The organism is Streptomyces silvae (genome assembly GCF_016745505.1).
Lineage (GTDB): Bacteria > Actinomycetota > Actinomycetes > Streptomycetales > Streptomycetaceae > Streptomyces > Streptomyces silvae.
In genome coordinates this window covers 1-57671 of the sequence record NZ_JAERUC010000004.1, presented here as the reverse complement: position 1 = coordinate 57671, position 57671 = coordinate 1, and the positions used below count along the sequence as shown (strand labels likewise).

Annotated in this window: 53 protein-coding genes, 1 tRNA gene, 1 other RNA gene and 1 pseudogene (1 of these 56 running past the window's edge); 45 read left to right on the top strand and 11 right to left on the bottom strand. The window is 72.1% G+C overall.

Annotated features, from left to right (window positions below):
• Positions 1–566: the 3' portion of an IclR family transcriptional regulator gene (locus JKV81_RS00580; RefSeq protein ID WP_129264691.1), read on the top strand. The gene continues 181 nt to the left of window position 1, outside the view; 566 of the gene's 747 nt are visible here — the last part of the coding sequence; its start codon lies beyond the left edge, outside the window; the stop codon is at positions 564–566.
• A gap of 16 nt (positions 567–582) precedes the next feature.
• On the opposite strand, the gene JKV81_RS00575 is transcribed toward JKV81_RS00580, so the two are convergent.
• Positions 583–1155 (bottom strand): TetR/AcrR family transcriptional regulator, encoded by a 573-nt coding sequence (locus JKV81_RS00575; RefSeq protein WP_202074706.1) that lies wholly within the window; start codon positions 1153–1155, stop codon positions 583–585.
• A gap of 133 nt (positions 1156–1288) precedes the next feature.
• Here JKV81_RS00575 and JKV81_RS00570 point away from each other — a divergent pair, with 133 nt between their 5' ends.
• The 5 genes from JKV81_RS00570 (at position 1289) to JKV81_RS00550 (ending at position 4642) form a co-directional block, all read left to right on the top strand.
• Positions 1289–2206, top strand: coding sequence for an SDR family oxidoreductase (locus tag JKV81_RS00570; RefSeq protein WP_202074705.1), 918 nt, complete (start codon positions 1289–1291; stop codon positions 2204–2206).
• Positions 2207–2367: 161 nt separating this feature from the next.
• Positions 2368–2982: a VOC family protein gene (locus JKV81_RS00565; RefSeq protein ID WP_202074704.1), complete on the top strand. Its 615-nt coding sequence runs from the start codon at positions 2368–2370 to the stop codon at positions 2980–2982.
• 119 nt (positions 2983–3101) lie between these two features.
• On the top strand, positions 3102–3551 hold the full coding sequence (locus JKV81_RS00560) for a helix-turn-helix transcriptional regulator (RefSeq protein WP_124278012.1): 450 nt from the start codon (positions 3102–3104) through the stop codon (positions 3549–3551).
• A gap of 5 nt (positions 3552–3556) precedes the next feature.
• The gene (locus JKV81_RS00555) at positions 3557–3967 is read left to right on the top strand and encodes a VOC family protein (RefSeq protein WP_202074703.1); all 411 of its coding nucleotides are present in this window, start codon (positions 3557–3559) and stop codon (positions 3965–3967) included.
• A 288-nt stretch (positions 3968–4255) separates the two neighbouring features.
• Positions 4256–4642: a DUF4234 domain-containing protein gene (locus tag JKV81_RS00550; protein ID WP_236054836.1), complete on the top strand. Its 387-nt coding sequence runs from the start codon at positions 4256–4258 to the stop codon at positions 4640–4642.
• 78 nt (positions 4643–4720) lie between these two features.
• Here the strand turns inward: JKV81_RS00550 and JKV81_RS00545 are convergent, their stop codons facing one another.
• The gene (locus JKV81_RS00545) at positions 4721–5848 is read right to left on the bottom strand and encodes a hypothetical protein (RefSeq protein WP_202074701.1); all 1128 of its coding nucleotides are present in this window, start codon (positions 5846–5848) and stop codon (positions 4721–4723) included.
• Between the two features lie 211 nt (positions 5849–6059).
• Positions 6060–6704 (bottom strand): dihydrofolate reductase family protein, encoded by a 645-nt coding sequence (locus tag JKV81_RS00540; protein ID WP_202074700.1) that lies wholly within the window; start codon positions 6702–6704, stop codon positions 6060–6062.
• Between the two features lie 420 nt (positions 6705–7124).
• On the opposite strand from JKV81_RS00540, the gene uppS reads away from it, so the two are divergent.
• Positions 7125–7838, top strand: a complete 714-nt coding sequence (gene uppS, locus JKV81_RS00535) for a polyprenyl diphosphate synthase (RefSeq protein WP_261988134.1) — start codon at positions 7125–7127, stop codon at positions 7836–7838.
• The gene (locus JKV81_RS00530; RefSeq protein ID WP_202074699.1) at positions 7835–9346 is read left to right on the top strand and encodes an oxygenase MpaB family protein; all 1512 of its coding nucleotides are present in this window, start codon (positions 7835–7837) and stop codon (positions 9344–9346) included. The genes uppS and JKV81_RS00530 overlap by 4 nt, the downstream gene beginning before the upstream one ends.
• Before the next feature lie 20 nt (positions 9347–9366).
• Here the strand turns inward: JKV81_RS00530 and JKV81_RS00525 are convergent, their stop codons facing one another.
• Positions 9367–9747, bottom strand: a complete 381-nt coding sequence (locus tag JKV81_RS00525; RefSeq protein ID WP_307820471.1) for a TetR/AcrR family transcriptional regulator C-terminal domain-containing protein — start codon at positions 9745–9747, stop codon at positions 9367–9369.
• Between the two features lie 220 nt (positions 9748–9967).
• Between JKV81_RS00525 and JKV81_RS00520 the strand changes: the two genes are divergently transcribed.
• The 19 genes from JKV81_RS00520 to JKV81_RS00430 all read left to right on the top strand — a co-directional run bounded on the left by JKV81_RS00520 (position 9968) and on the right by JKV81_RS00430 (position 31359).
• A complete protein-coding gene (locus JKV81_RS00520) occupies positions 9968–10192 on the top strand; it encodes a hypothetical protein (protein WP_202074697.1) in 225 nt (74 codons plus the stop codon).
• 221 nt (positions 10193–10413) lie between these two features.
• Positions 10414–11370 carry an ABC transporter ATP-binding protein gene (locus JKV81_RS00515; protein WP_202074696.1) on the top strand — a complete coding sequence of 319 codons (957 nt, stop codon included), beginning with the start codon at positions 10414–10416 and terminating at the stop codon, positions 11368–11370.
• Entirely contained in the window at positions 11367–12158 is a 792-nt protein-coding gene (locus JKV81_RS00510) for an ABC transporter permease (protein WP_124278020.1), read from the top strand. The genes JKV81_RS00515 and JKV81_RS00510 overlap by 4 nt, the downstream gene beginning before the upstream one ends.
• A gap of 104 nt (positions 12159–12262) precedes the next feature.
• Positions 12263–13213, top strand: a complete 951-nt coding sequence (locus JKV81_RS00505) for an ACP S-malonyltransferase (RefSeq protein WP_129264700.1) — start codon at positions 12263–12265, stop codon at positions 13211–13213.
• Positions 13200–14747, top strand: a complete 1548-nt coding sequence (locus JKV81_RS00500; RefSeq protein ID WP_129264701.1) for a class I adenylate-forming enzyme family protein — start codon at positions 13200–13202, stop codon at positions 14745–14747. Before JKV81_RS00505 ends, JKV81_RS00500 begins: the two co-directional genes overlap by 14 nt.
• Positions 14728–14982 (top strand): acyl carrier protein, encoded by a 255-nt coding sequence (locus tag JKV81_RS36480; protein WP_129264702.1) that lies wholly within the window; start codon positions 14728–14730, stop codon positions 14980–14982. Before JKV81_RS00500 ends, JKV81_RS36480 begins: the two co-directional genes overlap by 20 nt.
• Before the next feature lie 5 nt (positions 14983–14987).
• On the top strand, positions 14988–16196 hold the full coding sequence (locus JKV81_RS00490; RefSeq protein WP_164493747.1) for an aminotransferase-like domain-containing protein: 1209 nt from the start codon (positions 14988–14990) through the stop codon (positions 16194–16196).
• Positions 16193–18496: a lantibiotic dehydratase gene (locus tag JKV81_RS00485; protein WP_202074695.1), complete on the top strand. Its 2304-nt coding sequence runs from the start codon at positions 16193–16195 to the stop codon at positions 18494–18496. The genes JKV81_RS00490 and JKV81_RS00485 overlap by 4 nt, the downstream gene beginning before the upstream one ends.
• A complete protein-coding gene (gene sbnA / locus JKV81_RS00480; protein ID WP_124278025.1) occupies positions 18493–19506 on the top strand; it encodes a 2,3-diaminopropionate biosynthesis protein SbnA in 1014 nt (337 codons plus the stop codon). Before JKV81_RS00485 ends, sbnA begins: the two co-directional genes overlap by 4 nt.
• A gap of 82 nt (positions 19507–19588) precedes the next feature.
• A complete protein-coding gene (gene sbnB / locus JKV81_RS00475; RefSeq protein WP_202074694.1) occupies positions 19589–20617 on the top strand; it encodes a 2,3-diaminopropionate biosynthesis protein SbnB in 1029 nt (342 codons plus the stop codon).
• Positions 20614–21366, top strand: coding sequence for a 3-oxoacyl-ACP reductase FabG (gene fabG, locus JKV81_RS00470; protein WP_129264705.1), 753 nt, complete (start codon positions 20614–20616; stop codon positions 21364–21366). The genes sbnB and fabG overlap by 4 nt, the downstream gene beginning before the upstream one ends.
• A 35-nt stretch (positions 21367–21401) precedes the next feature.
• Positions 21402–21698, top strand: coding sequence for an acyl carrier protein (locus JKV81_RS00465; RefSeq protein WP_124278028.1), 297 nt, complete (start codon positions 21402–21404; stop codon positions 21696–21698).
• Positions 21695–22216: a 3-hydroxyacyl-ACP dehydratase FabZ gene (gene fabZ / locus JKV81_RS00460; protein WP_202074693.1), complete on the top strand. Its 522-nt coding sequence runs from the start codon at positions 21695–21697 to the stop codon at positions 22214–22216. Before JKV81_RS00465 ends, fabZ begins: the two co-directional genes overlap by 4 nt.
• A gap of 71 nt (positions 22217–22287) precedes the next feature.
• Positions 22288–24255: a GNAT family N-acetyltransferase gene (locus JKV81_RS00455; protein WP_202074692.1), complete on the top strand. Its 1968-nt coding sequence runs from the start codon at positions 22288–22290 to the stop codon at positions 24253–24255.
• Positions 24256–24284: 29 nt separating this feature from the next.
• Complete coding sequence (locus tag JKV81_RS00450) at positions 24285–25328, top strand: aminomethyltransferase family protein (protein ID WP_202074691.1); 1044 nt, start codon at positions 24285–24287, stop codon at positions 25326–25328.
• 11 nt (positions 25329–25339) lie between these two features.
• Positions 25340–27655 (top strand): beta-ketoacyl-[acyl-carrier-protein] synthase family protein, encoded by a 2316-nt coding sequence (locus JKV81_RS00445; RefSeq protein WP_202074690.1) that lies wholly within the window; start codon positions 25340–25342, stop codon positions 27653–27655.
• On the top strand, positions 27655–28302 hold the full coding sequence (locus JKV81_RS00440) for a hypothetical protein (RefSeq protein ID WP_202074689.1): 648 nt from the start codon (positions 27655–27657) through the stop codon (positions 28300–28302). Before JKV81_RS00445 ends, JKV81_RS00440 begins: the two co-directional genes overlap by 1 nt.
• Positions 28299–29450, top strand: a complete 1152-nt coding sequence (locus JKV81_RS00435) for a hypothetical protein (RefSeq protein WP_202074688.1) — start codon at positions 28299–28301, stop codon at positions 29448–29450. Before JKV81_RS00440 ends, JKV81_RS00435 begins: the two co-directional genes overlap by 4 nt.
• Positions 29451–29730: 280 nt before the next feature.
• Complete coding sequence (locus tag JKV81_RS00430; protein WP_202074687.1) at positions 29731–31359, top strand: DHA2 family efflux MFS transporter permease subunit; 1629 nt, start codon at positions 29731–29733, stop codon at positions 31357–31359.
• On the opposite strand, the gene JKV81_RS00425 is transcribed toward JKV81_RS00430, so the two are convergent.
• The 3 genes from JKV81_RS00425 to JKV81_RS00415 all read right to left on the bottom strand — a co-directional run bounded on the left by JKV81_RS00425 (position 31353) and on the right by JKV81_RS00415 (position 34177).
• The gene (locus JKV81_RS00425) at positions 31353–32000 is read right to left on the bottom strand and encodes a response regulator (protein WP_202074686.1); all 648 of its coding nucleotides are present in this window, start codon (positions 31998–32000) and stop codon (positions 31353–31355) included. The genes JKV81_RS00430 and JKV81_RS00425 overlap by 7 nt on opposite strands.
• On the bottom strand, positions 31997–33076 hold the full coding sequence (locus JKV81_RS00420) for a sensor histidine kinase (RefSeq protein WP_202074685.1): 1080 nt from the start codon (positions 33074–33076) through the stop codon (positions 31997–31999). The genes JKV81_RS00425 and JKV81_RS00420 overlap by 4 nt, the downstream gene beginning before the upstream one ends.
• Before the next feature lie 126 nt (positions 33077–33202).
• Positions 33203–34177 carry a UbiA family prenyltransferase gene (locus JKV81_RS00415; RefSeq protein WP_129264715.1) on the bottom strand — a complete coding sequence of 325 codons (975 nt, stop codon included), beginning with the start codon at positions 34175–34177 and terminating at the stop codon, positions 33203–33205.
• 160 nt (positions 34178–34337) lie between these two features.
• Here JKV81_RS00415 and JKV81_RS00410 point away from each other — a divergent pair, with 160 nt between their 5' ends.
• The 6 genes and pseudogenes from JKV81_RS00410 to JKV81_RS00385 all read left to right on the top strand — a co-directional run bounded on the left by JKV81_RS00410 (position 34338) and on the right by JKV81_RS00385 (position 40341).
• Positions 34338–36146: an AfsR/SARP family transcriptional regulator gene (locus JKV81_RS00410; RefSeq protein WP_268980606.1), complete on the top strand. Its 1809-nt coding sequence runs from the start codon at positions 34338–34340 to the stop codon at positions 36144–36146.
• Positions 36147–36310: 164 nt separating this feature from the next.
• Positions 36311–36652, top strand: coding sequence for an ArsR/SmtB family transcription factor (locus tag JKV81_RS00405; protein ID WP_202074713.1), 342 nt, complete (start codon positions 36311–36313; stop codon positions 36650–36652).
• Positions 36649–38373, top strand: coding sequence for a SulP family inorganic anion transporter (locus tag JKV81_RS00400; protein ID WP_129264717.1), 1725 nt, complete (start codon positions 36649–36651; stop codon positions 38371–38373). The genes JKV81_RS00405 and JKV81_RS00400 overlap by 4 nt, the downstream gene beginning before the upstream one ends.
• Positions 38373–38822, top strand: coding sequence for an ATP-binding protein (locus tag JKV81_RS00395; protein WP_202074683.1), 450 nt, complete (start codon positions 38373–38375; stop codon positions 38820–38822). The genes JKV81_RS00400 and JKV81_RS00395 overlap by 1 nt, the downstream gene beginning before the upstream one ends.
• Positions 38823–39074: 252 nt before the next feature.
• Positions 39075–39443, top strand: a complete 369-nt coding sequence (locus JKV81_RS00390) for an ArsR/SmtB family transcription factor (RefSeq protein WP_129264719.1) — start codon at positions 39075–39077, stop codon at positions 39441–39443.
• Between the two features lie 335 nt (positions 39444–39778).
• Positions 39779–40341: pseudogene (locus tag JKV81_RS00385) on the top strand (HD domain-containing protein).
• On the opposite strand, the gene JKV81_RS00380 reads toward JKV81_RS00385, so the two are convergent.
• Together JKV81_RS00380 and JKV81_RS00375 are read right to left on the bottom strand one after the other, a co-directional pair.
• Positions 40329–40796, bottom strand: a complete 468-nt coding sequence (locus JKV81_RS00380) for an NUDIX hydrolase (protein ID WP_129264720.1) — start codon at positions 40794–40796, stop codon at positions 40329–40331. The pseudogene JKV81_RS00385 and the gene JKV81_RS00380 sit on opposite strands and share 13 nt — an antisense overlap.
• Positions 40783–41556, bottom strand: coding sequence for an XRE family transcriptional regulator (locus tag JKV81_RS00375; RefSeq protein WP_129264721.1), 774 nt, complete (start codon positions 41554–41556; stop codon positions 40783–40785). Before JKV81_RS00375 ends, JKV81_RS00380 begins: the two co-directional genes overlap by 14 nt.
• A gap of 97 nt (positions 41557–41653) precedes the next feature.
• On the opposite strand from JKV81_RS00375, the gene JKV81_RS00370 reads away from it, so the two are divergent.
• From JKV81_RS00370 to JKV81_RS00350, 5 genes are all read left to right on the top strand, one after another.
• Positions 41654–42346 (top strand): HAD family hydrolase, encoded by a 693-nt coding sequence (locus JKV81_RS00370; RefSeq protein WP_129264722.1) that lies wholly within the window; start codon positions 41654–41656, stop codon positions 42344–42346.
• Between the two features lie 107 nt (positions 42347–42453).
• Positions 42454–43356, top strand: coding sequence for a radical SAM protein (locus tag JKV81_RS00365; protein WP_129264723.1), 903 nt, complete (start codon positions 42454–42456; stop codon positions 43354–43356).
• Positions 43349–43990 (top strand): P-loop nucleotide/nucleoside kinase family protein, encoded by a 642-nt coding sequence (locus JKV81_RS00360; protein ID WP_202074682.1) that lies wholly within the window; start codon positions 43349–43351, stop codon positions 43988–43990. Before JKV81_RS00365 ends, JKV81_RS00360 begins: the two co-directional genes overlap by 8 nt.
• Entirely contained in the window at positions 43908–44555 is a 648-nt protein-coding gene (locus JKV81_RS00355; protein ID WP_129264724.1) for a class I SAM-dependent methyltransferase, read from the top strand. The genes JKV81_RS00360 and JKV81_RS00355 overlap by 83 nt, the downstream gene beginning before the upstream one ends.
• 16 nt (positions 44556–44571) lie before the next feature.
• Positions 44572–45159 carry a class IV adenylate cyclase gene (locus JKV81_RS00350; RefSeq protein WP_129264725.1) on the top strand — a complete coding sequence of 196 codons (588 nt, stop codon included), beginning with the start codon at positions 44572–44574 and terminating at the stop codon, positions 45157–45159.
• 694 nt (positions 45160–45853) lie between these two features.
• Here the strand turns inward: JKV81_RS00350 and JKV81_RS00345 are convergent.
• Positions 45854–47212 (bottom strand): hypothetical protein, encoded by a 1359-nt coding sequence (locus tag JKV81_RS00345; RefSeq protein WP_202074681.1) that lies wholly within the window; start codon positions 47210–47212, stop codon positions 45854–45856.
• Positions 47213–47564: 352 nt separating this feature from the next.
• On the opposite strand from JKV81_RS00345, the gene JKV81_RS00340 reads away from it, so the two are divergent.
• The gene (locus tag JKV81_RS00340) at positions 47565–48233 is read left to right on the top strand and encodes a YdcF family protein (protein WP_129264729.1); all 669 of its coding nucleotides are present in this window, start codon (positions 47565–47567) and stop codon (positions 48231–48233) included.
• A 235-nt stretch (positions 48234–48468) separates the two neighbouring features.
• Here the strand turns inward: JKV81_RS00340 and JKV81_RS00335 are convergent.
• Positions 48469–48556 (bottom strand) — tRNA-Ser (locus JKV81_RS00335).
• 133 nt (positions 48557–48689) lie between these two features.
• Between JKV81_RS00335 and ffs the strand changes: the two genes are divergently transcribed.
• The 6 genes from ffs to JKV81_RS00305 all read left to right on the top strand — a co-directional run bounded on the left by ffs (position 48690) and on the right by JKV81_RS00305 (position 57587).
• Positions 48690–48784: signal recognition particle sRNA small type (gene ffs, locus JKV81_RS00330), an RNA gene on the top strand.
• An 80-nt stretch (positions 48785–48864) separates the two neighbouring features.
• Positions 48865–51147, top strand: a complete 2283-nt coding sequence (locus JKV81_RS00325) for a DNA polymerase III subunit gamma and tau (RefSeq protein ID WP_202074680.1) — start codon at positions 48865–48867, stop codon at positions 51145–51147.
• Positions 51148–51543: 396 nt separating this feature from the next.
• Positions 51544–52797: a phosphoribosylamine--glycine ligase gene (purD, locus tag JKV81_RS00320; RefSeq protein ID WP_129264731.1), complete on the top strand. Its 1254-nt coding sequence runs from the start codon at positions 51544–51546 to the stop codon at positions 52795–52797.
• Between the two features lie 355 nt (positions 52798–53152).
• Positions 53153–54862 carry a M48 family metalloprotease gene (locus JKV81_RS00315; RefSeq protein WP_202074679.1) on the top strand — a complete coding sequence of 570 codons (1710 nt, stop codon included), beginning with the start codon at positions 53153–53155 and terminating at the stop codon, positions 54860–54862.
• Positions 54863–55080: 218 nt separating this feature from the next.
• Complete coding sequence (locus JKV81_RS00310; RefSeq protein ID WP_202074678.1) at positions 55081–56544, top strand: N,N-dimethylformamidase beta subunit family domain-containing protein; 1464 nt, start codon at positions 55081–55083, stop codon at positions 56542–56544.
• Positions 56545–56660: 116 nt separating this feature from the next.
• Complete coding sequence (locus tag JKV81_RS00305; protein ID WP_202074677.1) at positions 56661–57587, top strand: phosphoribosylaminoimidazolesuccinocarboxamide synthase; 927 nt, start codon at positions 56661–56663, stop codon at positions 57585–57587.
• Positions 57588–57671 lie beyond the last annotated feature (84 nt).

Below are 57671 nucleotides of genomic sequence, written 5' to 3'. Positions count from 1 at the left end.
GGCTCGACGACGGCAGTTTCGTGCTGGGGGACGTGCCGCACGGCAACCACGCGGCGCAGGGACTGGCCGGGCTGGCCCGCCCGGCCCTCGCCGCACTGCGCGACGATCTGTCGGCCGCCGCGTACCTCACCTTCTACGAGGAGGGCGAGATCAGGATCGCCGAGATCGTCGACAGCCCGCAGACCCCCCGGGTCGACCTCTGGGTGGGATTCCAGGACGCCGGGCACGCCACGGCACTCGGCAAGTGCGTCCTGCGGGAGATGGACGAGGAGGCGCGTGGGGAGTACCTCTCGCGGCACACCCTCGCCGACCTCACCCCCCGCACGATCACGCACCGCGAGGAGCTGATCAGGCAGCTCGAATCGCTGCCTGCGCCGGTGATGATGGACCGCGAGGAGTACGACCTCGGCACGGTGTGCATCGCGGTGCCCGTCTACCGGGGCGGCACGCTGGGGTCGCTCGGCGTCTCCTTCCGGGCGGACCGGATGTACCGCACCAGCCAGGTCCGCGCGAACCTGCTGGCGTCGGCGGACCGGGTGACCCGGGACCTCACCTTCGGCAGCTGAGGGTCGGCGGAGCCTCCTACGCGCCGTCCCCGCCCGCCGTCACGGCCTTCAGCCCGTCCAGCAGTTCCCGCATGACCGGCGCCATGGGGCGGTCGTCGGACGCCGCGATCCACCGCTCGAATCCGACCTTGAAGACGGCGACCCCCACCTCGGCGGTCAGACTCGCGGCCGGCTCCGGGACTCCGCGCAGGCGCAGGGTGTCGGCGAGCGCGGCCGACAGCGAGGCGAGCTTGATCAGCTCGCGCTCCTGGAGCTCCGGGTTCGCCGCGATCACGGCCTGCCGCTTCCGCGCGAACGGCCGGCGCTCGTCGAACACCTCGGCGAGCGCTTCCAGGCCCACCGCCAGCGCGTCGATGGGAGCCGTGGACTCCGGTACGCCGGCGATCACCTCGACCAGCAGGTCCTGGAGCTCGGAACCGCCGAACAGCACCTCGCGCTTGTCGGCGTAGTGCCGGAAGTAGGTCCGCTCCGTGAGCCCGGCCCGCTTGGCGATCTCCGCCACGGTGGTCTGCTCGAAGCCGCGCTCGCTGTAGAGCTCCAACGCCGCTTCCGCCAGGCGCCCGCGCGCGTTCGGCTCCCATCTACCCATACGTCGATCCTACGTGATGACAGTGACTGTCTTCGGCTGGTACTGTCGATGTCAGTAACTGACATCGAATGTGTCATCGATGGCCATGGATGCGCCATCGATCGCCATCGACTCGACAGTTGGGGAGTTCCTCATGCGTTTCTTCGTGACAGGCGCGTCCGGCTGGGTCGGCTCCGCCGTGGTTCCCGAGCTCATCGACGCCGGCCACCAGGTGGCCGGGCTCGCCCGCTCCGACGCCTCCGCCGCCGCGCTCACCGGGGCCGGGGCCGAGGCGGTCCGCGGCACCGTCGACGACCTGGACGTCCTGCGGGACGCGGCCGCGGCGTCGGACGGGGTGATCCACCTCGCCTTCAAGCACGACATCGCCTTCTCGGGCGACTTCCGGGGTGCCGCCGAGGCCGACCGCCGTGCCGTGGACACCTTCGGCGACGCGCTGGCGGGCACCGGGCGTCCCCTCGTCATCGCCTCGGGCTTCGCCGGGCTCGGCGCCGGGCGGGCGGCGACCGAGCGGGACATGCCCGTGATCGACGACTCGCCGCCCTCGGTGCGGGCGGCCACGGCCCAGGCGGCCCTCGCCCTGGCCTCGCGCGGGGTCCGGCCGAGCGTGGTGCGGCTCCCGATCTGCCACGGCGAGGGGGACAACGGCTTCCTGGCGACCCTGGTCGGCATCGCCCGCGCCAAGGGGGTCTCGGGCTACGTCGGCGACGGCACCAACCGCTGGTCGGCGGTCCACCGCCTCGACGCCGCGCGGCTGTTCCGGCTGGCGGCCGAGAAGGCGCCCGCCGGCTCGGTGCTGCACGGGGTCGCGGAGGAGGGCGTCGCGCTCCGTGACATCGCCGAGGAGATCGGCCGCCGGCTCGGCGTCCCGGCGGTGTCCGTCGCCCCGGCGGACGCCGCGGAGCACTTCTCCTGGCTGAGCGGCTTCCTCGCCCACGACGCGGCGGCTTCCCACGCCCTCACCGGCGAGCTGCTGGACTGGCGGCCGACCGGCCCCACCCTCCTCGAAGACCTCGGGAAGGGCTACTACGACGAGGCCCCCGCGGCGGCCTGAGGCCGGCGTCCCGTACCGGAGCCCCCGCACCGCCCTGACCTGCGGCGGGAGCTCCGGCCGGGGGGCCTCTGCCCGGGGTCGTACAGGGACCACCCCGAGCCGGCCGGGAACCGGTCAGGAATCGAGAAGCGCGCATCGCGGGGCCGCCATACCGTCGTTCCATGGCTTCCATCGCATCCGTCACCCTCGAGGTGGCCGACCCCACCGCCGCCGAACACTTCTACGCCGCGGCCTTCGGCCTGGGCCCCGAACTGCGCGTACGGGCGTCGCAGGAGCCGTCCACCGGCTTCCGCGGCTTCACGCTGTCGCTCACGGTCGCCCAGCCGTCCACCGTCAACGGCCTCATCGACGCCGCCCTCGACGCCGGCGCCTCCACGGTGAAGCCGGCCACGAAGTCGCTCTGGGGATACGGCGGCGTCGTACGGGCCCCCGACGGGACGCTCTGGAAGATCGCCACCTCGGCGAAGAAGGACAAGGGCCCGGCCACCCGCGAGATCGACCGCTTCGTGCTCCTGCTGGGAGCCGAGGACGTACTGGCGAGCAAGCGGTTCTACGCCGGCCAGGGGCTCACCGTGGGAAAGAGCTTCGGCCGCAAGTACGTCGAGTTCGACACGCCGTCGAGCCCCGTCACCCTGGCGCTCTACGGCCGCCGCGCCCTGGCCAAGGACGCCGGGGTCCCGCCGGAGGGCACCGGGTCGCACCGGATCGCGCTCGGCAGCGACATCGGGCCCTTCACGGACCCGGACGGCTTCGCGTGGGAGAAGCCTGCGCACTGAGTCACTGAGCCCCGGAGGTACGGAACGACCGGGCGACCGGGGCGCCGGGCCACTGGGGCGCCGGGCCACTGGGGGCAAGCCCCTGGGCAACCCCGCCCCGCCGTGGCACGATCGCGCACGTGACGAGCCGACCCACCGAGGCACAGCACCTGCGTGACCTGGCCCTGCTGCGCCGCGTCCGTGACCGGATGGACCGGGAGTACGCGCAGCCGCTGGACGTCGAGGCGCTCGCCCGGGGCGTGAACATGTCGGCGGGACACCTCAGCCGCCAGTTCCGGCTCGCGTACGGCGAATCCCCGTACGGCTACCTGATGACCCGGCGCATCGAACGGGCTATGGCGCTGCTGCGCCGGGGAGACCTCAGCGTCACGGAGGTCTGCTTCGAGGTCGGCTGCGCGTCGCTCGGGACCTTCAGCACACGCTTCACGGAGCTGGTCGGTATGCCGCCCAGCACCTACCGGCGCCAGGCGGCGAGCGATGCCTCGGGGGTACCGCCGTGCGTGGCGAAACAGGTGACCCGACCGATCAGGAATCGAGAAGCCCGCGGCCCCGTGCCGCCGCTAGCGTGACCGGCATGGACATCACCCTTCACACGAGCGTCCTCCCGCACGACGACCCGGACGCGTCCCTCGCCTTCTACCGCGACACCCTCGGCTTCGAAGTCCGCAGCGACGTCGGCAGCGGCACGATGCGCTGGATCACGGTCGGCCCCGCCGGCCGCCCCGACACCTCCCTCCTGCTGGCGCCGCCGGCCGCCGATCCGGGCATCACCGAGGACGAGCGCCGTACCGTCGTCGAGATGATGGCCAAGGGCACGTACGGCTGGATCCTCCTGGCCACCGAGGACCTCGACGCCACCTTCGAGAAGCTGCAGGCCGGCGACGCGGAGGTCATCCAGGAGCCGACCGAGCAGCCGTACGGCGTCCGCGACTGCGCCTTCCGCGACCCGGCGGGCAACCAGATCCGCATCCAGGAACTGCGCTGAGTCCTGCGCCCCGGCGGCGGTGACCGCCGGGGACGGGGGCGGACTCGCGGCGGACCCGGATGGTTGTAGGGCCGTCGGGATGGATCGGCGCTCGTTTTGATCACAGCAGAGTGACGGCCTGTCAAGGTCAGCTCAACTACCTTCACGCAGCCTTCACTTGCTGCCATGCTGCTCCAGCTTGAACCAGAACCAGCAGATGGAGCGCCTCACATGGCCGATACGCAACCCAGCACCGTCCCCGTCCCGGCCTCTCCAGGTCCGGGCGCGGCCTCCTTGTCAGGACTGGCCATGAAGCGCCGCGGGCCCGTCGCGGTGTGGCTCGGCCTGACGCTCATCACTCTCGGGATCTACCAGCTGGTCTGGTACTTCAAGATCCACAAGGAGATTCAGGAGTTCGACCGGCGCCAGGACCTGAAGCCCGGGGGCAGCGTGCTGGTCCTGATCTTCCTGGGCTGGACCCTGATCGCTCCGCTGATCTCCTTCCGTAACTCCGGGAGGGCCATCGCGGAGGCCCAGGGCGCGGCCGGACTGCCGGTGACGTGCAGCCCCGCCACGAGCATGTGGCTGACGTTCGTCTTCGGCCTGAACGTCTGGTACATGCAGCGTCAGCTCAACCTGATCGTCGACGCCTACCCGGGCGCCGCACCTGGCACCAGCGTGTCCCTCGCGGCCTGAAGCACCCTCCGGCCAGGCGGGACGACGAGCCGCCCGACCGCGCCCGCAGCCGTGACCGGCAGCGGGCGCGGCCGCTCGTCAGTTGCCGGCCACCGTGCCGGTGGGAGCCGTGGACCGCTCGATCAGGCCGTTGACCGTCTGGTCGCCGTGCGCGTCCATGGGCGTCGAGTAGTCGCCGACGGCCCAGAATGCACCGGATCCGCCGGCCGGGGCCAGGTCGTAGAAGGTGTACGAGGGCCACCGGGTGTCGCCGTCGGGAGCCGGTGCCCCTGCCTCCTTGGTCCAGGTGGTGCCGTCGAAGTGCCAGAAGAGCGCCTCGGAGTGGGCGGGTTCGGCCTGGTCGTTGCCCGTCACCCAGAGCCCGCCCCGCCCGTCGGGAGCGATCGCGTAGAGGTACAGGTCGGCGAGCTCCCCCGTGACGTCCTCCCAGGCGGTGCCGTTCCAGTGCGTGACGCTCGGTACGGGCGGGTCGGCATCGGGCCCGGTGGCCCATCCGGCGACGTAGACGTTGTCCGGTGACACGGCCGCGATCTTGTCGGTCTCGGTCCCCGAGGGCACGGGCGGCTCATCCATCAGCGTCCAGGTGTCGCCGTCCCAGTGGTACGTCACCGGGTGGCCGCCCTTCACCGGGTACTGCATGCCCGTGGCGTAGGCGTCGTCCGCGGAGATCGCGTCGATGTCCCGGATGTCGACGAGCCGGGGCAGCGCGAAGGTCTTCCACGTACCGCCGGAGTAGGTGTAGAGCGCGTTGCCGCCCTTGAAGAGCCGTCCGGGGACGGCGTCGATCGGCACCTCGGGCCAGGAGTCGTCGGAGGGCCCGGTGGTGGCGACGCGGCTCCAGCGTTCGCCGTCGTAGTGGGCGAGCACCTGGTCCCTGACCAGGGTCCCGTAGGCCCAGACGTCGTCGGCGGCCACGGCGCTGACCGACGACCACTGCCAGACGTCGGGCATCCCCGGAGCGGTGTCCTCGCCCCACTGCTCGCCGTCCCAGCGCATGATCACGCCGTGGCCGTCCTTGCGGCCGACGGCCCACGCGAGATCGTCGTCGACGGAGGACACGGACATCAGGGATCCGGCGGGGCTGTCCCCGGAGAGGGACACCTCCCAGCCGGTGACCTCGGCCGCTCCGGCCCCGCCCGCGGTGAGCAGGGTGGAGGCCAGAGCCAGTGAGACGGCCGCCGTGCGCATGAGGTGCCGTGCAAGCATCAGTGAGCGTTCCTTCGCGGTGAGTAGGCATCCCGGGCCGGTCGTACGAGGCGTACGACCGGCCCGCTACGGGACCAGACTCACGGCTGCGACCGATGGTTGTAGGTGCCGGTCACAGCCCTGCGCTCCGGGGAGGCGGAGCACCATGCCAGCCGGAATCCCTGCCCCCGCACGGCAGTTACCGGACGGCTCCGCCTCTCCGAGAGAGGTGTCACCTGCGCCAGAAGAGGTGGTGCGTCACTCCGCTCGGGCTGGGCACGACCTCCAGGTGGTACCGGTCGAGCAGCTCGTCGGGGGACTCCCAGAGCCGTACCCCGGCTCCGATCTTCACCGGCGCGACCGCCACGTGCAGGGTGTCGACGAGCCCGGCGTCGAGGAACTGCCGGACGGTGGTGGCCCCGCCCCCGAGCCGTACGTCCTTGCCCTGCGCCGCCCCCCGCGCCTGTTCGAGGACGTCGGCGGGGTCGCCGCCGACGAAGTGGAACGTGGTGTCGGAGAGGGCGAACGACGGGCGCTCATGGTGGGTCATGACGAACACCGGGGTGTGGAAGGGGGGTTCGTCGCCCCACCAGCCACGCCACTCCTCGTTCTCCCAGGGCCCGCGCTCCGGCCCGAACTTGTTGCGCCCCATGATCTCCGCGCCGATGTTGTGGGTGAAGTCCCGCGTGAAGTAGTCGTCGAGACCGCGGCTCCCCCCGGGATCGGTGCGATTGGGCCAGCTCGCCGTGGCACCGGCCCAGAACATCAGGGCACCGGGATCGGCGTCACCGAAGGGCCTCTCCAGACTCTGGTGCTCACCGGCGGCGAAACCGTCGGTGGAGACGGTGAAGTTCTGGACTCTCAGCAGCTGTTCCACGTGCTTCCTCCTTCAGGGCCTGGCGTCAGCAATGAGACTGCACGGGCGGCGAGAACTCATCGCGGACGCCACCGGAGTGTCCCGGCCTCATACTCCCCTCCGACTGACGTGCTACGGGTGAATATGCGGGCATCACGGCACGCCGGGGGCCCGGGACCGGCACTCTGCTGGAGGCGAGGAGCAACGGGGGGTACGCGCCGGCCGTCGGCCGTGGCCTCCGCAGCCGGGGCCCGGCCCCGGCGAAGCCCGAAGCCGCGAGTCGAAGGGGGCGCTTCGATGGCATCCACGGGAGCAGGGCCATCCGGCCGGTTTGCGACGAGTGAGCCGGCCGGCGGCGTCGGCACGCAGCCGGAGAACTCCGCCGTACCGGCTGTCCCGGTACAGCCACGCCGCCCGTCCGGCGAGGAACCGCAGCGCCCGGTGCCCCGCCACGTGGCCTGTGTGATGGACGGGAACGGCCGGTGGGCGCAGCAGCGCTCCCTGCCCCGTACCTCGGGACACCGGGCGGCGGAGACGACGGTGATCGACGTCATCGAGGCGGCGCGGTCGGCGGGGGTCGAGTGGCTGAGCCTGTACGCCTTCTCCACCGAGAACTGGCGACGCCCGGACGAGGAGATCGACTTCCTCATGCGTCTGGTGCGCCGGGTGGTGCGCAAACACGCGCCGCTGCTGTACGCACGCGGCATCCGCTGCCGGTTCCTGGGAGCCGGGGATCCCAGGATCCCCGCTCCGCTGGCCCAGGACTTCGCCGACCTGATGACACTCACCGAGAACAACCGGGGCATGACGCTGACCGTGGCGTTCGACCACGGTGGCCGCCAGGACATCGTCGCCGCGGCACGGTCCCTCATCCGCGCCGGAGTGCCCGCCGAGGCCGTCGACCAGGCGTGCTTCGCCGCACATCTGCCCGTCCCCGACACGCCTGACGTGGACCTCGTCATCCGTACCTCCGGCGAACAGCGCATCTCCAACTTCATGCTCTGGCAGGTGGCCTACGCCGAGTGGACCTTCCCCTCGGTGCTCTGGCCCGACTTCCGTGCGCCGCACTTCCTGGAGTGCCTGCACGACTACCGAAGCCGCGACCGCCGCTTCGGCGGTGTGACACCGCAAGCGAACGGAGAGCCCCACAGGTGAAGGACACGGACAGCAGTCACTGCACGCGGAGCGGCCCCGGCGCCACGGGCCCGTGCGACGCCCCCGGCCCGGAGACCCCCGGGACGCCCGGCGAATCCCTCTTCGGCCCCGGGTCGGAGTTCCACCGCTTCTTCAACGATCCCCGCTGGGCGCTGGCCGTCGTCAGAGCCACGGTGCTGGAAGCGGCCCACCCGCAGATCGGCGCGGCGCTGGCCGACAACTCCTCCTTCGTGGTGCACCCGTGGCGGCGGCTGCGCAACACCCTCGTGAGCCTCCAGCGCATGTTCGGAGCCGACGAGGAGATCCGGCAGCGGGAGGCGGCGCGGCTCAACCGTCTGCACAGGCGGCTGAGCGGCACGGACGCGAGGAACCGCCCGTACGACGCCATGGACCCCGAGGTGCGGGCATGGGTGGTCGCGACGCTCTTCGAGAGCTCCGTGACCATGTGCCGGCTGAGCGGACAGCCTCTGGGCCAGACCACCATGGAGCGGCTCTACGCCGAATTCCGGGCCTTTCTGGCCGCCCTGGGGGACGAGGAGGGCCACCTCCCGTCCACCCTGCCCGAGTTCTGGCAGTACTACGACCGCATGGTCGCGGAGGAACTGCAGAACACGGAGGCGCTGCGCATCATCCTCTTCAAGCTCTTCGAACACCTGCCGGCGCCGCCGCTGTTCGCCGGCCTGCCCACGGTCTGGGCGACCGGCCGTGCGCTGGCAGGGCCGGTCATCGGCACCATCACCGTGGCCTCCCTCCCCGAGGCGTTCCGTCGCCGGGCGGGGCTGCCGGAGGTCCCCGGTGCCCAGACCCTGATGCAGAGCGCCTACATGGCGGCCCGCCTGGCCGGGGCCCTGCCCGACAACTGGCTCCAGACCGAGAACGTCGTCGGTCTGCTCCACCTGTCGCCGGACGGCGACGGCCCCGGTGCCGAGAGGCTCGCCGCCCTGCGCGGCCGGATGAAGCGGGCCGGTGCGCTGTTCCGGCTGATCGCACCGGTACCGGCCCAGGAGGACGCTACGGGCGGGACCGAGCACCGGCGCAGTGCCCGCGCGTTCTTCACGGAGGTGCTGGACCAGACCGGGGACGGCTATCTGGACTGGCCCGACCTCGCGGCCATGGCACGGGAACTCTGCTCCCGTCTCGACCTGGACGAGCCGGAGGAGACCCGGCTGTACGACGCGTTCGCAGCCTGGTGGAGGGAGCTCCAGGCGGCTCTGGACGTCGACGGTGACGGCCGGGTGAGTGAGGAGGAGTACGCGGCCGCGGCCCCGTCCCTGGCAGGTCCGGCGCTGATCAGGGTCGCCGAGACCCTTTTCGATGCCGCCGACGCCGACGGCAACCAGTTCATCGACGCCGAGGAGTACCGCGCCCTGTTCAGGAGGGGTTTCGGGCGGTCCGTGGCGGACGCCGAAGGCCGGTACTCCCGCAGCGCGTTCGTACGGGACTTCCTCTCCTTCATGTCGGGCCGCCGACGCTCGACCCTCTACGACCCGCTGCTCTCCGACGCGTAGAACGCGGCCCGCTCGAACGCTCAGGCGGGCGTCGCGAAGCCGGCGCAGAGCCGCCGGAGGCTCCGGGTGAACTTCTCGTCCTGGCTCAGGCGTGGCATCGACGGGCCCATGAGCAGCGGGAACCGCTCGGACAGTTCGGCGTAGCGCTCGGCGGTCACCGGCGGCGGCTCGTCGGGCTGGTTCTGCTCCTGGAGCACGAAGCCGGTGACGTGGCTGAGGAGGGTGTCGGCGGCGACGGCGCAGTGGCCGGCGGGCATGCCGGCGTCGAGGAGGGTACGCAGCAGACGTCCCATCAGGGAGAGAGCGCCGGTGCTGAGCGTGCCGGGGCTCTCGGCGAGAAGCTGGGCGCCGCCGGGATGCTGTTTGATGCTCAGGCGCAAGGCGGAGGCCTGGGTCGCGATGCGGTCCTGTCAGGGGGCGGCGGGCGGTAGGGCGGCGAGTGCTTCGGTGCCGCCGTCGCCGCGCTCGCCCAGTGGTACTGGGGCGGCCCGCTCGCCCTCGCCTTCTTCCTCGCCGGCATCCTGCTGCCCGGCCGCCTCGACGCCCTGCTCGGCATCGGCGGGGGAGCCGGCACCGACCCCCGTAACTTCGCGGGCATCTCCGGCGCCACCTACTTTCTCGGTGCCACCCTGGCCCTCGCCTTCGTCGCCCGCCCCCCGTCTGCCCAAGGAGATCGCCCTGGCGGCCGGCGCACCGTCGCTCGGCCTCGCGATGTGGCTCGCCCAGGACAACGGCCACGGGCTGGTGTCCCTCTATGGCTTCTTCCTCGGCGGCGCCGTGTGGGCGGCCCGCCGCTGGGCCATCCGCCGCTGTGCGGCCCGCCCGGCGCCCGGCCCGACGGCCTGACCGCCCCTCGGTCACGGCGACGGTTCCCGTCGGCCGGCCGCGTGTCCCATCCGCCAGGGAGACACACCCGGGCCCCGCGGCCCGCGGCGGCCACGCCTCGGCCATCCGGCATCTCCGCATGCCGATAGCGGCCGGATAGATCGGCGGGCAGGGGCGGATAGGCGGTCCCGGGAGAGTGGCTTCTGCCAGGCCACCCCCGCCCAGATCGTGAGGACTCGAAGATGATCGAAACCCGACCACGCCCGGTGTCCGAGGAGGTGTCGTCCTCGGATCCCGTCCGGCTCAGCTCGGTCGTGAAGCGGTTCACCGATGCCAAGGGAGAGCAGTTCACCGCTGTCGACGGCATCGACTTGAACATCCGGCGGGGTGAGATCGTGGCCTTCCTCGGACCGAACGGTGCCGGGAAGACGACCACTATCGACATGCTGCTCGGGCTGACGCGGCCCGACGAGGGCTCGGTGCGGCTGTTCGGAGGCGAGCCGCGGCAGGCGGTGCGCTCCGGGCAGGTCGCCGCGGTCCTCCAGACGGGCGGGCTGCTGCCCGACCTGACCGTCGAGGCCACCGTACGGATGCTGGGTTCGCTGCACCGCGGCGCCGACGTCGACGCGGTGCTGACCCGGGCCGGACTCGACGAGCTGCGCGGCCGCCGCGTCGCGGAGTGCTCCGGCGGCGAGCAGCAGCGGCTGCGGTTCGCCCTCGCCCTGCTCTCCGGGCCCGAGCTGCTGGTCCTCGACGAGCCGACGGCCGGCATGGACGTCGTCGCCCGGCGGGACTTCTGGGCCACGGTCCGAGAGGACACGGAGCGCGGGATGACGGTCATGTTCGCCACCCACTACATGGAGGAGGCGGACCGGTTCGCCGACCGGGTGGTGATGATCGACCGCGGCCGTGTCGTCGTCGACGGTTCGGTGTCCGACGTGAGGTCCGCTCTCAGCGGGCGCACCGTGTCGGCGCGGATCAGCGAGCGGAGCGCCGCCGCCCTCGCGGAGTCCCCGCTGGTCCGCTCGTGCACCCCGCGCGGCGGGCGGTACCACTTCGACACCACCGACTCCGACGCGCTGCTGCGCCTGCTGATCGAGCAGACCTCCGCCGCCGACATCGAGGTCACTCCGCGCAGCCTCGAAGAGGCGTTCATGACCCTCACCCACCAGAACCGCACCGAAGGGGACAACCGATGAGCGCCGCCTCGGCCATCCGCGAGGAGCGGACCTCGCCGTTCAGTGGCGTCAACTCCGTCTTCATCGGCTACGAGCTGCGCCGCCGCTTCAACCGGCAGACCACGATCTTCACGCTGCTGCTGCCGGCCGTCCTCTACCTGGCGCTGTTCCGTACCGCGCCCGACGGCGCCACCCTCCCGCACGGCAACTTCGCGGCCTGGATGATGACCGGCATCGCCGTGTACGGAGCGGCGACCGCGGCGGTCAGCTCGGCGGCCACCATCTCCGTGGAGAAGGCGTCCGGCTGGATGCGCACCATGGCGCTCAGCCCGCTCGCCCCTCCCGGCTACCTCCTCGTCAAGGTGCTGTCCTCCGTGGTCATGGCCGCCGTGCCGGTGGCCGTGGTGGGTGTGCTCGGTGTGTTCACCGGGGTGGAGGCCACGGCCACGGTCTGGGTGACGTCCCTGCTGGTGGCCTGGCTCGGCTCGGCGGTCTTCGCCGCGCTCGGCATCACGCTGGGTCTCGCCCTCAAGCCCGACACCGTGATGCACATGCCGGGTCTGACCATGACCGCGCTCGCCTTCCTCGGCAATCTCTTCATCCCGCTGTCCGGCACCATGCTGGAGATCTCCCGCTACTCGCCGATGTTCGGCGTCTCCACGCTCGCCCGCTACAGCCTGACCGAGGGCTACGCGTTCAGCGGTGAGCACTCCAGCCTCGCGATGGCGGTGGTCAACACCGTCGCCTGGTTCGCGGCCTTCTCCTTCATGGCCGTACGCCGCTTCCGCAAGAGCACCGGCCGTAACTGAGGCCCGCGCAGACCGCTTTCCCTCTTTCCTCCCCCCGACCTTCCGCCTCGCCACCGGGCCCCCGCACCGGTCACCGACACCCCTACGAAAGGAGATTCGAACTCATGTACGCATTCGTCGTACCGGGGCAGGGCTCCCAGACCCCGGGCATGCTGTCCGGCTGGCTGCGCGACCCGGTGCACGCCGAGCGGCTGCGCGCCTGGTCCGAGGCCGCCGACGTGGACCTCGTGCACCTCGGCGGCAAGGCCCCGGCCGCGGAGATCGCCCGTACCGAGAACACCCAGCCGCTGCTGGTCGCCGCCGGGCTCCTCGCCCACGAGGCACTCACCAGGGCCGAGCCGGACGGCCCGCTGGTGGCCGCCGGGCACTCGGTCGGGGAGCTCACCGCGGCGGTGTACGCCGGAGCGCTCGCCCCCGCCGACGCCGTGCGGCTGGCCGCGGTGCGTGGCCGGGCGATGGCCGCGGCCTGCGCCGAGGCCCCCACCTCGATGGCGGCGGTGGTCGGCGGCGAGGAGGCCGACGTACTCGGCCGCATCCACGAACTGGGCCTGCACGCGGCCACGTTCAACGGCCCCGGACAGATCGTCGCGGCCGGGACCACGGAGGACCTGGAGCGGCTCGCCGCCGCCCCGCCGCCCTCCGCCACCGTCAAACGGCTCCAGGTCGCCGGCGCCTTCCACACCCCGTACATGGAGTCCGCGCGCCGGGCCGTCGCCGCGGCGGCCGAGCGGACCCCGTTCCGGCGGCCGACCGGGGCCCTCCTGTCGAACGCCGACGGCGCGGTCGTCCGCGAACCGGACGACATCCGCCGCCGCCTGGTCGAGCAGGTGGTCAAGCCGGTGCGCTGGGACCTGTGCCTGGAGACGCTCGGCCGGATCGCACCCGAGGTGACGGTCTGTCTGCCGCCCGCCCGCACGCTCGCGGGCATCTTCAAGCGCCAGCTCCCCGAGCTGGCCGTCGTCTGCGTCACCGCACCCCGCGACCTCGACAAGGTGCGCGCCCGGATCGGTGCCGCGGCCGCCTGGAAGGAGGACCTCGTCCATGCCGGTGTCTGAGCTGTTCGCACGTGCCCGGGCCGAGCGCCCCGGGCACCTCGCCCTCGTCGACGCCACAGGCCCGCTGACCTACGCCGAACTGGGCGAAGGGACCGACCGGGCGGCCGGCTGGCTGCGCGGTCAGGGCGTGGGCGCGGGTGACCGCGTCGTCTACGCCGGTGGCGGCGACCGCACCTTCCTCGCCCTCCTGTGGGCCGCGTTCCGCATCGGGGCGGTGTTCGTACCGGTGCACCCCGACCTCACGGACGACCAGATCGACCACATCGTGCGGGACTGCACGGCTACCCTCGCCGTCTGCCCGCCCACCGCGGGTGCCGCCGCCCGGACGACCGTGGAGGTGGAGCGGGCCGCGCGGGAGATGGCGCGGACGCCCGCCGATCACACCACCGCCGAGGTCGCGGACGACGCGGTCGCCCTGCTGATCTACACCTCCGGAACCACCGGCCGCCCCAAGGGCGTCGTCTGCCCGCACCGGCAGATCCTCGCCGCGGCCCGCGCCGTCCAGGCGGGCCTCGGCTACCGCGCCGACGACGTGGTGCTGTGCCGGCTGCCGCTCTCCTTCGACTACGGCCTCTACCAGGTCCTGCTGTGCACGCTGACCGGCTCGTCCCTGGTGCTCGCCGACCGGGACGGCGACGTCGGACTGATCCGGGTGATCGAGCGCCACGGCGTCACCGTCATCCCGCTGGTGCCCTCGCTCGCGCAGATCCTCGGCCTGTTGCAGAGGAAGCTGCGCCGCGCCACCCGGGTCCGGCTGTTCACCAACACCGGTGCCCGGCCCAGCCCGGCCGTGATGCGCGAACTGCTCGACGCCTTCCCGGGCTCCGTCTTCGCCTCGATGTACGGGATGACCGAGTGCAAGCGCATCTCGATCCTGGACCCGGCGCTCTACGAGCGGCACCCCGACTCGGTGGGCCGCGCCATCCCCGGTGCCCGGATACGGGTGATCGGCCCGGACGGGCGGACCCTGCCGGCGGGTGAGGCCGGCGAGATCGTCGTCGAGGGCGAGACCGTGATGGCCGGGTACTGGGGGGTCCCGCTGGAGCGGCAGAGCCGTTACGTGCGCCGCGCCGACGGCTCCCTGGAGCTGCACACCGGCGATCAGGGCCGGCTCGACGCCGACGGTCTGCTGTACTTCGTCGGCCGCGACGACGACATGGTCAAACGGCGTGGTGTGCGGATGAGCCTGTCGGAGATCGAGCTCGCCGCCGAGCGCGTCCCCGGCGTGTACGCCGCCGTCGCCCCGCGCCCCGCCGACGAGAGCGCCCCGCTGCTGCTCGCCGTACGGACGGATCTCGCCCCGCACGAGGTCCGTACGGCGCTCGCCCGCCACCTGGACCCGGCCCGCCTTCCCGACCGGATCGTCCCGATCGACACCGTGCCGCTGACCGCCAACGGCAAGCCCGACCGCGCGGCCGTCGCCCTGCTGCTCCTGGCCGGGGCCGCCGCCGCACCCTCCGCAGCCGTCGCCACGGCTGCCACCCCCGTCCCCGCCGCACTCACAGGGAGCTCCCGTGGACCAGTCGCAGTTTGACCAGCTCGTAGAGGAGATATGCGCCGTGCAGGTCACCGACTCCGAAATGCCGCTCGTGGACCTCGGCGTGGACTCGCTCCACACCGTCGCCCTGGTGATGGCCGTCGAGGACAGATTCGCCGTCGAGCTGGATCCCGACGTGCTCGCCGACCTCTCGCTCACCTCGTCGGCCGGCCTGCTGAAGCTCGTGCACGAGCAGCTGGCGACCGGCGCGAACGCGTCGGCGGGGAGCTGACCGCCATGTGGACCGACATAAGACCCGCGGCGGAGATGCCGCAGCTCTTCGAACGGGGCGGTGATCTGATCTCGTTCGCCGGTGGCCTGCCGGACCTCGACCTGCTGCCCCTGAAGGAGCTCTCCGAGCAGTTCGCCCGGCTGACCCGCCTCGGCGGCCGGATCGCGCTCCAGTACAGCACCCCGCACGTGGCCAAGGCCCTCGTCCCCGCCATCACCGATCTGATGGCCCGCGAGGGCGGCAGCACCGGCGCCGCGAACCTGGTGCCGACCGCCGGCTCCCAGATGGGGCTGCTGGCCCTCGGCCTCGGCCTCGCCGCACCCGGGGAGACCGTGCTGTGCCAGACCCCCGCCTACCCGGGCGCGGCCACCGCCTTCCGTACGGCGGGACTGCGGCTGCACGGGGCACCCGAGGACGCCGAAGGGCTCGACCCGTCGGCGCTGCGGGCGACCGTGGCCCGGCTGCGGGCCGACGGGCAGCAGGTGCGGATGCTGTACTGCAACCCGACCTTCCAGAACCCCACCGGCGCCACCCTCTCCGTCGAGCGGCGCCATCAACTGGCGGACGCGGCACGGGAACTTGACCTGCTGATCGTCGAGGACAACCCGTACGGGCTGCTCGGCTTCGACGGCGGCACGGTCCCCACCCTCCAGGGCATCGACCCGGAGAACGTCGTCTACCTCGGCACCTTCTCCAAGGTCTTCGCGCCGGGGCTGCGCTGCGGCTGGATCGCCGCGCCCGAGCCGGTCGCGGAGCGGCTGCGCCGCACCACCGAGGTGATGGCGCTGTCGCCGTCGGCGTTCGCCCAGGCCGCGCTCGCCGCGTTCCACGCCCGCGGTGGCTGGGACAGCCTGATCGACGCCTACCGCGAGCGCTACCGGGAGCGGTGCGGCCTGATGGCCGACGCGCTGGAGAAGGAGCTGGGCACCGAGGGGCCCTGGCGCTGGCGGCGGCCGGAAGGCGGCTTCTACCTGTGGCTGCGGCACGAGGGCGGCGCCGACACCGGCCGCTTCGCGCTCGCCGCGGCCGAGCAGGGCGTCTCCTTCGTCCCCGGCAGCCACTTCGGGCTCGACGGGGAGTGCGGCGACGCGCTGCGGCTCTGCTTCAGCAACGTCCCGCGCAAGCGCATCCCCGAGGGGGTCGCCCGGCTCGCGGCGGCGCTGCGAGGCGCGGAGTCCGGCACCGGCCCCGACCTCGGGAGGCGGGCCGCGTGACCAGCACCCGAGAAGCGCTGCGCGAGCACGACTGGGCCGACTTCCGGCCCACCCGGCGCCTCGGCGACAGCGAGTGGCACATGTGGGGCGTCGGACTGCTGCGCAGCGCCGGCTTCCCCGCCTCAGGACTCGGCCTGCTCGGCGGTCCGGCGGCGGCCGCCGCGGCCGACCGCGGGGACCAGGACGGCTTCACCGCCGCCTACCTCGCCGACAGCGCGGCCGAAACGCACCGCCTGGCCGTCCTCGCCGGCGACGAGAAGGTCCGTACGGCCATCGCCTGGCAGAACCGCACCGTCTACCGCGTGCTCGACGCGCTCGCCGCCGGCACGGGCAAGGAGTCCAAGCGCAAGCAGCGGGAGCGCACCCTGGCCATGTACTGGCTGCGCTACTGCGCCAAGGCCGAGACCATCGGCTTCTTCGGTCCTGCCGCCTGGATGTCCGTCGGGCGGGCGCCCGGGGGTCTCGCCGTGGACCACGGCGAGCGGCTGGTCGCGCGCAGCCGTACGTACTTCGAACGCTGGGCGCTGGCCGCCGTCGCCGACTGGATGGCCGCCCAGCCCGGCGCCCGCTGGTGGTTCCCGCCGCTGGTGCGCCCCGACGTCCACCTCGACGGGGACCGGCTGCTGCTGCCGGGCGGACGCGTGACGCGGCTGCGCCCGGAGGACCGGCAGGTCCTCGCCCACGCGGACGGGGAGCGCAACGGAGCGGCGATCACCGAGGCCCTCGTACGCGAGGACGGCTGGGACGCCGACGGCGCACGGCCCCGCGTCGAGAAGATCCTCACCCGGCTGCTCAAGCAGCGCGTGCTGACCTGGGACGCCAACATCCCGGTCGACGTGCGGGCCGAGCGGATCCTGCGACGGCGGGTCGCCGCCGTCGCCGACCCCGAGCTCTTCGTCCGCTTCGAGACCGTCCTCACCCGGCTCGACCGGCACCGCGACGCCATCGACGCCGCCACCACCGCTGACGAACTCGCCGCACGGCTCGACGAGTTGGACACGTACTTCGTGCGGACGACCGGACTCGACGCGTCCCGCGACGAGGGCAAGGCGTACGCGGGCCGCACCCTCTGCTACCAGGACGCGGTACGCGACTGCCGGGTCGAGGTCGGCACCGGCTTCCTGGACGGGATCGCCCGGCCGCTCGCCCTGGTGGCCGACGCGGCGGACTGGTTCGGCAACCGCCTGGTGGAGCTGGTCGAGGCGGAGGTGGCCGGCTTCGTCCGGGCCGCCGCGGCGCGGCGCTCCCCCGTCACCCTCGCCGACGTGTGGACGCAGGTGCTCGGCCTGTTCTGGGGCGGTGACGGCGCCCGGCCGGTGCACACCGCGACGAGCGAACTCGCCCGCAAGTGGCGAGAGGTCCTCGATCTCGGCCCGGCCGGCGCGGAGCCGGTCGCGCTGCGGGTGCCCGACATCGAGCGGCGGGCGCGCGCCGTCTTCGCCACCGGCCCGGTCCGCTCGCCCCATCTCGCCCTGCACAGCCCCGACCTCCAGGTGGTCCGGGGGGCGGACGGGGAGCTGACCGTCGTCCTCGGCGAGCTGCACGCCTGCCTCGCCACCTGCGACCTGCCGTTCCTCGACTGGACCAGTGACGACGACTCGCTGCGCGACAAGGTGAACGCGGCGATCGGCGCACCACGCCTGGTGCCGCTGCTCCCGGTCGACTGGAAGCGCAACAGCGGCCGCATGGTGCCCGCCCCCATCGGTGCGGGCGACCGGCTCATCGGGTTCACCCGAGCGCCGTTCGACGACCGCTCCCGGATCGACCCGGCCGGCGCGATCACCCTGGCCGAGCGGGACGGCACGGTCACCGCCACCACGCCCGGCGGGCGCGAGTGGAGCATGGCCGAACTGCTCGCCGTACCGGTGTCGATCATCGCCGCGGACGCCTTCAAGATCGGCCTCGACCGGCCGCACGCCCCGCGCGTCACCCTCGACGGGCTCGTCCTGTTCCGGGAGACCTGGCGCATGCTGGCCGGGGAGATCCCGCTCGCCGCCAAGCCCGACCGGGCGGCCGACTACCTGGCCGTACGGCGCTGGCTGCGCGCGAGCGGACTGCCCGACCAGGCCTTCGTGAAGTTCCCGCAGGAGACGAAGCCGTCCCTGGTCGACTTCACCAGCCCCACCCTCGTGCTCTCCTTCGCCAACCTCGTCCGCCGCACCAGGCGCCTCGACGCGGACGCCACCGTGATCCTCAGCGAGCCGCTGCCGCACCCGCGGGACTCCTGGCTCACGGACGCCGACGGCGAGCGCTACGTCAGTGAACTCCGGCTCCAGATCAGCAGAAAGGTACCGGAATGACCGTGGCACCCTCCGCCGCGGCGACCCGCGCCGCCACCGCGGCCCGTCCCCGTGATCCGGACATCATCGCGACGATCGGCTCCACCCCGCTGGTCGCCCTCGACCGTCTCTTCCCGCCCGCGCGCTTCCAGGTCTACGGCAAGTGCGAGCGGTTCAACCCCGGCGGCTCCATCAAGGACCGCGCCGCCCGCTCCATGATCGAACACGCCCTGTCCACCGGGGCGTTGATGCCGGGCATCTCCACCGTCGTGGAGTCCTCCTCCGGCAACCTGGGCATCGCCCTGGCCCAGCTCTGCAACTTCTACCGGCTCGACCTGATCTGCGTCGTCGACCCGCGCACCACCGCCCAGAACGCCGCGATCATGCGGGCGTACGGGGCGACGGTCGAGAGCGTGGACCGCGATCCGGAGACCGGCGAATACCTGCCGTCCCGGATCAGGCGGGTGCGGGAACTCCTGAGCACCGTGCCCGACGCCTACTGGCCCAACCAGTACGGCAACGAGTACAACGCCCGTGCCCACCAGCACACCATGCGCGAGATCCACGAGGCGCTGCCGCAGGCCCCCGACTACCTCTTCCTGGCGGCCGGCACCACCGGCACGCTGCGCGGCTGCGCCGAGTACATCGCCGCCGAGGGCCTGCCCACCCAGGTGGTGGCGGTGGACGCGGTGGGCAGCGTGATCTTCGGCCCGCCCGAGCCCTGGGAGAGCCGGCACCGCCGCACCATCCCCGGGCACGGCGCGGCGGTGGTCCCGGCGCTGCTGCGCCCCGGTCTCGAGGACCGGGTGGTGAAGGTGACCGACCTGGACTGCGTACGCGGCTGCCGCGCCCTGCTGGCGAAGGAGTCGATCCTCGCGGGGGGTTCGTCGGGCGCCGTGATGGCCGCCCTGCTGGACGCCTCCTCCTGGATCACGCCGGGTGCCACCTGCGTCGCGATCCTCCCCGACGGGGGCGACCGCTACCTCGACACGATCTACAGCGACTCCTGGGTGGAGTCCCGTTTCGGCTGACCGCCCCGCCGACGGCGCGCGCTGCGCGCAGCTTCAGCCAGACCCCCTCAACTCATCTTTCACGCAGAGGAATTGACCTGCCATGAGAATCCTCGGTCGCGAGGACGTCGCCGCCGCGCTCGACGGCCTCGACCCCGCCGTACTCGACGCCGTACGCACCGCGTACGTGCTGCACGGCCAGGGCCGCTCGGAGGTGCCGTTCTCCGGGTTCCTGCGCCCGCCCGGCGACGACGGCTCCCGCATCATCTCGCTCCCCGCCTACCTGGGCGGACCCGAGCCCGTCATGGGCCTGAAGTGGATCTCCTCGTTCCCGGCCAACGTCGAGCGGGGCCTGCAACGCGCCTCGTCGGTGCAGATCCTGAACGACCTGCGCACCGGCTACCCGACCGCCGTCCTGGAGGCCAGCCAGATATCGGCGTCCCGCACCGCGGCGTCGGCCGCCCTCGCGAGCCGCACGCTGCACGGTGACCGCCCGGTGCACACGGCCGGGCTGATCGGCTGCGGCACCATCAACCGCCGCGTCCTGGACTTCCTCGTGCTGGTCCACCCCGAACTGCGCACGGTCACCGTCCAGGACGCGGTGCCCGGCCGCGCGGCCACCTTCGCCGCCCAGATGGCGGCCCTGCGGCCGGAGTTCAGCTTCGTGGCCGGTGACGTCGACGACGCGCTGCGCGCCGGCACGGTCTCCGTCGCCACCACCGACTCCACCTACTGGCTCGACCTCGCCGCCCACCCCGACCGCCCCGCGGACCAGGTGATCCTGCACCTGTCGCTGCGCGACCTGAGCACGGACTCCGTCCTGAACGCCTACAACGTGGTCGACGACATCGAGCACGTGATGCGCGAGCGGACCTCGCTGCACCGCGCCGAGCAGGAGGTGGGGCACCGCCGCTTCGTGGACGAGGAGATCGCGACCGTGCTCGGCCGGACCGAGGCGCCGGTGACCGGGCGGACCGTCGTCTTCTCCCCCTTCGGCCTCGGCATCCTCGACCTGGCCGTCGCCAGGACGATCCTCGCGGCGGCCACCCGGCACGGCATCGGCAGCGAGGCGGAGGGCTTCGACCCGGGCGCGCACCGGGTCACCGCGGCCATGGCCGGAGGCGCGGCATGAGCGTCCTGTTCCCCGAGGGCACCCGGGCCCTGGTCACCGGCGCCTCGCGCGGCATCGGCGCGGCCACCGCGCTGGCGCTCGCCGAGCAGGGCTGCGACGTCGCCCTCAACTACCGCGCCGGCCAGGCCAAGGCGGAGGCGGTCGCCGAGCAGATCCGCGCTCTGGGCCGCGAGGCCCTCCTCGTCCAGGCCGATGTCGGCGACGAGGCCCAGGTCACCGCGATGTTCAAGCGGATCCGCACCGAGTGGGGGCCCGTCCAGGTCGCCGTCCTCAACTCCGGTGTGACCGCGGACGGCCACCTCGCGGCCATGAGCAGCGCCAAGTGGCAGGACGTCATCGGCACCAACCTCACCGGCTCCTTCCTCACCGCCCGCGAGGCCACCAAGCAGATGTACGCGAGCGGCGGCTCCATCGTCCTCATCGCCTCCACCAGCGGAATCGCCGGACGGGCGGGCCAGGCCAACTACGCCGCCAGCAAGGGCGGAGTGATCTCCCTGGCCAAGACCCTCTCGTACGAGGTGGCGCCGCGCGGGATCCGCGTCAACGTCGTCGCCCCGGGGTTCATCGACACCGACATGGTCAAGAAGGTCCCCCCGGCCCACCTGAAGGAAGCCCTCCAGGTGATCCCGCTCGGCCGCACCGGAACCCCCGCCGAGGTCGCCCAGGCCGTCGTCTTCATGGCCTCGCCCGCCGCTTCGTACATCACCGGAAAGGTGCTGACCGTCGACGGCGGAATGATCCCCAACTGACCGGAACAACCACCGATACACAGGAGATACCCACTATGTCCACCGCCACCTTCGAGGACATCCGCACCCAGGCCGAGGCCCGTCTCGGCAAGAACATGAAGGTCAAGTCGATGATCATCAACCGGCTCGGCCTCGACGTCGAGCCGGCCGTGGTCTCCGACAACCAGCCGCTGTTCGGCAGGGGCCTGGAGATGGACTCGCTGGACACGCTGGAGATCGTCGTCATGGTCAACAACGAGTTCGACGTGCTGATCAGCGACGACGACTTCGAGGCCTTCGGCTCGATCAACGCCCTGGTCGACTTCATCGAGGACCGGGAGACCGCCGCGTGAGCTCCGCGACCGCACTCGCCGACGCACCGGCCGCCGCGCGTGCGCGGAAGGGCCTGAGCTACTCGTCCGACGACATCAAGCAGATGCTGCCGCACCGGTGGCCGATGCTGATGATCGACCGGGCCTACGACGTCGTCCCGGGCGTCTCGGGCCGCGGCATCAAGAGCGTCTCCGTCAACGAGCCGTTCTTCGCCGGGCACTACCCGGACCACTCGATCATGCCGGGCGTGATGATCGTCGAGTCGATGGCCCAGCTCGTCGCCGTCGTCTACGTCGCGGAGATCCTCGAGGGCGCCACGGGCGCCACGGAGGACGACGCCTCGCGCAGCGTCGGCTACCTCGGCTCCATCAGCCAGATGAAGTTCTCCCGGCTCGTCGTCCCCGGCGACCAGCTCACGCTGGAGGCCAGGCTCGGGCAGCGCCTGGGAGGCCTGCGCCAGGTGAAGGTGCGGGCGAGCGTCGGATCCGAACTCGCCGCCGCCGGGACGCTCGTCGTCACCACCGGCCGCAAGGGCTGACCCCCCCCGAAAGAACCCGCAAGAACCCGAGAAGAACCAGAGCCACAGGACCGACAGAAGGAGGTGTGGTCATGGCCCTCACGATCCGCCCTTACCAGGAGGGCGACGCGCACGCCGTCGCGGAGCTCTACACCCGCCACCGCGACAACCCCAACCCGGTCGCCGGGGGTGTCAGCGGCGCCGAACTGGCCCGCGAGCTGGCCGAGCGGGAGACGGCGACGTTCCTGGTCGCCGAGGACGACGAGCGGCTCGTGGGTACGTTCGGCCTCTTCCACAACACCGGCCGGCGCTCGGCCCGGGCGGGCGAACTCATCGCGGACATGTTCTTCGTCCACCCCGCCCACCGGGGCGGTCTGGTCACCGGCAGGCTGTTCACCGAGGCCGTCGAGTGGATGATGCGCACCGGCTGCCTGGTGCTGCGGCTGACCGTCAACCCGGCCAACACCGTGGCGTTCCGGCTCTACCGGCGCGTCGGCTGTGTCTCGGTGGGCCGGGCCGTCCCCGGCGAGGACGGCAACGTGGAGCTGCACAACTACGTCCCGCTCGTCGTACGCAGCGTCTTCGCCGACCTGGGCGAGCGGGCCACGGCGGCCCTCGGCGGTCTGACCAGCTTCGCCTCCGTCACCGAGTCCCGCGACGACGAGCTGCGCTCGGACGTGCGGGTGGTGGACGGGGTCCGCACCGTCGACTACAGCCTGGCGCTCGGCGAGTTCCGGATCGACGCGTCCGTGGACGTGGACCGGGGCGCCGTGCGCGAGGCCCGCCTCACCGAGCCCGACGGCACGGCGCGGGCGCTGCGCATCGCCCGGCCCCCGTACGAGGTGCGGGCCACCCGCGGGGTGGCGCCGTACCGGTTCACCGAGTCCGCCCTCACCTGCGAGGTGGACGGCGAGGACGGCACGCTGAGCGTCCTCGTGGCCGGCCACCGCGGCCCGGTACTGGTCTCGACCTGGCCGAGCTGCCGGGCCGACCGCCCGGCCGGCTGGCGCGAGGGCGAGCCCCGCGACCTCACCCTGGAGCCCGTCCGGGGCGGGGTGCGGGTCACCGAGCGGGACGGTGACGCCACGGTCACCGGAACCTTCACCCTGGACGGCTCCGGCCTGCTCCAGGAGTTCACCCGCACCGGCTCCGCGACCGGCCGGATCTTCCAGACCGTCGGCCTGCGCCAGGGCGTCTTCACCGGTGACGACGGACAGGCGTACCCGATCGGGCTGGGCCAGGGGGTGCGCGACGCCTCCGAGATCGTCGCCGCCTCCCGGGCCGTCCCGGACGGCGCGGAGCTGACGTGGCAGGGGCGGGACGTACGCCTCTCGCTGTCGGTGGACGGGCCCCTGCGGCTGGTCCACAGCACGCTCCTGGAGCGCGGCCTGGAACCCGGCCCGGACGGCGTGGCCCGTATGCGCACCGCCATCCGCCCGAGCGGCGCGGACACCACGCGCCGCCTGGAGGTGCACGCCGCCGCGGGCGGGGTCACCGTCTGGCGGGAGGGCGCCACCAAGGTGCTGCGCAGCCCCTATCCCCGCACCCGTTCCCACGGTTACAACCCCCACTGGTCCGCGGGCCTGTGGGTGACCCGGGAGAACAGCCGCCACGACCGGGCCGCCGGGCTCGGCTGGGGGGTGCCGGCCCCCGGCGCCTGGGAGGAGAAGCACCCGCTCGGCCTCCACGCCCCGGACTCCGGCCTCGACTGGGAGATCGCCGCCGACGGCGACGGGATCCGCGTCGACGCCCGGACGAGCGGGACGGACCGCGAGACCGTCGTGTGGCTCACCCCGCAGACACCGCTCAGGACGGCCGTCGTCCTCGACTCGGACGGCGAGCGCTGGGAGCTGAGCTCCGGCGACTTCCGCCAGATGTGGGCCCGCCGGGCGGCCGTACGGCTCTCCGACGGGCGGTGGCTGCACTGCGCCCCCGCAGCCGGTCCGCACGACGAGCTGGTGCTGCGCGCCACCCCGTCGGGCCTGCTCGTCGGCGGAGTGTCCGCCGCCCGGGAGAGCGCCTGGCTGCTCTCCGTACACGACACACCCCTTTCCTTCTGAGCCACCCACCCGAAAGGCAACGACAGATCATGACCGCCACCACCATCGCCCCGGCCGTCCGCACCGCCACGGAGGACTACGCCACCCTGCGCAGCGCCGTCGGCGCGTACCGCGTCACCGCACCGCTGGTCCGGCTGACCGGCGACGACCGGCTCACCTTCCTCGACGGCTTCCTCGCCAAGTCCGCGGACTACGTGGAGCCCGACTCGGTCCGTGAGGTGCTGGCACTGAACGCCGACGGCACGCCGTTCGCGATCCTGCTGCACTTCGAGATCGGCGACGAGTCGTGGCTGCTGCCGCGCACCGCCGTCACGGCCGACGAACTCGGCGCCTACCTCGGCGGGTTCGACGCGTCCGCCGGTGTCACCGTCGAGATGTCCCCCGACGGCTGGGGCGCCACCGCCTTCGAGGGGCCCGTGGCCTGGTCGGTCGCGGCCGGCTTCGTGGACTTCGACATCTCCGGCCTGACCCTGCACGGCGTCACCGAGTCCACCCTCGACGTCCCCGGCGCCACCGCCCACCTGGCCCGCGTCGGCACCACCGGGGAGTACGGCTACCTGCTGCTGTCCGACGCCCCGCAGGCCGCGCACGAGGCGGTGCTCGCCGGGGTCGCCGACCAGGGCGGCGCCGAGATCGGCGAGGAAGGCCTCTCCCGGGTGCAGGCCGAGGCCGGGATGGGCGTGTACGCCACCGGGTTCGGCGCACTGGGCGTCGGCGAGGCCGACCTGGCCTGGATGATCGACTGGAGCCGGATCGGCGAGTTCCACGGCTCGGACGAGCTGACCGCGCCGACCGGGTCCGAGGCCCGCCTCACCGCACTCGTCGCCCCGGTCGGCAGCCGCTTCGCAGCCGGTACGCCCGTCACCGCGGCCGGTCAGGAGGTCGGCACCGTCCTGCACCAGGCGCCGGCCGCCAACCCGGAGGAGGAGCTGGTCCTGGCCCTGCTCGACACGCCCTTCTGGGTGCCGGGACTGGAGCTGACCGCCGCGGACGAGGCGGGCGACGAGCGCCCCGTGCGCACCGCGACCCTGCCCCGGGTCATCGCCCGCTCCCTCACCGTCAAGATCGCTTGAGAGGCCGGGTCATGACACCTCCGAACATCGCCCTGACGGGCCTGGGACTGATCACCGGAGCCGGTGACGACGTGGAGAAGAGCTGGTCGTCGATCGCGGCCGGCACCACCGGCATCCGTACCAACACCCTCTTCGACACCTCCGAGCTGCTCACCGACTGGGCGGGCATGGCCACCGCCGAGCAGCCCGCCGACCTGGACCGCTGCTACGCGCTCGCGGCCACGGCGATCCGCGAGGCCCTGCACGGCAGCGGTCTCGACCTGACCACCGTGGACCGCGACCGGGTGGCCGTCGTGGTGGGCTCCAGCCTCGGCGCCATGCCGACGCTGGAGGCCACCCACCGCACCCTCGTCCTGGAGGGCCGGCTGGACACAGAACAGGCCGTCGCCTCCCAACTGCCCTGCGTGGGCGACTACATCGCGACGGAGTTCGATCTGCGCGGCCCGCGCGTGGTCCTCTCCAACGCCTGCGCGGCCAGCGCCGTCGCCCTCGGCTACGCCGCCGAGCTGCTGTGGAAGGGCGACGTCGACTTCGTCGTGTGCGGCGGCGTCGACCCGCTCGCGGAGCTGTCCGCCTACGGGTTCAGCGCGCTCGGCGCCCTGGACGCCGAGCCGTGCTCGCCGCTGTCCGCCTCCACCGGCCTCACCCTCGGCGAGGGCGCCGGATTCATGGTCCTGGAGTCGGTGGAGCGGGCCGAGGCGCGCGGCGCCCGTGTCCTCGCGGAGCTGGGCGGATACGGCCTGTCCTGCGACGGCTACCACCAGACCGCGCCCGACCCCAGCGGCAAGGGCGCCTGCGCCGCCATGGCCCAGGCCCTCGACACGGCGGGCCTCACCCCCGCCGACGTCGACTACCTCAACCTGCACGGCACCGGCACCCCCGCCAACGACGCCTCCGAGCCCAAGGCGCTGAAGCTCCTGTTCGGCCAGGAGATACCGGCGGCCAGCTCCACCAAGTCGATCCTCGGCCACACCCTCGGCGCGGCCGGCGCGGTCGAGGCCGTGGTGAGCACCCTGGCCATCGACCGGGGCACCCTGCCGCCCACCATCAACACCCGGGGCGTCGCCTCGCCGTACGGCCTGGACGTCATCCCGGACACCGGCCGCGACGCGCGCCCCGAGGTGGTGGTGTCGAACTCCTTCGCGTTCGGCGGCAACAACGCCTCCGTCGTCCTCAACCGCCCCGGCCGCACCGGATCCAGGCCGCCGCGCCGCGAGGCCGTCCAGGAGGTCGTCGTCACCGGGGTCGCGGGCCTGGCCGGAACGGCGGGCGGCACCGAGGCGATCGCCGCGGCCTTCGCCGAGGGGCGGCCCTGCTTCGAGACCTTCGAGGAGGTCCCGGGCATCGGCAGGGTGCCGGTCGGCCGGGTCGACATCAAGGCCGCCTCGCGCGGTACGAACCCCAGCCGGGCCCGCCGCATGGACCCGCTGAGCCTGCTCGCCGCGTCCGCCGTGGGCGACCTGTACGCCCGCCACGGCAAACCCTCGCGGGCCGTCGCGGAGTCGACCGGCGTCGTCTTCGCCACCGGGTACGGCCCGGTGACCTCGGTCCTGCGGTTCCACGAGGGCGTGGTGCGCTCGGGCATCACCGGCGCCAACCCGTCCCTGTTCGCCAACACCGTCGTCAACGCCGCCGCCGGCCATGTCGCGATGCTGCACCGCTTCCGCGGCTACACCGCGACCATCGCCAACGGCGGCACCAGCTCCGTGCTCGCGCTCCAGCTCGCCGCCAGGGTCATCGCCCGCGGCGCCGCCGAACGGATCATGGTGGTGGTCGCCGACGAGTTCCCCGAGCAGGCACTCGCCACCCAGGCGGCGCTCCCCGGCTACGCCCGGTCCGCGCACGTCGTGCCCGGCGGGCGCACCGGCGCCGTCCTCAGCGAGGGCGCCGCGGCGATCCTGCTGGAGAGCCGGGCGGCGGCCGAGGACCGGGGCGCCGAGGTCCTGGCGCGGGTCCGCGGCTTCGGCGCCAGCGGCGAACCGGCCGGCATCGGCCGCATCGCCAGGGACGGCGAGGCCTGGGGACGCTCCCTGCGCTCGGCGCTCGCCGAGGCGGACCTCGGCCCGGAGGGGATCGGCACGGTCGTCTCGGCCGCGTCCGGCCACCCGCTGGTCGACCTGGCACAACGGGCGGCCCTGCGCCACACCGGCCTCGACGGCCGGCCGGCCCTCGCCCCCAAGGCCCTGCTCGGCGAGACCTACGGCAGCGCGGGCGCCCTCGGCCTGGTCGCCGCCCTCACCGGAGCCGGCACCCCCGGCCCCGTGCTGCTGTCGAGTTTCGCGTACGGCGGCAGCTACGCGGCGGCCGTCCTCGACCCGGAGGCGTGATGGGCGCCCTGATGGGACTGCTCCTCGATCCGGGACTGGCCGGCTACACGCTGGCGCCCGACGGGCCGTCGGCGGCGGGGGAGGCGGTGAACGTCCTGGTCTCCCGGCACCGCGGGCTGCCCCGCGACCGGATGGGGCACCGGCTGTCCGCCTCGGGCCGCTCCCTGATCGTGGGGGCGCTCGCCACGACGTACGGGGTACGGGTCACCGCCGGCGACCTGGCGCGGGACGGCCACAAGCGGTGGTCGGTGCCCTCCCTGGACCTGTCCGCCTCGGTGGCGCACGTCGGCACGTACAGCGCCGTGGCCTTCGCGCCCGCCCGCCGCGCGATCGGCGTGGACCTCCAGGACGAGCGCGACCGGCCGAACGCCCTGCGCTGGCTCGGCGACCTGCTCGGCCGTGAGGAGCCGGCCACGATCAGGGACTTCGCCGAGTGCGAGGCGCTCATCAAGGCCTCGCACCTGACGAAGGAGACCTTCGCCGGAACCCGGCTGCCCGCGTGGCAGCCGGGCTGGCGGCCCACGAACACCGGTACCTACGAGGTGCGTTCCGTCGTCCTGCGGGCCGAGGGCGAACCGCCCCTGCACCTCGCCCTCGCCTGCGACGCACCGGCCCCGGTGCGCTTCCACCACTTGGAGGAGGAATGACCCTCACCGCCGCGCGGCCGTACACCCGCCGCATCTCCCCGATCGAACGGGGCTACCTCAACGCCGCCGCCACAGGCACCCCGCAGCTCATCCAGATGGTGATCGAGGGCGAGGGCACGCTCGACGCGGTCGCGCTACGACGGGCCGCCCGCGCGGCGACCGAGGCGAGTCCCGGCCTCGCGGTACGCCGCCGGGGCGCGCTGTGGCGCGCCGCCGGCACCGTGCCCGAGGTCGTGGAGCTGCCCGCCGGCACCGGCCTCGGCCACCCCTTCTTCCACCGCGATCTGTCGGTGGTCACCGGGCCCGTCTGCGAACTGGGCCTGATCCCGGACGCGGGGTCCACCCGGCTGGTCGTCCGGGCCAGCCACATCGTCACCGACGGGCGCGGCCTGCGGCAGTGGATCGCGGACGTCTTCCGGTCCCTGCGCGGCGAGGACCTGGCCGGCTGCCCGGACACGGTGGACGACGCGCACTTCCGCACGGCGGCGGGCGACGTCCGCCCGGCCCCCGCGGCGACCCGGCTCACCGGGCTGCCCGCGATCGTCGGCGAGGGGCCCGCGGGCGAGCAGCCCCTGTGGCTGCGCCGCCGGGTGCCCGCCGCACCGTCCGGGGTCACCGCCCGCGCCGCGGCCGCCCTCTCCCGCCACCTCACCACGGACACCGGCCGCCTGATCGTCCCGGTGGACCTGCGCCGCCACGACCCCACGACGCGCTCCACCGCCAACCTGACCTCCCAGCTCGTGCTCGACCTGCGCCGTGACGACGGCTGGAAACGCGTCCACTCCACGCTGGTCCGCGCCCTGATCGCCAAGACCGAGGTCGCCGTCCTCGACCGTAACTTCCTGCGCGACAACCCGTTCGCCAACAACCTGAGCGAGGCCCGCGAGTTCGACGGCACCCGCTTCCCCTGTACGGCGATCATCTCCGACCACGGCGAGGTCGACCCGCAGGCCTTCTCGTCGCCCGCCTTCCGCGCCACCTCCTTCTCCACGCTGCCGATGCTGGTCCCGTACGCCGAGATGTTCCTGAGCGCCTGCCGCGTGGGCGACAGCACCGAGCTGACCCTGGCCTGCCGCGACCGTCCGGGCGCCCGGGAGAAAGCCGGGGCGCTCCTGGACGACATCACCGAGGCCCTGCACTCCGGCTGAGCCGAGGTCTTGGCGAGGGGCCTTGCTCGGGCGGGTGACCCAGCTCCGGCACGGCGCGCTGATCCTCGATGCGGCCGCCCCCGCTCCGACCTGCGACGCACCACCCGGCCCCGGCCCGGTCACCGCGAGCGCTCCGCTCACGGCGGGCCGTCCTGCTCCACGACGGGCCGTCCTGCTCCACGACGGGCCGTCCCGCTCCCTGCGGCCCCACCCGGTCACGTAAGCCCGTCCCCGACCCACCCCAAGTCCGATCCACCACCCACCCGAAGGACGACCCCGTATGTCCCTGGACCAGAGAACCGAGCCCCCGGTGCCGTCGACGGACCCGACCTCCGTGGCGGAGCCCGCGCCTGCGGTGGGCCCGACACCCCCGGCGGACCGCTCCACGGCGACGGACGCCCGCCCTGCCGAGCCGGCTCCCGGGGCCGACGCGCCTCCCGCCGAGGACCGAGGCCCCGCCACGGACCAAGGCCCCGCGACCGTCCGTGACCCCGCGGCCGCGGCCGCCACCCGCACCGCGATCCTCACCATCGCCGTGGCCGTGGGCGGAGCCTTCGTCGCCCAGCTCGACACCACCATCGTCAACGTCTCGCTGGCCGACACCTCCGCCCGCTTCGGCGCCATCACCCAGGTCCAATGGGTCGTCACCGCCTACCTGCTGGCCCTGGTCGCCCTGATGCCGGCCGCAGGCTGGCTGGCCTCGCGTTTCGGTACCCGCCGCACCTTCATCGCCTCCGTCGCCGTCTTCGCGGCCGGCTCGGCGGCCTGCGCCCTCAGCGCGACGCTCCCCGAACTGGTCGCCGGGCGTGCCCTGTCCGGCGCCGCAGCGGGCGTGCTCGTCCCGGTCGCCACGATCCTGCTCACCAGCGGCATGCCGCGTGAACGCCTCGGCCAGGTCCAGGCGCTGAACGGCAGCGTCATGCTGATCAGCCCGCTGCTCGGCCCCACCGTCGGCGGACTCCTGGTCAACGCCTGGGGCTGGTGGGCGGTCTACGCCGTCAACCTCCCGCTGTGCGCGGTGCTGCTGGCGGTGGCGCTGCGCCGCGTCCCCAAGGACACCCCGGCCGGCCCGGACGGTGGCCGCCGCCCGCTCGACCTGCTGGGCCTGCTGACCGCCGCCGCCTGCACGGTCGGTGTCGTCCTCGCCGTCCACGCCTTCTCCGAGACGGGCCTGTCCGCCCACCCCGCCTTCCTGGTCCCGCTGGTGGTGGCCGTGGTCAGCGGCGCCGTCTTCGTACGTCACCAGCTGCGTGCCGCAGCCCCGCTGCTCGACCTGCGCCTGTTCACGCACCGCGTCTACCGCACGGCCGCCATCAACATCTTCTGCCTCGGCTTCGTCCTGTTCTCCCCGATGATGCTGATCCCGCTGTACTTCGAGTCGGCGCGCGGCGAGAGCGCCGTCACCACGGGTCTGCTGATGTCGGCCGGCGGCACCGGAGTCGTCGTGGCGGGCCTCGCCTGCCGCCCGATCATGAAGAAGATCGGCGGCGGCACCACCGTCGTGATCGGGATCGTCCTCACCATGCTGGCCACCGTTCCGCTGACCGCCCTGTCGTCCAGCACGTCGTACGCGCTGCTGTGCGCGGCGATCGCGGTCCGGGGCCTGGGAACGGGCCTGACCATCGTGCCGGCCATGACCCGCGCCTTCGAGTCGGTCGAGCCGCGCTCCATCCCGGACGCCTCCGCGCAGCTCAACCTGGTCCAGCGGATCGGCGGCACCTTCGCCCTCGCCGTGGTCACGGTCATCCTGGACCGGGCCGCGCAGTCCCACCACGGGCTCGTACCGGCCGCGTTCGCCGATTCCTTCGGTCTGCTGCTCGCCGTGTACGCGCTCACCCTCGTCCCGGCGGTCGCGCTGCTGATCGCCGACCGGCGGGAGAAGTCGGCACGGGCCGCCGCGGCTCAGTAACGGCGCAGCGGCTGGACCCGGTTGACCGCGTCCAGCCGGGAGGTGGCGCCGAGCTTGTCGAAGATGTTCCGCAGATGGCGCTTGACCGTACCCTCGGTGATCCCCAGCCGGGAGCCGATCTGCCGGTTGCTCAGTCCCTGCGCGACCAGCTCCATCAGCTCCCGCTCGCGGAGGGTGAGGGTGTCGGCGGGCGCCGGCCCCCGCTCGGGACCCGAACCGCTCGGCGTACGCGGCAGGAACATCGTCGTGCCGCCCGCCATCGCGCTGCGGATCGCGGAGACGAGGACCTCCCGGTCGGCCTCCTTGTGGAGGTAGCCCACGGCCCCCGCGGACAGCAGCGAGTCGATGAGCTGGCGGTTGCCGTGCATCGTCAGCATGATGATCCGCGCCTCGGGCGCCGCCTGGCGGACCCCCCGCAGGTTGGCGAGCGGGCCCGGCCCCGGCATCTCGACGTCGAGCAGCACGACGTCCGGCCGGTGCAGGCCGGCCATCCGCACGCCGCTCGGCCCGTCGTCGGCCTGCGCGACCACCGTCAGCCCCTCGTACATCTCCAGGAGCTCGCACAGTGCCTCGCGCAGCAGCCGGTGGTCGTCCACGGCCAGCACCCGGATGTCGTCCGAGGCCCCCGCACCCGCGCTCATCGGGCGCCCGCCCCGGCGTCGTCCAGCGGGATGCGGAGCTGGACGCGCGTCCCCTGTCCCGGCTCGCTGATCAGCTCCAGCGTCCCCCCGAGGGCGGTCACCCGCTGCCGCATGGCGGTCAGGCCGGTGCCGTCACCCGCGCGCGGGGAGGGCAGCCCGACCCCGTCGTCGGTGACGGTGGCGTGCACGGCGTCGGGGAAGACGCTGACGAGGATGTCGATGTGGTCGGCCCTGGCGTGCGCGAAGGCGTTGCGCAGGGCCTCGCGCACCACGAGGAACAGCTCCTGGCGCGCCTGTTCGGGCAGCCAGGACTCGTCGCCGTCGATACGGGAGCTGACCTCGGCCGGCCGGTCGGAGGCGGCGGCGCTGTAGGCGTCGATCTCCTCCTTCAGGCCGTCGTGAAGTTCGTTGACGCGCAGTCCGCTGACCATGGTGCGGGTGAAGCTGAACACGTCACGCAGCGCCTGACGGGCGTCCTCCAGCCGGTCGCGGGTGGAGGTGACCCCCGTCGCCTGCTCCATGGTGTAGAGGTCGAGGCAGCGCAGCGCCAGGCCGATGCTGCTCCCGATGTGGTCGTGCAGATCGCGGGCGAGCTGGTGGCGGCGGGCGGTGCTGGCCTGACCGACGTCGCGCAGGGTCGTCGACTCGTAGCCGATGGCGGCGGCGCTGACCCGGGTGAAGATGCCCTTGTGCAGCATCCGTACGGCGGTCAGGAAGCGGGAGAGCGCGACTTCGGCGGGGAGCCGGGCGGCGGCCTCGGTCATCGTCTCGACCGCCACGTCGAACAGCACGCGGGCCGCGTGCACCGAGTCGATCGGCGAGACCTTCTCGAAGGAGCGCTGCACACCGAGCGCCATCGAGGTGAGCTCGGCCTCCGCGGCGACCTGTACGGGCGTGCCGTGCAGGGTGGCGATGCACTCGCCGAGAATCTGCCGGGCCTGTTGCTCGCAGGAGGCCCACAGTTCCGGGCGGAGGACCAGCGGATTGGAGGCCTTTCGCAGGCCGTCGGCATAACGGGCGACGGAGGAATCGATCAGACCCGGCCGGTCGGTCGCCGGATCGGCGGAAAGTTCCACGGTGCGCCCCCTCGACATGAGGAGTCGTCAGGGCCAGGACGGCACGACTCCCCAAATCATCCGTCCGGCCGGATCATAGTAGTGGCCGCACGATCAGAAGGCGAGTTCGATAAGGGGCCGAGAAGCTCAGGCCCAGATCAGCGCCGTCAGCGCGGTCAGATGGACGGCGTACTGGGTGGCCATCCAACTCCGGTACGGGGCGCGGAAATGGCGGGATTTCATCCGGGCGCCCTTCCTTCGGAGCGGCAGGCAGCGTCCCGCCACGCAGAGGGCGCCGACGGCGAAGACGACGGCCGCCGCGTCGAGCGGCAGCTCGTGCACCCACAGGGCTCCTGCCGTGAGGACCAGGGTCAGCGCCCCGCCCGAGGCGGCGCAGAAGCGCCGGGCGCTGTGCTCGCCGCGGATGACGGCCAGGGTGCGCCGGCCCGCGAGGGCGTCACCCCGGGTGCTGCCCAGATCCTTGGCGACCGCGGCGATCAGCCCCACGCCGAGCGAGAGCACCAGGGCGAAGACCGCGGCCTCGGGGGTGAGGGTGCTGCCGGAGGACGCGACCCCGGCGAGATAGGTGGTCCCCGCGGCGGCACAGGTGACCGCGGAGGCCGACCAGGAACGGCACTTGGCGGCGATCGCCGGCGCGGAGTAGGCGTATCCCAGGGCGAGGAAGACGGCGGTGGCCTCGGCCACCCGCCACCCCGCCGCACAGCTGAGCAGCAGCCCGGTCAGTGCGGTCACCGCTACGGCCCGCCGGGCCGCCTCCTCGGTCAGCCGGCCGCTCGCCAGCGGTCTTCGGGACCGGTTGGCCCGGTCCTCGCACAGGTCGCTCACCCCGTTGAACACATAGACGCTCACCGTCGCCGCCCACCAGGCGGCCGCACCGAGCAGCAGGTGCGGGGCGTCCGGCCGGTGGTGCGCGGCGGACGCCGTCAGCAGCGCGCCCGTGACGAACCGCAGGACGAACATCACCTGTACCAGCGGGCGCGCCTCCCGCAGGCACAGGTTCACGGTGCGGGCCGTGGAGAGAACGGAGGACCACCGGGCGTCGAACGCGGAGAGGACGGAAGGGGACGCGGGGGAGAGGTGAGTCGTAAGAGCCTGTGTCATGGGGGGAACCTAAAGCGGGAATTCCCGGTTCCGGAGTGTGTCTTAGGAGGTACGGCATGTGCCGTGAGGGGTACTCGCGTTGAATACGAGGGGCCCGCGCGCCTAGCGTCATCAGCGTCGCAATCACGCTGCATGATGCGGAACGTCGGGGGTGCGGGAAATGGATTTCCTGGTTCTGGGACCGGTGGAAGTGCGTGAGTCGGGGGTATCGGTCCGGCTCAGCGGAATGCGTCGCCGCCGACTTCTGGCTCTTCTTCTGCTGAACGCGCGTCATGCCGTTTCGATGGATTTCCTGGTGGACGAGCTGTGGCAGGATCCGCCCGCTTCCGCCCGCCATCAGGTGCACAACGCGATCCGTGATCTACGCGCCGCCCTGGCCGGCTCCGCAGGCGCCGGGCTCATCACGGTGGACGTCGGCTACCGCCTGGACGTGCCCGCCGACGCGGTGGACGCGCACCGCTTCACCGACGGGGTCCGTGCCGCCCGCGCCGCCCGGCGGGAGGGCCGCGACGCCGAGGCGATGCGGCTGCTGCAGGCGGCGGTCGACCTGTGGCGCGGCGACGCCTTCGACGGCATCGACTGCCCGTCGGTGACCGCGGCGGCGGCCGGTCTGGACGAGCAACGGCTCAGCGCGGTCGAGGAGTTGATGGAGCTGCGCCTCGCGTCCGGTGAGACCGGCTCCCTGGTCGCCGAACTGTCCGCGCTGACCGCCAGGTACCCGCTGCGCGACGCCCTGCGCGGCAGTCTGATGCTCGCGCTGTACCGGGGCGGCCGGCAGGCCGACGCGCTCGCCGTCTACGGCGAGGGCCGCCGGCTGCTCGCCGACGAACTGGGCCTGGAGCCCGGCCCACGGCTGCGCCGCCTCCAGGCCGAGATCCTCGCGGACGCCCCGCGGGTGCAGCGCCGCACACCGGCGCCCGCCCGGCCCGCCCCCGCCCCCGCCCGCCCCGCCCAGGACAACTACCTGCCGCGTGACCTGCCCGACTTCACCGGCCGCACCACCGAGTTGGCCCTGCTCGACCGTGCCGTCGGCGACCGGATCGCCGGTTCTCCCCGTACGGTCGTGATCGACGGCATGGGCGGCATCGGCAAGACGGCGCTCGCCGTCCACTTCGCGCACCACCGCACCCCGGACCACCCGGACGGCCAGTACTACGTCGACCTGCACGGCTTCAGTCCGGCACGCGCACCGCTCGCCCCCGAGGAGGCGCTGGGCGTGCTGCTGCGCTCCGACGGGGCGGCGCCCGACGCCCTCCCGGCCGGACTGGCCGAACTCAGCGCCATCTGGCGCTCCCGCCTCGCGGGCCGCCGTGCCCTGCTCGTCCTCGACAACGCGGCCGACGCGGCCCAGGTGGCCCCGCTGCTGCCCGGCACGGGCGACACCCTCGCCCTGATCACCACCCGCCGCAAGCTGACCGCGACGGACGGCGCCCTCTCGCTGCCCTTGGGCGCGCTGGGTGCGGCGGACGCGGAGGCCCTGTTCCGCCGCATCGCGGGAGACGCCTGCACCGGCGCGTCCCTGACCCGGACGGTCGCCCTGTGCGGGCACCACCCGCTGGCCCTGCGCATCGCGGCGACCCGCCTGCGCGACCGCCCTTCGTGGACCGTGCCGGACGTGACGGCGCGCCTGTGCACGAGCGCGGGCCGTACCGCGTTCCTGCGCACGGCGGACCGCGACCTGATGTCCGTCCTGGCCCTCAGCTATGAGCAACTGCCGTACGAGGCGCAGGAGTTCATCCGGACCCTCGCACTGCACCCGGCCGCCGTCCACGACATTCCGCAGGCCTGCGCCGCCACCGGTCTCGCCCCCTCGGCCGTGGAGTGCCTCTTCGACACCCTCCTCGACCACAACCTGGCCGACGAACCGAGCCCCGCCCACCTCGCGATCCCGCCGCTCCTGCGGGACTGCGCCCACACCTTCACGTTCCCGGCCCGCGACCCCGCCCGGCGGCTGACGGCAGTGGCCTGAGCGGGGCGGGAGCTGCCCCGCACGGCAGAGCCCTCACAGTGAATCTATGAATTGCGAAATTCTGCAATTCGATACATGCTGTGGTGGCTGTGCCGGCAGGGAGCCGCGGGCGCGGTGCCGAGCGAGACCCCGGACCGTCGGGGTGGTGAAGGGAGCCCGTGACCGTGCCGGTACCGCTGTATCAGGCCAAGGCCGAGTTCTTCCGGATGCTCGGGCACCCCGTCCGCATACGCGTACTGGAGCTGTTGCAGAACGGCCCCATGCCGGTGCGTGACCTCCTGGCGGCGATCGAGGTGGAGCCCTCGGCGCTGTCCCAGCAGCTGGCGGTGCTGCGCCGCTCGGGCATCGTCTCCTCCGCGCGAGAGGGCTCGACGGTCGTGTACGAGCTCGCGGGCGGGGACGTGGCGGAGCTGATGCGGGCGGCGCGGCGGATCCTGACCGAGATGCTGGCCGGGCAGAGCGAACTGCTCGTGGAGCTCCGGGAAGCCGAGGTCCCGGCGCGGTGAACGTCCGGCTTGCCCGGTCATGGGGCCGGGTGCGGTCCCTGCTGCCCGCCCGCGCGGACTTCGCCGTCATGGCCCGGAACCCGCGCCGTGATCTGCTGGCCGGCCTCACCGTGGCGATCGTGGCGTTGCCGCTCGCGCTGGGTTTCGGCGTCTCCTCCGGCCTCGGTGCCGAGGCCGGACTGGCCACCGCGGTCGTCGCGGGTGCGCTCGCCGCGTTCTTCGGCGGCTCCAACCTCCAGGTGTCCGGGCCGACCGGCGCGATGACGGTCGTGCTGGTGCCGATCGTCGCCGAGTACGGGCCGGGCGGGGTGCTGACGGTCGGACTGATGGCCGGTGTGCTGCTGATCGCGCTGGCCCTGCTGAGAGCCGGCCGGTACATGCGCTACATCCCGGCGCCGGTGGTGGAGGGATTCACCCTCGGCATCGCGTGCGTCATCGGCCTGCAACAGGTCCCGAACGCCCTCGGGGTCGCCGCACCCGAGGGCGACAAGGTCCTGCTGGTGACCTGGCGGGCCGTCGAGGAGTTCGTACGCACCCCCAACTGGACCGCGGCCGCCCTGGCCCTCGCCGTGGCGGCCGTGATGCTGCTGGGCGCCCGGTGGCGGTCCACCGTCCCGTTCTCGATCGTCGGGGTCGTGGCCGCGACGTCGGCCGCCCAGCTCTTCCACCTGGACGGGGCGGCACCGATCGGTGACCTGCCGTCCGGGCTGCCCGCGCCGTCGCTCGCGTTCCTCGACCTGTCCGCCCTGGGCTCGCTGCTCGCACCGGCCGCCGCGGTCGCCGCGCTCGCGGCTCTCGAATCGCTGCTGTCGGCCACGGTCGCGGACGGCATGACCGTGGGCCAGAAGCACGACCCCGACAAGGAACTCTTCGGGCAGGGCATCGCCAACCTGGCCGCCCCGCTGTTCGGCGGCGTACCCGCCACCGCGGCGATCGCCCGTACGGCCGTCAACGTCCGCAGCGGCGCGGGTTCACGCCTCGCCGCCCTGACCCACGCCGCCGTCCTCGCGGTGATCGTGTTCGCCGCCGCCCCGCTCGTCTCCAGGATCCCGCTGGCCGCGCTCGCCGGGGTGCTGCTGGCCACCGCGATCCGCATGGTCGAGGTCGGCGCACTGCGGGCGATGGTCCGTGCGACCCGCGCGGACGCGATCGTGCTGGTGCTGACCGCCGTGGCCACGCTCGTCCTCGACCTCGTGTACGCGGTCGTCATCGGCCTGGCCGTCGCGGGCGTCCTGGCGCTGAGGGCGGTCGCCGACCAGGCCCGGATGGACCAGGTCGACTTCACGGCGGACCTGCCGGGCGAGCACAGCGGCGAGGAACACGCCCTGCTGGCCGAGCACATCGTCGCCTACCGGATCGACGGACCGGTGTTCTTCGCCGGGGCCCACCGCTTCCTCCTGGAGCTCTCCGAGGTCGCCGACGTCCGCGTGGTGATCCTGCGGATGTCGCGGATCACGACGATGGACGCGACCGGGGCCCTGGTCCTCAAGGACGCGGTGCAGAAGCTGAACCGGCGCGGCATCGCCGTACTGGCCTCCGGCCTACGCCCCGGCCAGCGACGCGCCCTCGATTCGGTCGGCGCACTGGACCTGCTGCGCCTGGAGGGCCGTGAGTACGCCACCACACCGGAGGCGATCGCGGGGGCCCGCGCCCACCTCCACGAGGCCGGTCTCCTGACCGCCGCGCCCGCCACCGCACTCGTCCCCGAAGAGGCTCCCTGATGACCACCGGCCAAGGCCACCCGGTGAGCGGCCGGCCCGGAGCTCTCCCGTGGCGGCACGTGCTGACCCTGCCCGCGATGGGCTCCGCGGTGCGGATGGCGCGTGAGACCACCGAACTGGTCCTGGCCGAATGGGGCGTCAGCAGACGTCACCCCACGGTCGACCCGGCGCTGCTGATCCTGTCCGAGCTGGTCACCAACAGCGTCCAGCACGCCGCCCTGCTGTCCCCGACCGTCACCGTGATCTACGCCGCCGGCCCGGACACGTTCGCGTTCGCCGTGCACGACCGGCACCCCTACCACCCGCAGCTCTTCTCGGCGATCAGCAGCACGGGCAGCGGCGGGCTGGGCACCGTCATGGAACTCACCCTCGGTCTGGGGGGCACCGCCGTCGTCAGGAGCGACGCCGACGGCCAGGGCAAGAGCATCTGGATCACCCTCCCGTTGTGACGCCCGCCGCACGGAGCACCGAGGCCCCGGTGCACGGCGGCCGGACACCCGGCGGCCCGGCACCGAGCCCCCTTTCGCCTCGTACGCCCATTGCTAACCTTGGCGACTCCCGAGGTCATCACGGTGTGTGAGGACGCGGCGATGACCCATGGTGGAGAGTTCTGAGGTGGATGCGATGCACGGTACTCGCGCGCCGGCGGGCGTCCGGTCGCCCCGCTGTCCGGCGGCCCGGCGCCGAGCGGGGGCCGGCCGGTGAGCGCGCCGCTCTACCAGCTGAAGGCGGAGTTCTTCAAAACCCTCGGGCACCCGGTCCGCATCCGCGTCCTGGAACTCCTCAGCCAGCGCGAGCACGCGGTCTCGGAGCTGCTGTCCGAGATCGGCGTGGAGGCGGCACACCTCTCCCAGCAACTGGCCGTCCTGCGCCGCGCCGGCCTGGTCGTCCCCCGCCGCGAGGGCTCCTCGGTCTCGTACTCACTGACCAATCCACAGGTGGCGGAGCTGCTGCGGGTGGCGCGAACGATCCTGTCCGGCGTACTGACGGGCCAGGCCGAACTACTGGCCGACCTCCAGTCCACCGAACCGGAGACTCCACCGGGGCGGCGCGGGCCGGGGCCCCGGTAGGGGCTGCGGGTCACGCGACCTGCTGACCGATGATGCAGCGCGCCTCGTCCGAGGCCAGGTAGACGGCTGCGGCAACCATCTCCTCCGAGGTGCCGTAGCGCCCTGCCGGGATTTCCGGGACCCACTCGTCGGAGGGGCGGTGTTGACAGCAGTGCTGATCGCCCCACCTGCGACGACGTTCATCCGGACACCGTCGGCGGCGCTGCCAAGGCCGGCCTGTACAGCCTGGCCATCTTGACGCTGGGAACGAGGAACCTGAAGAAAGCTCTTCGACCTGAGCCTTCATGTCGCTCCGATGAGACTGATCAAGATTGCTTCTGGGAACGCACCCGAGCATGAACGGATCGATGGTGAAGTGGGCGGGCGCAGTGGCTGAGGCTGAGTTGAGTGGGCCGCTTCCTCGCCGGTGGTTGCACTCCGCCGGAGTCTCGCGGCGCGCGACCGAATTGGCTGAGCTGGTGGAGGGGGATACGGAGCTTTTGATCTCTGCAGCTGTCTTGCACGACGTGGGTACGCCCCCCGCCTGGCCATCACTGGATTTCATCCGCTGGACGGTGCTCGGTTCCTTCGTGACACCCATGCTGCGGATGAACGGCTGGTGCGGCTCGTGGCCAACCACTCGTTTGCGTTGGTGGAAGCAGAGGAACGCGGATTGCGGGCAGCGCTGGAGAAGGAGTTCCCACTTCTTGACGACCAGCGGCTTGTGGACGCCCTTGTGTACTGCGACATGACGACCACACCTGATGGCAAGGCCACTTCGGTCGATGCTCGGTTGGCCGAGATCACCGGCCGGTACGGATCCGACAGTCTGGTGGGACGGTTCATCCGTCGAGCGTCGCCGGACATCCTCGAGACCGTGGGACGGGTGGAAGCTGCGTTGGCGGCTCAGCCCAGGTAGGGGTACGTGCCGGCGAGGTAGTCGCCGATCTGCTGACGCATGCTGGGGTGGATGTCGTACTCGTCCAGGTCGTTGGGCTGGACGTACCGGACGCCGTCAGCTTCATCGTTGATGGTGGGCTCGCCGCCCACGGGGCGCCCGATGTAGGTGTTCTCGTACTGCTGACGGATTTCGCCGTCCGTGTAGGCCACGATGTGGTTCGGGTTCGTGTAGACCCCCAGGAATCCCGTGACCTCGGCGATGATCCCGGTCTCTTCCAGGCATTCACGCACGGCGCACTGGGCCGCGGTCTCGCCGATGTCCTGTGCGCCGCCCGGCAGGGCCCACTGGCCGGTGTCCCGGCGGCGCTGGAGCAGTATGGCGCCGTTGTCGTCGACGACGAGCAGGTTGTTGGCGGGGATGAGTGTGTTCGCCTTGGGGGCCTTGGGGTTGTTGTAGTACTCAGTCCTGCCCATGTAGCGAGGGCCCCTCCTGGTCCGGTGTCCAGGGCCGTGCGGTGGCCCAGACAGCTTCGAAACTCTGAGCGTAGTTGTCGAACCAGCCCGAGGTACCAGCTCTCCTGAGATGGAGGATGGGGTTGGCGCTGGCCGGCTGGCCCCAGACGTGCGGGTTGACCAGGAGGTCGTTGTCGTAGCGGAACATGGAGGTGTAGAGGGTGGTGTCGTGCAGTCTCACCTCGCAGCCTGCCTCGGGCAGTAAGGGACGGTAGTAGGTGAGGGAGGCGCGGATCTTGGCGGCAAGGGTGTCGCCGATTCCCTCCTCTTGGCCCCGGATGGCTGCTGCCTGGCCGTACGAATCACCGAAGCAGAGCCGCACTCGCACCCCGTCCGATGCCCGCTCGGCGAGCATCGTCGCGACGTGGGGGTTGGACTGGGCGAAGAAGGTGCCGGAGAAGACGAGGACACCGATCTGTTCCTGCGCGCCTTTGAGCAGCGACAGCCACGTGTCCCGTGGGACGCTCGCCCGGTTCTGGTAGGTCGTGACCAACTCCGGTTCTGACCCGGCGGACTGCTGTTGGCTACTGCGCTCCGGTGCCGGCCAAAGGAACAGCTCCTCCACCCGCAAGTGCCGCGCGACGCGGAATCGGTGGCGAGCGTGAGGAACACGTCCGCCGAGCCATCGGCCAACGGTTTTAGGGTCCACCTCGCAGATTTCGGCGAGGGACTCGGGTGGGATGCCGCGCTGGGCGAGTACGGAGTGCAGTCGCTCGTTCACAGGCGTCATACAAGCTGAAAGGGACGGGAGCGGCAAGGACGTTACGGGACGTTCTGCGGCAGGTCGACGGCATGAGCACGGTGCTTACGCTGGGTGTATGGAGCTCATCGTCCTGTGGGACATCGACCACACGCTGATCGAGAACGCCGGGGTCAGCAAGGAGATTTACGCCGCTGCCTTCACGGCACTGTCGGGGAGAGCGCCCATGGGGCCGGCGCGAACAGAAGGCCGTACTGACCGCCTGATCATGCGCGACATGTTCCATCGAAACGGTGTGGCCGAGCCGGGCTGGGCCACTGTCGAGGAGGCTCTCGCCGCCGCAGGGGAGGCGCGTCTGTCCGAACTCAGCGAGCGCGGAACAGCATTGCCCGGTGTGCGTGACATCTTGAAGGAAGCCTCCGTACGCAATGCCTGGGTCTCCTCGGTACTCACCGGCAATATCGCGGCCAACGCCCGAGTGAAGGTGGCAGCGTTCGGTCTTGATCCCCTCCTTGATTTGCGAGTTGGCGCCTATGGTGCTGATGCTCTCCAACGGCCGGACCTGGTCGCTGTCGCACGTGAGCGGGCCCAACGGCTGCGAGGTGCGCGGGGCGTCGTGCCCGTCGTGCTGGTGGGCGATACGCCCAGGGACGTTGAGGCCGCTATCGCCACGGGCTCCGAGATCATCGCGGTCTCCTCCGGCGTCCACAGCGCCGATGAGCTGTCCGCTGCCGGTGCTCAGACCGTTCTGCCCGACCTGATGGACACCGCTCGCGTGCTCGGGATTCTGGAGACTTTCGCGGCGTCCTGAGAACGTCCCAGGACGTCCTCAGAGTGTCCCGATACGCGGTGACGAGGTCCGCACCTGTCCCGCCAATATCAGGTCTCCCACCAGGCAAACGCCCGAAGGAGACCCTCGTGATCAGCGAAGTCACCGGGATCCGCAGAATCCGGATGCTGTACCTGCAGCTGCTCTACCGCTGCAACTTCGAATGCCTGCACTGCTTCCACGGCAAACGGCTCCAGCACGCCGACGCCTTCACCGCGGACGAGGCGATCAACCTCCTCACCCTCATGCGCGACCAGTACGGCACCGAGGCCGTCACCCTGCTGGGCGGCGAACCGTTCGTCTACCGGGACCTCACCCAGGTCGTCCAGTACGCCAAGCGGGATCTGGGCCTGCGGGTCGAGATCTGCACCAACGGCTACCGGATCGAGCGCCGGCTGACCGAGATCGCCCCCGACCTGGACCTGCTCCGGGTATCGCTGGAGGGCATCGGCTCGACCAACGACCACATCCGCAAGTTCGGAAGCTACCGCAGCGCGCTGAGCGCCCTCGAAATTGCCCAGCCGCTCGGTGTCCGCACCGGAGCCACCATGACGGTCACCTCACGCAACATCGAAGAGGTGCTGCCGCTCGCTCGCGTACTCCAGGGCTACGGCGTGGAACAGCTGAAACTGCACTGTCTCCGGCCGGTCGGCAACGCCGCAGCTCACCCGGAGCTCCTGATCACCGATCCCGCGGCGTACACCCGCCTTCGGGGCCGGCTCGACGCGGCCGACTTGGAGATCGAGGTGATCGTCGACGAGGACCTTTCCGAGGCCGGCGCCCCGAACGCCTGCGTTCCCGGTGACGGCCCCGTCGAGATCGAGCGGATCGAGGCCGACCCCCGCGGCGCGCTCACAATGTCCTGCAAGGCAGTTGGCAAGGACTCGCACGCCTTCTGGTACGACAAGCTGGCTGACCACATCGACCACCGGCCGTCCCCCACCGACGAGCTCACGCTCGTGGTACCGGACGTGGTGTACGCCCGTGTCTGACAGGCCACTGTTCGAGAGCCTCGAAGGGCTCCGCGGCACGGGAAAGTCGACCATCGCTCCGATGCTGGCAGCGGCCCGCCGCGCCACCCTGGTCCCGACCGTGCCTCTCTTCTACCAGCCTCTGCGCCGGGAGGTGGACCGGCAGGCAAACACCGAGGCCCGGATGTGCTTCTACTTGTCCGCGCTGTTCACCGTGACCGATGAGATCCGGCGTCTCCTTGCCGAGGGCACCTCGGTGGTCGTGGAGAGCTACTTCGCCCGCTGCCTGGCCAACCACCAGGCACTCGGATCCAGCCTCGGCGTCAGGCTCCCACCCAGCCTGCCCCAGCCGGTGACGTACCAACTGACGTGCGGCAAAGGCGAGCGCGGGCGCCGGCTCGCCGAGCGCATCAAACCGGTCTCCCGCTGGGACGTCCTGGCGGAAGAGGTGGCAGACCGCGTTTCCGACGCCTACGCCCAGTTCCCGATGCACCACGTGGACACCACACATCTGGGCCCCGACGAGGTCCTCCAGACGATCTTGTCCATCGACACGCAAGGAGCCCCCCACCGTGCAGACACAGAGCCTGTGGGAGCACACCCTCACGTTCTTCCCCCAGTTCCTCGCCGCACTGAAGGAGCGTGCCGCTCCTGACGCCACGGTCATGGTCGTGGGGGCGAGCGACGGAAAGTTCGTCCTGCCTCTGGCTGCGGCCGGCTACCAGGTGATCGCGGTAGAGCACGACCCTCTCTCCCTGCACGGTGGCGAGTTCATCCTCCCGGGTGACAACCGGGCCCACGCGATGGGCCTCGTCGACCGCCTCAAGCTCGAATCGCTCCACGACCACGTGCGGATCGTGGAGGACGACTTCCTCCAATGGGGGCCTTCGGGCACGCCCTGCGATGCCATCTGGACGAGCTGTTCCTGGCATTACAGTGCCAACCATCGACGCCCGCTCGCTGATTTCGTCACCCGCATGCAATCCGCTGTCGGCCAGAGCGGCCTGTACGGCGCAGAGTTCATGATGCCTGTCACCCGGCGCCAGCACTTGATCGAGCACTACACGTCCCCCGAGAGGCTCAGACGCCATTTCATCGGCGACTGGGACGTCCTGCTGACCCTGCGCACGAACGAGTTCACTGAACGAGCCCACATCGGCCGGCCCCAGGACCACACCCACCGTATGGGCCTGCTCCTCGCAGCCCGCACCCCCTCCTAGTACGAAGGACGAACCCGTGAAGCACGAGTACGAGGCCAAGTTCCTCGCCATCGACGTCGTCGGCCTCCAGGCTCAGCTGGCCGCCCTGGGTGCCACGCAAGCGTTCCCCCGCACCCTCCTGACCCGCAAGATCTTCGAGAACGACGCACTCGAAGGAGGAGCCTGGGTGCGGCTCCGGGACGAGGGCACCCGGTCGACGCTCACCCTCAAGCAGGTCACCGACGCCACCACGATCAACGGCACCACCGAGATCGAGACCGAGGTCACGGACCTGCACGCCATGGCCGAGATCCTGCGCAGCCTCGGCATGCGCGAGGTCCGGTACCAGGAGAACTACCGCGAGGAATGGCGCCTCGGCGAGGTCGCTTTCGACTTCGACACCTGGCCTGACCTCCCCACTTTCGTCGAGATCGAGGGACCCGACGAGGCATCGGTGCGCCAGGCGGCCGCCCTGCTCGGCCTCGACTACGCGGAAGCACGTTTCGGCAGCGTCGACGAGATCTACAAGAGCGAGGCCGGCAGGGACATTCTGGCCGAACCCACACTCCTCTTCGCCGACGCCGACAAGCAGGTTCTGTCCAGGACATCTGTCCCGAGCGAGTGATCTTGAGGTCCGAGCTGTGTTTGTGGAACTGGCCATGACTCCTCGGGTCATACCCGGCATCGCCGAGTTCGCCCGCAGCGGTCTGCCCGCCGCAGCAGACACTGACGACGGCAATACGTGGACGGACGGATTCTGCTGGCTCTACTGCGGACAGCAGTGGACCCGTGTTCTATGGATCGGCCCCGTGAGTGTGGCTGGTGCCCAGGCAGCCATGTTCGCCTGCGGCCCGTGCATCCGCGCTTTGCAGGAGCAGGTCTGGCAATCCCTTCTCCTTCACGATGAACCGGCTCGTCAGGCCCCGGTGAGCACGGCCCCCGTGCCTGAGCAACCTGGCGGACGCCGTGTCGGAAGGCATCGCGCGCGGGGCGGCCTGTTCAATCGTGAATGAGGCCGTCGGAGCCTTCGCAGTGCTGGGGTGCCCGCCATGGGCGCTTGGGCTGTGCGCCTGCTGCGCCCAGATGATGCGGCGGTACGGGCAGAACGCGGTCATGTACTGCAACGTGTGCCGGGCCGGCCGCAACGGGCGGTGCCCCACAACTGCACCCACCAACGCCGAAGGGCCCCACCTCGCGGTGAGGCCCTTCAACGTATTTCCCGGCCGGGGGGGGCGGTAGCAGCTCACCCCCGAGTCGCGTCGGACGAGAGCGAACGAGAGCAACTGCGACATCGGAGCTGGACGGCCCCGCCGGTACGGTCACTCCTTCCGGAGACGGATTGCTATCACGGTCCCGTCGGCACGGATGGACACCGCGCTCCACTGCTCCGATGCACTGCGGTCCGGCCATTGGCCTCGAAGGGCGTGTACTTCGCGTCGGTATTCGTTGACGCGCCCGTGGTGGAGGTGCGTGTACAGGCTCTTCTTGAGCCCGGAGAACGCCTCTACACGGGTGCCATTGAGGCGGTAGATGTGGTCGGTGCCGAGGAAGTCGATGTCGTGGATGCGGTGCTCCGCATCTCGCATCCTGTCCGTGTTGGCGTGCACGTCGTGCTGGAAGTGGCGTTGCCCTTGCTCCTTGGTCAGGTACTGGGCGGTCGGTTTGCCACCTCCGGTGAAGGCAGTCAGCGTGGCCGCCTCTGTCCGCGCCAGCACGACGCTGAACCAGGCGAACGATTCGGGCAGTAACTGGAATCCGGGGATGGTCGTGCGTTCTCGTTCGGCGTACCGCACGACGTCGGCGACGCGGTTCCTCTGGTCCAGGGTGAGATCAGGATCGGCTTCTTCTGCGTCTCCGGACGGGCGGAGGACGGTCGCGCCCGGCCCTTCCAGGACATGTAGGGCGAGGCTTTCCTTCTTGGGGATCTCTGTCCCTATGAGCAGGTAAGGAACAGTGCCGTAGGGCCCGATGTGCACGGACTCCACGTGAGCACTGGCAGTGCTGAGCTGCTTGTGCACCTGCTGAACGCTGCTGTGCGTGCCCTTCGAGGAGACCAGGATGACCTTGGACGGCTGTCCTGGTTGCCAGGCTTCGACGAAGAAGTGGGGTCGTCGCTGCAGCGGCTCCGGGCGGGCGCCCGTACCGGAGGTGCTGCGGAGGGCCCAGCCGGCCTTCAGGGCGACATCCGCCGGAATCACGGAGACAGAGTGGTCGGGGTACCTGGTCCTGACCAGCTTCTCGGCCAACAGAGAGGCGAAGCCGGTGCCGATCTCCCCGGACTGGGTGGCCTTGTAGAAGCGCAGGAGATCGCGTCCCTCGGACGACAGCCGCAGGTAATCGCCCTGGTTGGCCTCCAGAGCTTGGTTGTAGCGCAAACTCCCCCAGTGCTCGGCCAGCCCCCGTCCCGCGCCCTGACGGGCCGAGGCTGCTCCGAGACCGATGGCGTGAATGACCTGCCAGGGAGTGAGGGTCAGTGATCGCGGCGCGTTTCGGATAGCCCTGTAGTCGGTGCGCCGACGAAGCGGTCCCTGCCCTTTGCCTATCCGCTTCTCGTCCTCGTCCTCTGCGGCTTCGGAGACGTGGACGGCCAGTTCGGTGGACGAGCGGACCTGGACGTGCGAGGTGTTGCTCAGCTCGTGGAGGATCTCGCTGACGGCTTTGGATTCGTCCTTGTTCACCGGCTGCCCTTCCGTCGATGCCGTGTGGCGTGAGCTGAAGGACGGTAGGACCCGGCAAGGGAGCGCAATCAAGTGCGCACGAGGGGGCGCAGACCGCTATTCGGCCATCCCTCCGGACAGCTGCTGATGCGGTACCACGGTGCGGGGCTGTCGATGGATCTCCGCCGGGACAGGGTGAAGCCGCTGTGGGGGTGTCCACTTGGGTACTGACTTCGATCAGAAGGAGCGGCAGAATTCGCCCCCGCTCGTCGCTCTGGGCCTAGACGTCCCCACTGGCTGAGTATGGGAAGTGCCGAGGCGATGAAGGCCATGTACGAGGGGCCTGCCGGCGACGGTGACCAGGGAGAGACGCGTGAGCGACAACCAGCAGGCGATCACGGAAGACCAGCGGCGCCGGGCGGCACTGATCTGGAACTACCACCAGATGCATCATCGGCTGCGGCCCGTCGACGTGGCGATCGGGCTGGGCAGCCACGACCTCGGCGTTGCCACCCACTCCGCCGAGCTGTACCGGGCCGGGCTGTTTCCGACCCTGGTCTTCACCGGAGGCAACAGCCCCACCACCGCCAAGGTCTTTCCGCGCGGCGAGGCCGTCCACTTCCGGGAGCACGCCATCGCCCTCGGCGTCCCCGACGAGGCGATCCTGCTGGAACCGGAGGCCGGCAACACCGGGCAGAACGTCACTCTCTCCAGAGGGGTCCTTGCCGCTGCCGGCATCACCCCGGCGACGGTGCTGCTGGTCTCCAAGCCGTACATGGAGCGGCGGTCGTACGCGACCGCCCGCAAGTTGTGGCCCGACGTCGAGATCCTCTGCGCGTCGGAGCCGCTGGAGTTCGACGACTACGTGAAGTCCATCGGCAACGAGAAGCTCGTCCTGGACATGCTCGTAGGCGATCTTCAGCGGGTCGTCGAGTATCCGAAGCTTGGATTCGCCATCGAGCAGGCAGTCCCGGAGGACGTACTTGGAGCGTACGAATCCCTCATCCACGACGGCTTCACCACCCGCCTCATCGCTTCCTGACCTGCCGGATCCGGACGGACTGTGCACGGCGGATGCCGACGCAACGGTCAGGGGACCCCACGCTGATCCTGCCTGTCGAGCGGGCTGCCGCCTCTGCGGCGCTGGGCTGCCCGCCCTGGGAGCCGGGGCCGTGCGTCACGACGGCCCGCTGGCGGCGACTGCACCCGGCCCGCCAACGCCGAAGGGCCCCACCGCGAACGGTGGGGCCCTTCGACGTATTGCCCGGTGAGAGCAATGGCGGAGGATACGAGATTCGAACTCGTGAGGGGTTGCCCCCAACACGCTTTCCAAGCGTGCGCCCTAGGCCACTAGGCGAATCCTCCGCGGCAAACAATACAAGACGTTGGAGGGTGCTCGCGAACACGTTCCCCAAAGATCGTTCCGGACCGTCCTCCGGGAGGGGTGAAGGCGGGGAGCGGGTGGACGGCAGGGGGCTGGGATCGGTTAAGGTGGGCGTCAGCCCCTCACGTGGCGCTATCTGACTGAACTCCCCCAGGGCCGGAAGGCAGCAAGGGTAGGTTGGCTCTGGCGGGTGCGTGGGGGGCCCTTGTGTGTCCGGGGTGTGGTCTCCCGCCGGGCGCCCGGTCCGGGGCGGGGCCGGTTGTCAGTCGGCCCCGATAACCTCGTAGGTGTGTCGTCCCTTGCGCTCTACCGCCGCTATCGCCCCGAGTCCTTCGCCGAGGTCATCGGTCAGGAGCATGTCACTGACCCGTTGCAGCAGGCCCTGAGGAACAACCGGGTCAATCACGCGTACCTGTTCAGCGGGCCGCGTGGCTGTGGAAAGACGACCAGTGCGCGCATCCTGGCCCGCTGTCTGAACTGCGAACAGGGGCCCACGCCGACTCCTTGCGGGGAGTGCCAGTCCTGCCGGGACCTCGCGCGCAACGGGCCGGGTTCGATCGACGTCATCGAGATCGACGCCGCGTCCCACGGTGGCGTGGACGACGCCCGTGACCTGCGGGAGAAGGCGTTCTTCGGGCCCGCGTCGAGTCGGTACAAGATCTACATCATCGACGAGGCGCACATGGTCACCCCGGCCGGGTTCAACGCCCTGCTGAAGGTGGTCGAGGAGCCTCCGGAGCACCTCAAGTTCATCTTCGCGACGACCGAGCCCGAGAAGGTCATCGGCACGATCCGGTCGCGTACGCACCACTACCCCTTCCGGCTGGTGCCGCCCGGGACGCTGCGCAGCTACCTCGCGGAGGTGTGCGGCAAGGAGAACAGCGCCGTCGAGGACGGCGTGCTGCCGCTCGTCGTGCGGGCCGGTGCCGGGTCCGTGCGTGACTCGATGTCCGTCATGGACCAGCTGCTGGCCTCCGCCGCCGACGACGGTGTGACATACGCCATGGCGACCTCGCTCCTCGGTTATACGGACGGGTCCCTGCTGGACTCCATCGTGGACGCCTTCGCGGCGGGTGACGGGGCCGCGGCCTTCGAGGTCGTGGACCAGGTGATCGAGGGCGGCAACGACCCCCGGCGCTTCGTCGCGGACCTCCTGGAGCGGCTGCGTGACCTGGTGATCCTGGCCGCCGTGCCGGACGCCGGGAACAAGGGACTCATCGACGCGCCCGCCGATGTGGTGGAGCGGATGCAGGCGCAGGCCGCCGTGTTCGGGGCCGCGGAGCTGAGCCGGGCCGCCGACCTGGTCAACGAAGGGCTCACCGAGATGCGCGGGGCGACCTCGCCCCGGCTCCAGGTGGAGCTGATCTGTGCCCGGGTGCTGCTGCCCGCCGCCTTTGACGACGAGCGTTCGTTCCAGGCCCGGCTGGACCGGCTGGAGCGCGGCGGAGCTTTCGCCGCGGCCGGTGCCGGCCCCGCCATGGGCTACGTACCGGGGCCTGAGGCCCATGGGCCCGGGGTCGGTATGCCCGCCGGCGGCGTCGGTGGCCCCGCCGCTGCCCGTGCGGCTGTCCGGGGCGATGTTCCGGGCGGCGCCCCCGCCGATCTCCAGCGGCCCGCGCCCGCGCCGGCCGCCCCGGCACCCGCCGAGGCCGTGGCGCCTCCGGCCCCCCAGCAGCCCCAGCCGGCGGCACCACAGGAAGTGCCCGCGGCCCAGCAGCCGCCCGCCGCCGCCCCCGCCGGGCAGCGTCCCGGTGCCTGGCCCGCTGCGGCCGGAGCCGGCAGCGGTGCGGGCGGCGCCGACGGTGCGGAACCGGCGCGCAGGCCCGGTGGCTGGCCGACCGCCTCCGCGCCCGGGAGCGGCGTACCCCAGTCACCCGCCCCGGCAGCGCCTGCGGCCCCCGCCGCTCCCGCGCAGGCCCCGCAGGCGCCCGCCCCCGGTGGGCAGGACATGATGCAGGGTGCCGCCCAGGTGCGGAACATGTGGCCGGACATCCTGGAGGCGGTGAAGAACCGCCGCCGCTTCACCTGGATCCTGCTCAGTCAGAACGCCCAGGTCACCGGCTTCGACGGCGCCACCCTGCAGCTCGGCTTCCTCAACGCCGGCGCCCGCGACACCTTCTCCAGCAGCGGCAGCGAAGAGGTGCTCAAGCAGGCTCTCGCCGAGCAGTTCAACGCGAAGTGGAAGGTCGACGCGGTCGTCGACCCCTCCGGTGGAGGTGGTGGCGGTGGCGGCCAGCCCGCGCCGAGCGGTGGCGGCGGTGGCGGCAGGCCTCCGGCCGCCCCGTATCAGCCGCCGCCCGCGCCGCCGGCTCCCTCGTACGAGTCCCGGCCGTCCGCCCCAGCCCCGCAGTCCCCGCCGCCCGCCCAGCAGCAGCCCCCGGCGCAGCAGTCCGGGCGGCCCGAGCAGTCCTCGTACGACCGTGCCGCCCCCGAGCCGCCCAGATCGGTCGCGCCCGAGGACGACACCGCCGAGGCGGACGACCCCGACCTGGTCGACTCCGCGCTCTCCGGGCACGACCTGATCGTCCGCGAGCTGGGCGCCACGGTCGTGGAGGAGTTCACCAACGAGTAGCGGGCACCCGGCGGCCGGCCCACAGCCACGCGCCGGGATGCCCTGGCCCACAGCTACGCGCCGGTATGCCCTGGTCGACCGCACGCCCGCCCGTACGCCGCCCCTGCCGTCGGCCACCCACGCACGGGGACGCCCCGGCCGATCACACACCCGTACGCGCCTGCCGTCGGCACCGGGATGCCCTGGCCGACCACCCGCCCGTACGGCCCCGGCCCCACCCACGCACCGGGAATGCCCTGGCCGCCGCCGCACCCCCGTACGCCCCGCCCCCGGGCCGCGCGCCCCGCCCGCCCGTGCCTGCCCTGTCCACGGGACTGTCCACGGACCTGCCCACGGACCTGTCCACGGACCGGCGCCCGTCGAGGCGGCCCGCCCCCGGCGGTTAGGCTGCACCCCGTGAAGGTCCTCGTCATCGGCGGCGGCGCCCGCGAACACGCCCTGTGCCGCTCTCTCTCCCTCGACCCCGATGTCACCGCTCTGTACTGCGCCCCCGGCAACGCCGGAATCGCAGAGGTGGCCGAACTGCACCCGGTCGACGCGCTCGACGGTGAAGCCGTCGCGCGTCTCGCGACCGAGCTGGGTGCCGAGCTGGTGGTCGTCGGCCCGGAGGCACCGCTTGTCGCCGGTGTCGCCGACGCCGTGCGCGCGGCCGGCATCCCCTGCTTCGGCCCCTCGGGCGAGGCTGCCCGGCTCGAAGGCTCCAAGGCGTTCGCCAAGGACGTCATGGCCGGTGCCAACGTCCCGACCGCCCGCAGTTACGTCTGCACCACGCCGGCCGAGATCGACGCGGCCCTGGACGCCTTCGGGGCTCCGTACGTCGTGAAGGACGACGGTCTCGCGGCCGGCAAGGGCGTCGTCGTCACCGACGACGTCGAGGCCGCGCGTGCCCACGCCCTGGCCTGCGACCGCGTGGTCATCGAGGAGTTCCTCGACGGCCCCGAGGTCAGCCTCTTCGCGATCACCGACGGCACCACCGTCCTGCCGCTCCAGCCGGCCCAGGACTTCAAGCGCGCCCTGGACGGCGACGAGGGCCCGAACACCGGTGGCATGGGCGCGTACTCCCCGCTGCCGTGGGCCGACCCGAAGCTGGTCGACGAGGTCATGCGGACCGTCCTCCAGCCGACCGTCGACGAGCTCCGCCGCCGCGGCACCCCGTTCTCAGGGCTGCTGTACGCGGGCCTCGCGATCACCTCGCGCGGCGTCCGGGTCATCGAGTTCAACGCCCGCTTCGGCGACCCGGAGACCCAGGTGGTCCTGGCCCGGCTGAAGACGCCGCTCGCCGGGCTGCTGCTGGGCTCGGCCAACGGCACGCTGGACGCCGTACCCGCGCTGACATGGCACGACGACGCCGCCGTCACCGTGGTCATCGCCTCGCACAACTACCCGGGGACGCCGCGCACGGGAGACCCGATCGAGGGCCTCGCCGATGTGGTGGCGAAGGATGCGCCGCACGCGTTCGTGCTGCACGCCGGCACCCGGCAGGACGGCGACGCGGTCGTCAGCGCCGGAGGGCGCGTGCTCTCCGTCACGGCGACGGGCAAGGACCTCACGCAGGCCCGGGAACGTGCCTACGCCGCCGTGGGCCGGATCCGGCTCGACGGCTCCCAGCACCGTACGGACATCGCCCGTAAGGCCGCCGAAGAGGCCTGAGAACCGTTCGTACCCGGTGCCCGGCCCTTCACAGAGGCGCCGGGCACCGGTGTGTCCAGGGTCTTCCTGGCGCGTCCAGGAGCCTTTCAGGGGCCCTCCAGGATCCCTGTAGGAGCCCCCCGGGAGAGGTCGCGGTATCACCGAACGCCCGCCCGCCGACCCGTCAGCAGCTTTGCCCAAAGCCATTCCATCGGGTGACGGCTCGGCCATCCGGATGACGCCCGCCGAGGCCCCAACTAGGGTGCGGCGCAAGCGTTCCGGCACTTGGCCCACCGGCATTGCGATGTCAGTGACGGGTGCCACAGTGGGGGAGTGACCAACACCGTCGCGGGGGCAGAGGGGGTGACGTCCAGCCGTGTCCGGTACCGGTTCGGTTGAGGAGCTGGGTGCGCACGCAGCGCGGGCCAGGGCGATGGCCCTGCTGCGCATCCGGAGCAGAGCCACGGCCCTGGCGATCCTGCCCGCGGCCGCGGCCGTCGTGCTGCTCGTCGCGGTCGCCCAGGGACACATCGGCCCGGGTGTGTGGTCCACGGTCAGCTGGACGGTGGCGGCCTGCGCCGTCGTGATCCTGCTGCTCGCCGCGGCGGTCGCCGTGGCGGTGGCGCGCGCCAGGCCCGCCGTCAGTCCGACCGTGCCTCTCACCGAGGCCGCGGCCCCCGATCTCTACCGGCTGGTCAGGGACCTCGCGGACCGGCTCGACGTCCCGGCGCCGTCGGCCATAGCGCTGACCCCGGACTGCGACAGCTGGCTGGAGGACCGTACGCACCCCGCCAACCGGCCGGGCGCCGAGGACCCGGGCGAGGGAAGCGGGCGTGGCCGCCGGACGCCGGCCGCGCCGGTCCTGGTGATCGGGTCGCCCTTCCTGTGGTGGATGAGGGTCGCCGAGCTGCGTGCGGTGCTCGCCCCGGTCGTCGCCGGCACCGGCCCGTCCGCGAACCCCGACATAGCCGCCGCCCGCCGCTTCGTCCGCGGCCTGGACGCGGCGGTCGCCGACGCCGCCGTGCCCGGGCAGGGACGGATCCGGAGGATCCCCACGGCCTTCGTGGGATGGATCGCCAAGCTGCTGCTGCGCGGCTGTCGCGGTCACGCCGCCGAGATGGAGCGCTGTGTCGCCGCCGCCGCCTCGGGCCGCGCCCAGGAGGTCGACTACGGGCTGCGGATCGCCGCCCAGGAGCAGGTCGGCCTGGCCTACGCGGGCTGGGACCGGCTGCTGACCCGGGTCGCGCTGCCCGCCTGGCGGATGGGGCGCTGGCCCTCGCGGCTCGACGCCGGCGTCGTCTCCGCGCTCACGGAGCTCTCCCGGCGCGACCGGCTGGCCGAGGGCTTCACCTCGCGGCTGGGGGAGCGCCCCGCCTGCGATCTCATCGAGGAGCCCGGCGCGGCCGACGAGGCGGCTTCGCTGCTCGCCGCCCGGCTCTTCCACGGCGGCCCGGCGGAGGCAGGTCCCGGCTGGTCGCCGGTCGACTGGCAGCAGTATCCGGAAGAGGTCGTGGACCGTAAGTGGCGTACGGAGGCGGCCCGCCTGCACCGGGTGCTCGACGCCATGGGGGTGGCCAGCAGCGTCACCGTGGGAGCCCGCTCGGCGGCCCCCGGCGGCGCCCCGGTGCCCACGCTGGCGCGTGTCATCGACCACCTCGCCTCCCCGGGCGCCGACAGCGAGGCCCTCGCGGCCGGGATCGGCGCGGCCGTCGCCCGCGACGAGGAGAAGGCGGCCCCCGGCCCCCGTGCCGAAGGCCCCCCTCCGGACGCCGGCGCGGGCACCGACCCCCTCGACCTCTGGGGGCCCGTCCCGCTCCCGCTCTTCCCCCTCCAGCCGCCGCGTACGGGCACGGAGCTGCTCGCCGACCACGTCGTGGCCATGGTCTGCTGCGCCGCCGTGGACACGGCCGGAGCCGCGCCCGGGCTCGACTGGCTCGACGGGCCCGCGCTGCTGGTCGACGGCGGCCGCAGGTCCGACCTCGGCGCACCGGTGCTCAGCCTCGTCGAGGAAGGGGACGCGGAGCCGCTCCGGTCCTGGCTCACGGCGGTGGGCGTGCGCACCGACAAACCCGTACGTCTGGGCTGAGAGGTGCGCAGGGGGCCGGGAGCTGCGCGAGTTGAACGGCCGTCCGTCCACTTAGGTGGCGAAATGCCCCTGATATCCCCCTGATATCCGGGAGCGGGGGCCACGGTCGCCCCAAATCGCGACGAACGGTAACGGAGTGCGTGCGTTATGTGATGTGCTTGGGGGCGGCGCCGGCACCGGTGCGGCAGACATGTCGGGGGACGAGGGAGGGGCGCGGTATGGGGGCGGAGCAGATCCGGCGGTGGGAATCGGGTGCCCTCGCGCATGCCGTGAGCGACCCCTTCGGGCAGGGCCCGCTCCCCTGGCTGCGCGGCAGCGAGAACTACTTCGACGACACCGGCCAGGTCGTCCCCTGGTACGCCGACCCCGACCTCGGCCGCAGCGGGAGCGGCGGCGGCACGCGCACGGCCGACGACGTGCACCAGCAGATCAAGGGGTTCGTGTCCCCGGGAGCGGCGGCACCCGGCGAGGCGATCGACTTCCACATCACCGTGGACCCGCCCCAGCAGTTCTCCGTCGACGTCTACCGCATCGGGCATTACGCGGGCGACGGCGCCGCCAAGATCACCACCAGCCCGCGCCTCTCCGGCATCGTCCAGCCGGCCCCGATGGCCGCGGAGCGGACGGTCTCCTGCCACCACTGGTGGCTCTCCTGGCGGCTGCAGATCCCCAGCTACTGGTCGGTCGGCGCGTACGTCGCCGTGCTGACCACCGCCGACGGCCACCGCTCGCACGTCCCCTTCACGGTCCGCGACGACCACCCGGCGGACCTGCTGCTCCTGCTTCCCGACGTCACCTGGCAGGCCTACAACCTCTATCCGGAGGACGGCCGCACCGGCGCCAGCCTCTACCACGCCTGGGACGAGCAGGGCCGGCTGCTGGGCGAGGAGGACGCCGCCGTCACCATCTCCTTCGACCGCCCCTACGCGGGCGCGGGCCTCCCCCTGCACGTCGGCCACGCCTACGACTTCATCCGCTGGGCCGAGCGCTACGGCTACGACCTCGCGTACGCCGACGCCCGCGACCTGCACGCCGGCCGCGTCGACCCCAGCCGCTACCGGGGCCTGGTCTTCCCCGGGCACGACGAGTACTGGTCGATCCCCATGCGCCGTACCGCCGAGCGGGCGAGGGGCATCGGCACCTCGCTCGTCTTCCTCTCGGCCAACACCATGTACTGGCAGGTCGGCCTCGGCCCGTCCCCCTCCGGCGTCCCCGACCGTCTGCTCACCTGCCGCAAGCGCCGCGGACCGGGAAAGCCCGCCCTGTGGCGTGAGGTCGACCGCCCCGAGCAGCAGCTGCTCGGCATCCAGTACGCGGGCCGGGTCCCCGATCCGCACCCCCTGGTCGTGCGCAACGCGAGCCACTGGCTCTGGGAGGCCACCGGCGCGGCCGAGGGCGACGAGATCGACGGACTGGTCGCCGGCGAGGCCGACCGCTACTTCCCGCGCACGGCGTTGCCCGAGCACGAGAGCCGCATGCTGCTCGCGCACTCCCCGTACGCGGACGGCGACGGGGCGACCCGGCACCAGGAGACCTCGCTGTACCGCGCCCCGTCGGGTGCGCTCGTCTTCGCCTCGGGCACCTTCGCCTGGTCCCCGGCCCTGGACCGCCCCGGCCACATCGACGCCCGCGTCCAGCGGGCCACGGCCAATCTGCTGGACCGGATCTGCAAGCGGGACTGACGGACCGGGCCGGACCTGCGCGCACGGCCGCGTCCACGGGGTGACCCCTGGCGGCGTGGCTCCTCCGTATGCGGGACAATCGGAACGACTCCTGGATCAACCTACGCGGAGGCAGCGTGTCCGGTTTCGTAGAAAAGCCCGAGCCCGTGCAGGTGCCGGGGCTCACCCACCTGCACACCGGCAAGGTGCGCGACCTGTACCGGAACGAGGCGGGTGACCTCGTGATGGTCGCCAGCGACCGTATCTCCGCGTACGACTGGGTCCTTCCCACCGAGATCCCGGACAAGGGCCGTGTGCTCACCCAGCTCTCGCTGTGGTGGTTCGACCAGCTCGCCGATCTCGTCCCCAACCATGTGCTGTCGGCGGAGCTCCCCGCCGGGGCGCCCGCCGACTGGGCCGGCCGGACCCTGATCTGCCGCTCGCTGCGGATGGTCCAGGTCGAGTGCGTGGCGCGCGGCTATCTGACGGGCTCCGGCCTGACCGAGTACAACGCGACCCGGACGGTCTGCGGGCTCGGTCTGCCCGAGGGCCTCGTCGACGGCGCCGAGCTCCCGGGGCCGATCTTCACCCCCGCGACGAAGGCCGCGGTCGGCGATCACGACGAGAACGTGTCGTACGAGGAGGTCGCCCACGAGGTCGGCGCCGAGACGGCGGCCCTGCTGCGCCGGACGACGCTGGACGTCTACGGCCGCGCCCGGGACATCGCCCGTGAGCGCGGGATCATCCTCGCCGACACGAAGTTCGAGTTCGGCTTCGCGCCCACCGAGGACGGCGGCGAGGAGCTGATCCTCGCGGACGAGGTGCTGACGCCCGACTCCTCGCGGTTCTGGCCGGCCGAGAGCTGGGAGCCCGGCAAGGCGCAGCCGTCGTACGACAAGCAGTACGTGCGCGACTGGCTGACCTCACCGGCCTCCGGCTGGGACCGGCACGGCGAGCAGCCGCCCCCGCCGCTGCCGCAGGAGATCGTCGACGCGACCCGGGCCAAGTACCTCGACGCGTTCGAGCTCCTGACGGGCACGAACTGGCCGCCCCAGGGGATGTGACAGCAAGAAGGCCCCGGTCGTGATGACCGGGGCCTTCTCGTATGGAGCGGACGACCAGGTTCGAACTGGCGACCTCAACCTTGG

Excerpts from the sequence above, each read along its gene's own strand:
- JKV81_RS00565 (WP_202074704.1), top strand. The coding sequence starts at position 2,368 with ATGGCTTCCATCGCATCCGTCACCCTCGAGGTGGCCGACCCCACCGCC.
- JKV81_RS00425 (WP_202074686.1), bottom strand. The coding sequence starts at position 32,000 with ATGAGCGCGGGTGCGGGGGCCTCGGACGACATCCGGGTGCTGGCCGTG.
- JKV81_RS00410 (WP_268980606.1), top strand. The coding sequence starts at position 34,338 with ATGGATTTCCTGGTTCTGGGACCGGTGGAAGTGCGTGAGTCGGGGGTA.
- JKV81_RS00490 (WP_164493747.1), top strand. The coding sequence starts at position 14,988 with ATGTGGACCGACATAAGACCCGCGGCGGAGATGCCGCAGCTCTTCGAA.
- JKV81_RS00570 (WP_202074705.1), top strand. The coding sequence starts at position 1,289 with ATGCGTTTCTTCGTGACAGGCGCGTCCGGCTGGGTCGGCTCCGCCGTG.
- sbnB (WP_202074694.1), top strand. The coding sequence starts at position 19,589 with ATGAGAATCCTCGGTCGCGAGGACGTCGCCGCCGCGCTCGACGGCCTC.
- fabG (WP_129264705.1), top strand. The coding sequence starts at position 20,614 with ATGAGCGTCCTGTTCCCCGAGGGCACCCGGGCCCTGGTCACCGGCGCC.
- JKV81_RS00550 (WP_236054836.1), top strand. The coding sequence starts at position 4,256 with ATGAAGCGCCGCGGGCCCGTCGCGGTGTGGCTCGGCCTGACGCTCATC.
- JKV81_RS00310 (WP_202074678.1), top strand. The coding sequence starts at position 55,081 with ATGGGGGCGGAGCAGATCCGGCGGTGGGAATCGGGTGCCCTCGCGCAT.
- JKV81_RS00430 (WP_202074687.1), top strand. The coding sequence starts at position 29,731 with ATGTCCCTGGACCAGAGAACCGAGCCCCCGGTGCCGTCGACGGACCCG.
- JKV81_RS00415 (WP_129264715.1), bottom strand. The coding sequence starts at position 34,177 with ATGACACAGGCTCTTACGACTCACCTCTCCCCCGCGTCCCCTTCCGTC.
- JKV81_RS00455 (WP_202074692.1), top strand. The coding sequence starts at position 22,288 with ATGGCCCTCACGATCCGCCCTTACCAGGAGGGCGACGCGCACGCCGTC.
- sbnA (WP_124278025.1), top strand. The coding sequence starts at position 18,493 with ATGACCGTGGCACCCTCCGCCGCGGCGACCCGCGCCGCCACCGCGGCC.
- JKV81_RS00505 (WP_129264700.1), top strand. The coding sequence starts at position 12,263 with ATGTACGCATTCGTCGTACCGGGGCAGGGCTCCCAGACCCCGGGCATG.
- JKV81_RS00575 (WP_202074706.1), bottom strand. The coding sequence starts at position 1,155 with ATGGGTAGATGGGAGCCGAACGCGCGCGGGCGCCTGGCGGAAGCGGCG.
- JKV81_RS00445 (WP_202074690.1), top strand. The coding sequence starts at position 25,340 with ATGACACCTCCGAACATCGCCCTGACGGGCCTGGGACTGATCACCGGA.
- JKV81_RS00510 (WP_124278020.1), top strand. The coding sequence starts at position 11,367 with ATGAGCGCCGCCTCGGCCATCCGCGAGGAGCGGACCTCGCCGTTCAGT.
- JKV81_RS00500 (WP_129264701.1), top strand. The coding sequence starts at position 13,200 with ATGCCGGTGTCTGAGCTGTTCGCACGTGCCCGGGCCGAGCGCCCCGGG.
- JKV81_RS00380 (WP_129264720.1), bottom strand. The coding sequence starts at position 40,796 with ATGGGCAGGACTGAGTACTACAACAACCCCAAGGCCCCCAAGGCGAAC.
- JKV81_RS00435 (WP_202074688.1), top strand. The coding sequence starts at position 28,299 with ATGACCCTCACCGCCGCGCGGCCGTACACCCGCCGCATCTCCCCGATC.
- JKV81_RS00450 (WP_202074691.1), top strand. The coding sequence starts at position 24,285 with ATGACCGCCACCACCATCGCCCCGGCCGTCCGCACCGCCACGGAGGAC.
- JKV81_RS00395 (WP_202074683.1), top strand. The coding sequence starts at position 38,373 with ATGACCACCGGCCAAGGCCACCCGGTGAGCGGCCGGCCCGGAGCTCTC.
- JKV81_RS00555 (WP_202074703.1), top strand. The coding sequence starts at position 3,557 with ATGGACATCACCCTTCACACGAGCGTCCTCCCGCACGACGACCCGGAC.
- JKV81_RS00515 (WP_202074696.1), top strand. The coding sequence starts at position 10,414 with ATGATCGAAACCCGACCACGCCCGGTGTCCGAGGAGGTGTCGTCCTCG.
- JKV81_RS00545 (WP_202074701.1), bottom strand. The coding sequence starts at position 5,848 with ATGCTTGCACGGCACCTCATGCGCACGGCGGCCGTCTCACTGGCTCTG.
- JKV81_RS00370 (WP_129264722.1), top strand. The coding sequence starts at position 41,654 with ATGGAGCTCATCGTCCTGTGGGACATCGACCACACGCTGATCGAGAAC.
- JKV81_RS00440 (WP_202074689.1), top strand. The coding sequence starts at position 27,655 with ATGGGCGCCCTGATGGGACTGCTCCTCGATCCGGGACTGGCCGGCTAC.
- JKV81_RS00465 (WP_124278028.1), top strand. The coding sequence starts at position 21,402 with ATGTCCACCGCCACCTTCGAGGACATCCGCACCCAGGCCGAGGCCCGT.